General features: G+C 66.5%; 45 protein-coding genes and 2 tRNA genes (1 of these 47 running past the window's edge). 21 read left to right on the top strand and 26 right to left on the bottom strand.

What is annotated here, in order from left to right:
• The 3 genes from SX243_03090 to SX243_03080 form a co-directional block, all read left to right on the top strand.
• Nucleotides 1–1159: the 3' portion of a CRTAC1 family protein gene (locus SX243_03090; protein ID MDY7091933.1), read on the top strand. 611 nt of this gene lie to the left of the window's left edge; only the last 1159 of its 1770 coding nucleotides appear in the window; its start codon lies beyond the left edge, outside the window; it ends in the stop codon at nt 1157–1159.
• 14 nt (nt 1160–1173) lie between these two features.
• Nucleotides 1174–2325, top strand: a complete 1152-nt coding sequence (locus SX243_03085; GenBank protein MDY7091932.1) for a tetratricopeptide repeat protein — start codon at nt 1174–1176, stop codon at nt 2323–2325.
• A 127-nt stretch (nt 2326–2452) separates the two neighbouring features.
• Complete coding sequence (locus SX243_03080; protein MDY7091931.1) at nt 2453–4174, top strand: IPTL-CTERM sorting domain-containing protein; 1722 nt, start codon at nt 2453–2455, stop codon at nt 4172–4174.
• A 227-nt stretch (nt 4175–4401) separates the two neighbouring features.
• Here SX243_03080 and SX243_03075 read toward each other — a convergent pair whose 3' ends face one another.
• Nucleotides 4402–5445, bottom strand: a complete 1044-nt coding sequence (locus tag SX243_03075; GenBank protein ID MDY7091930.1) for an AI-2E family transporter — start codon at nt 5443–5445, stop codon at nt 4402–4404.
• Nucleotides 5446–5640: 195 nt separating this feature from the next.
• Between SX243_03075 and SX243_03070 the strand changes: the two genes are divergently transcribed.
• Both SX243_03070 and SX243_03065 read left to right on the top strand, forming a co-directional pair.
• Nucleotides 5641–6174, top strand: coding sequence for a DinB family protein (locus SX243_03070; GenBank protein MDY7091929.1), 534 nt, complete (start codon nt 5641–5643; stop codon nt 6172–6174).
• 64 nt (nt 6175–6238) lie between these two features.
• Nucleotides 6239–8332, top strand: coding sequence for an EAL domain-containing protein (locus SX243_03065; protein MDY7091928.1), 2094 nt, complete (start codon nt 6239–6241; stop codon nt 8330–8332).
• 7 nt (nt 8333–8339) lie between these two features.
• Here the strand turns inward: SX243_03065 and SX243_03060 are convergent, their stop codons facing one another.
• Nucleotides 8340–9104, bottom strand: a complete 765-nt coding sequence (locus SX243_03060; protein MDY7091927.1) for an enoyl-CoA hydratase/isomerase family protein — start codon at nt 9102–9104, stop codon at nt 8340–8342.
• A gap of 442 nt (nt 9105–9546) precedes the next feature.
• Here SX243_03060 and SX243_03055 point away from each other — a divergent pair, with 442 nt between their 5' ends.
• The gene (locus SX243_03055) at nt 9547–10029 is read left to right on the top strand and encodes a VanZ family protein (protein MDY7091926.1); all 483 of its coding nucleotides are present in this window, start codon (nt 9547–9549) and stop codon (nt 10027–10029) included.
• Nucleotides 10030–10049: 20 nt separating this feature from the next.
• Nucleotides 10050–11174 carry a hypothetical protein gene (locus SX243_03050; protein ID MDY7091925.1) on the top strand — a complete coding sequence of 375 codons (1125 nt, stop codon included), beginning with the start codon at nt 10050–10052 and terminating at the stop codon, nt 11172–11174.
• A 25-nt stretch (nt 11175–11199) separates the two neighbouring features.
• Here SX243_03050 and SX243_03045 read toward each other — a convergent pair.
• From SX243_03045 to SX243_03020, 6 genes are all read right to left on the bottom strand, one after another.
• A tRNA-Asn gene (locus SX243_03045) sits at nt 11200–11274 on the bottom strand.
• A 141-nt stretch (nt 11275–11415) separates the two neighbouring features.
• Nucleotides 11416–13122: an RNA polymerase sigma factor RpoD gene (gene rpoD / locus SX243_03040; GenBank protein ID MDY7091924.1), complete on the bottom strand. Its 1707-nt coding sequence runs from the start codon at nt 13120–13122 to the stop codon at nt 11416–11418.
• 426 nt (nt 13123–13548) lie between these two features.
• Complete coding sequence (gene dnaG / locus SX243_03035) at nt 13549–15354, bottom strand: DNA primase (GenBank protein ID MDY7091923.1); 1806 nt, start codon at nt 15352–15354, stop codon at nt 13549–13551.
• Between the two features lie 9 nt (nt 15355–15363).
• Nucleotides 15364–17796, bottom strand: coding sequence for a Smr/MutS family protein (locus SX243_03030; GenBank protein MDY7091922.1), 2433 nt, complete (start codon nt 17794–17796; stop codon nt 15364–15366).
• Between the two features lie 147 nt (nt 17797–17943).
• Complete coding sequence (gene rpsU / locus SX243_03025) at nt 17944–18153, bottom strand: 30S ribosomal protein S21 (protein ID MDY7091921.1); 210 nt, start codon at nt 18151–18153, stop codon at nt 17944–17946.
• A 117-nt stretch (nt 18154–18270) separates the two neighbouring features.
• The gene (locus SX243_03020; protein ID MDY7091920.1) at nt 18271–19110 is read right to left on the bottom strand and encodes a hypothetical protein; all 840 of its coding nucleotides are present in this window, start codon (nt 19108–19110) and stop codon (nt 18271–18273) included.
• A 279-nt stretch (nt 19111–19389) separates the two neighbouring features.
• On the opposite strand from SX243_03020, the gene SX243_03015 reads away from it, so the two are divergent.
• From SX243_03015 to hutI, 8 genes are all read left to right on the top strand, one after another.
• Nucleotides 19390–21333, top strand: a complete 1944-nt coding sequence (locus tag SX243_03015) for a hypothetical protein (protein ID MDY7091919.1) — start codon at nt 19390–19392, stop codon at nt 21331–21333.
• A gap of 134 nt (nt 21334–21467) precedes the next feature.
• The gene (locus tag SX243_03010; protein ID MDY7091918.1) at nt 21468–22952 is read left to right on the top strand and encodes a sulfatase-like hydrolase/transferase; all 1485 of its coding nucleotides are present in this window, start codon (nt 21468–21470) and stop codon (nt 22950–22952) included.
• Between the two features lie 108 nt (nt 22953–23060).
• Nucleotides 23061–23133 (top strand) — tRNA-Ile (locus SX243_03005).
• Nucleotides 23134–23296: 163 nt separating this feature from the next.
• Nucleotides 23297–24055, top strand: coding sequence for a C4-type zinc ribbon domain-containing protein (locus tag SX243_03000; protein ID MDY7091917.1), 759 nt, complete (start codon nt 23297–23299; stop codon nt 24053–24055).
• A 123-nt stretch (nt 24056–24178) separates the two neighbouring features.
• The gene (locus SX243_02995) at nt 24179–24958 is read left to right on the top strand and encodes a YggS family pyridoxal phosphate-dependent enzyme (protein MDY7091916.1); all 780 of its coding nucleotides are present in this window, start codon (nt 24179–24181) and stop codon (nt 24956–24958) included.
• Nucleotides 24955–25260, top strand: a complete 306-nt coding sequence (locus tag SX243_02990) for a hypothetical protein (protein MDY7091915.1) — start codon at nt 24955–24957, stop codon at nt 25258–25260. Before SX243_02995 ends, SX243_02990 begins: the two co-directional genes overlap by 4 nt.
• 31 nt (nt 25261–25291) lie before the next feature.
• Entirely contained in the window at nt 25292–25966 is a 675-nt protein-coding gene (locus tag SX243_02985; protein MDY7091914.1) for a hypothetical protein, read from the top strand.
• Between the two features lie 19 nt (nt 25967–25985).
• A complete protein-coding gene (gene hutI / locus SX243_02980; GenBank protein ID MDY7091913.1) occupies nt 25986–27245 on the top strand; it encodes an imidazolonepropionase in 1260 nt (419 codons plus the stop codon).
• A 6-nt stretch (nt 27246–27251) separates the two neighbouring features.
• On the opposite strand, the gene SX243_02975 is transcribed toward hutI, so the two are convergent.
• From SX243_02975 to SX243_02950, 6 genes are all read right to left on the bottom strand, one after another.
• Complete coding sequence (locus SX243_02975) at nt 27252–28928, bottom strand: hypothetical protein (protein MDY7091912.1); 1677 nt, start codon at nt 28926–28928, stop codon at nt 27252–27254.
• A gap of 50 nt (nt 28929–28978) precedes the next feature.
• Nucleotides 28979–29740 carry a GWxTD domain-containing protein gene (locus SX243_02970; protein MDY7091911.1) on the bottom strand — a complete coding sequence of 254 codons (762 nt, stop codon included), beginning with the start codon at nt 29738–29740 and terminating at the stop codon, nt 28979–28981.
• 89 nt (nt 29741–29829) lie between these two features.
• Nucleotides 29830–30111 carry a DUF3467 domain-containing protein gene (locus tag SX243_02965; protein ID MDY7091910.1) on the bottom strand — a complete coding sequence of 94 codons (282 nt, stop codon included), beginning with the start codon at nt 30109–30111 and terminating at the stop codon, nt 29830–29832.
• An 87-nt stretch (nt 30112–30198) separates the two neighbouring features.
• Nucleotides 30199–31536 (bottom strand): ABC transporter ATP-binding protein, encoded by a 1338-nt coding sequence (locus tag SX243_02960; GenBank protein MDY7091909.1) that lies wholly within the window; start codon nt 31534–31536, stop codon nt 30199–30201.
• Nucleotides 31537–31547: 11 nt separating this feature from the next.
• The gene (locus tag SX243_02955) at nt 31548–32351 is read right to left on the bottom strand and encodes an ABC transporter permease (GenBank protein MDY7091908.1); all 804 of its coding nucleotides are present in this window, start codon (nt 32349–32351) and stop codon (nt 31548–31550) included.
• A 76-nt stretch (nt 32352–32427) separates the two neighbouring features.
• On the bottom strand, nt 32428–33639 hold the full coding sequence (locus tag SX243_02950; GenBank protein MDY7091907.1) for a penicillin-binding protein activator: 1212 nt from the start codon (nt 33637–33639) through the stop codon (nt 32428–32430).
• A gap of 140 nt (nt 33640–33779) precedes the next feature.
• On the opposite strand from SX243_02950, the gene SX243_02945 reads away from it, so the two are divergent.
• Entirely contained in the window at nt 33780–36437 is a 2658-nt protein-coding gene (locus SX243_02945; protein ID MDY7091906.1) for a hypothetical protein, read from the top strand.
• Nucleotides 36438–36446: 9 nt separating this feature from the next.
• Nucleotides 36447–36770, top strand: a complete 324-nt coding sequence (locus SX243_02940; protein ID MDY7091905.1) for a hypothetical protein — start codon at nt 36447–36449, stop codon at nt 36768–36770.
• A gap of 31 nt (nt 36771–36801) precedes the next feature.
• On the opposite strand, the gene SX243_02935 is transcribed toward SX243_02940, so the two are convergent.
• The 8 genes from SX243_02935 to SX243_02900 all read right to left on the bottom strand — a co-directional run bounded on the left by SX243_02935 (nt 36802) and on the right by SX243_02900 (nt 47408).
• Complete coding sequence (locus tag SX243_02935; protein MDY7091904.1) at nt 36802–39096, bottom strand: lipopolysaccharide kinase InaA family protein; 2295 nt, start codon at nt 39094–39096, stop codon at nt 36802–36804.
• Nucleotides 39077–40585: an Rne/Rng family ribonuclease gene (locus tag SX243_02930; GenBank protein MDY7091903.1), complete on the bottom strand. Its 1509-nt coding sequence runs from the start codon at nt 40583–40585 to the stop codon at nt 39077–39079. Before SX243_02930 ends, SX243_02935 begins: the two co-directional genes overlap by 20 nt.
• A gap of 127 nt (nt 40586–40712) precedes the next feature.
• Nucleotides 40713–41855, bottom strand: coding sequence for a rod shape-determining protein RodA (rodA, locus tag SX243_02925; GenBank protein MDY7091902.1), 1143 nt, complete (start codon nt 41853–41855; stop codon nt 40713–40715).
• Nucleotides 41809–43608: a penicillin-binding protein 2 gene (gene mrdA / locus SX243_02920; protein MDY7091901.1), complete on the bottom strand. Its 1800-nt coding sequence runs from the start codon at nt 43606–43608 to the stop codon at nt 41809–41811. The genes rodA and mrdA overlap by 47 nt, the downstream gene beginning before the upstream one ends.
• Nucleotides 43609–43647: 39 nt before the next feature.
• The gene (gene mreD, locus SX243_02915; GenBank protein MDY7091900.1) at nt 43648–44163 is read right to left on the bottom strand and encodes a rod shape-determining protein MreD; all 516 of its coding nucleotides are present in this window, start codon (nt 44161–44163) and stop codon (nt 43648–43650) included.
• Nucleotides 44160–45026 (bottom strand): rod shape-determining protein MreC, encoded by an 867-nt coding sequence (mreC, locus tag SX243_02910; protein MDY7091899.1) that lies wholly within the window; start codon nt 45024–45026, stop codon nt 44160–44162. The genes mreD and mreC overlap by 4 nt, the downstream gene beginning before the upstream one ends.
• 1 nt (nt 45027) lies before the next feature.
• Nucleotides 45028–46059 carry a rod shape-determining protein gene (locus SX243_02905; protein ID MDY7091898.1) on the bottom strand — a complete coding sequence of 344 codons (1032 nt, stop codon included), beginning with the start codon at nt 46057–46059 and terminating at the stop codon, nt 45028–45030.
• Between the two features lie 59 nt (nt 46060–46118).
• Nucleotides 46119–47408, bottom strand: a complete 1290-nt coding sequence (locus SX243_02900; protein ID MDY7091897.1) for a hypothetical protein — start codon at nt 47406–47408, stop codon at nt 46119–46121.
• Between the two features lie 532 nt (nt 47409–47940).
• Between SX243_02900 and SX243_02895 the strand changes: the two genes are divergently transcribed.
• The 4 genes from SX243_02895 (at nt 47941) to SX243_02880 (ending at nt 52645) form a co-directional block, all read left to right on the top strand.
• A complete protein-coding gene (locus tag SX243_02895; GenBank protein ID MDY7091896.1) occupies nt 47941–49884 on the top strand; it encodes a peptidyl-prolyl cis-trans isomerase in 1944 nt (647 codons plus the stop codon).
• 89 nt (nt 49885–49973) lie between these two features.
• On the top strand, nt 49974–50573 hold the full coding sequence (gene ruvA, locus SX243_02890) for a Holliday junction branch migration protein RuvA (GenBank protein MDY7091895.1): 600 nt from the start codon (nt 49974–49976) through the stop codon (nt 50571–50573).
• 104 nt (nt 50574–50677) lie between these two features.
• Nucleotides 50678–51706, top strand: a complete 1029-nt coding sequence (gene ruvB / locus SX243_02885; GenBank protein MDY7091894.1) for a Holliday junction branch migration DNA helicase RuvB — start codon at nt 50678–50680, stop codon at nt 51704–51706.
• 57 nt (nt 51707–51763) lie between these two features.
• Nucleotides 51764–52645, top strand: a complete 882-nt coding sequence (locus SX243_02880) for a diacylglycerol kinase family lipid kinase (protein MDY7091893.1) — start codon at nt 51764–51766, stop codon at nt 52643–52645.
• Between the two features lie 46 nt (nt 52646–52691).
• On the opposite strand, the gene SX243_02875 is transcribed toward SX243_02880, so the two are convergent.
• The 4 genes from SX243_02875 to SX243_02860 all read right to left on the bottom strand — a co-directional run.
• Complete coding sequence (locus tag SX243_02875) at nt 52692–53399, bottom strand: 16S rRNA (uracil(1498)-N(3))-methyltransferase (GenBank protein MDY7091892.1); 708 nt, start codon at nt 53397–53399, stop codon at nt 52692–52694.
• 44 nt (nt 53400–53443) lie between these two features.
• Nucleotides 53444–55018, bottom strand: coding sequence for a radical SAM protein (locus SX243_02870; GenBank protein ID MDY7091891.1), 1575 nt, complete (start codon nt 55016–55018; stop codon nt 53444–53446).
• Nucleotides 55019–56425: 1407 nt separating this feature from the next.
• Nucleotides 56426–56704 (bottom strand): hypothetical protein, encoded by a 279-nt coding sequence (locus SX243_02865; protein ID MDY7091890.1) that lies wholly within the window; start codon nt 56702–56704, stop codon nt 56426–56428.
• Between the two features lie 263 nt (nt 56705–56967).
• Nucleotides 56968–57671 (bottom strand): RHS repeat-associated core domain-containing protein (locus tag SX243_02860; protein ID MDY7091889.1); only part of this gene is annotated, 704 nt, incomplete at its 5' end.

The raw sequence follows: 57671 nt of genomic DNA, 5'->3' as shown, positions 1-57671 counted from the left end.
TAGCAGCGCCGCCTTCGTGGATCTGGACGGTGACGGTTGGCTGGACCTCTACGTCGTCAACTATGTGCGCTTCACCTTCGACAACCACAAGCCGTGCTTTGCTCCTTCCTCGGCGGTGGACTATTGCGGTCCCCTCGCCTTCGAGCCCCAGGCGGATGTGGTGCTGCGCAATCGCCGGGACGGCACCTTCGAGTCGCTCACCCTGGCGCCGCCGGCGGCGGGGCTGGGGGTGGCGACGGCGGATTTCGATGGCGATGGCGCCCTCGATGTCTATGTGGCCAACGACCAATACGAGAATCAGCTATGGCGCAGCCGGTCCGACGGGAGCCTCGAGGACTCGGCGCTGCTCTCCGGTGCGGCGGTCAATCTGGTGGGGGATATGGAAGCGAGTATGGGCGTGGACGCCGCCGACTTTGACGGCGACGGTGACGAGGACATCTTCCTCACCCATCTGAGCAACGAGACCAACACTCTTTACCGCAACGACGGCCACGGGGGATTCACCGACGCTACCGCCGCTATCTCTTTGGGAGCGCCCAGCTGGCCCTACACCTCCTTCGGGACCGCCTGGCTCGACTACGACGGCGACGGCTGGCTCGACCTCTTCGTGGCCAACGGTGAAGTGCGGCGTATCCGCGAGCAAGTAGAGGCTGGTGATCCTCATCCCATGCGCCAGCCCAACCAGCTCTTCCGCAACCTCCAGGGCCGGGGCTTCGAGGAGGTCACGGCCAGGGCAGGGAAAGTCTTCGAGCTTTCCGAGGTGAGCCGGGGGGCCGCCGTGGGGGATGTCGACAATGACGGCGATCCGGACATCGTGGTGACCAACAACAACGGCCCCGTGCGGCTGATGATCAATCAATCGCCGCCGCGGAGCTGGCTCGGGGTGCGGGTGTTGGTAGGAGATCCGGGCCGCGACGCCTTGGGGGCTCGGTTGGCGCTGGAGCTTTCCGACGGCCGGACGCTTTGGCGCCGAGTGCGCTCCGACGCTTCCTTCGCTTCCGCCAACGATCCCCGGGTGCTCTTCGCGTTACCCGGCGCTTCCGCTGATGCTCTGACCGTTCACTGGCCGGATGGCGCCGTCGAGCGCTGGGACTCGCCGGCCCCGGGGCGCTACCACACCCTGCGCCAAGGTGAGGGCTCCCTGGTGGGGACGCCGTGAGGATTCACCGAGCCTTGCTCGCCGCTTGGATGTGCGTCGCCGTCGGCGGCGTGGCCGGTTGTGGCAACGAGCCTCCGGCGCAGCCTGCCGCGGCCAGTGCGTCGTCGTCGGTGCCGGCACCGGAGCTGATGGATCTACCGCCCGTCGATCTCTCCGAGGTGGAGCCGGCGGTGTCGGAACAGCTGATCGAAGAGCGCCGCCGCTTCGAAGAGCAGCGGGAATCTCTCTCCGGCGAAGCTCTGGGCCAGGCCTATGGAGAGCTGGGGCTCAGCTACCAGGCCTATGGCTTCGTCGACGCGGCCTGGGCTTGCCTGCACAATGCGGAAGTGCTGGCGCCGGATACTCCCCAATGGTTGTACTACCGGGCGCATCTGGCTCTCGAAGAACAGCAGCTGGACTCGGCGGTGGAGCTGCTGCGACGCTACCTCGAGCGCCACCCTTCTTATGCCGCCGGTTGGGTGTGGTTGGGGTACGGCCTGCTGCAGCTGGAGCGGCAGGACGAGGCGAAGGCCGCGTTGGAGCAGGCCCTGAGCCTGGACCCCGCCAGCGCTTCGGCGCACTATCGATTAGGTCAGATCGCGCTCCAGCAGGGTGACGTCGCCTCGGCCGTCGAGCACTTCGAGGCGGTCTTGCAGATCCAGCCTGCTGCCTCGGTGGTTCGATATCCCCTGGCCACCGCCTATCGCCGACAGGGACGAAGCGCAGAAGCGGAAGAGCAGCTGGCTCAACGGGGCCAGCGCAAGGTGGCCCTTGCAGACCCGCTGCTCGATGAGCTGCGGGTGATCGCCACCGGAGCTCGGGTGCACCTATACCGCGGCACCCTCGCCATGCGTAGCAAGAATCTCTCCGTCGCCCTCAAGGAGTTCGGGCAGGCGGTGGAGATGGCGCCAGACAATCCGCGGGCGCGGCTCAATTTCGGAGCGGCGTTGGCCCAGAGCGGCCAGGTCGACCGGGCGGTAGAGCAGCTCGAGGAGGCTCTGCAGCTCGGGCTCGACGCCGACAACCGATCCAAGACTCATTTCAATCTGGGGGTTTTGGAGCGCATGGCGGGGCGGCCGGCGGTGGCGCAGGAGCACCTGCGGCAGGCGCTGCGCTGGAATCCACGCAATCAACCAGCCCAGCAGATGCTCGACGCTCTGTCTGCGGATCATCCTGCTCCGCCGTGAGGCGATCCTCCGGCATGCCTTTGCCGTAAGGCCCTTCCTTGATATAGACTTACCAGAATCCGCTCAGAGAAAACGCTCCATTGGTGGGGCTTTTTTGTTGAAACAGCTATCGCGAGGGGGAAAACTGATGAGACGCCACTTCGTCGCCATTCTGGTGATGGTCGCACTTGCGGGCGCGGCCTTCGCCCAGACCGATCCACACGCCCGCCGCACCGGGCCCGCTCTTGAAACCAAAGGGAGCGACAACGTCAGCCCCGGTTACACCGACGCTACCGGTGGCCCGGACGCCTTCGGCTACAGCTTCGCCGACACCGCGGAGCCCAATTGTGCCTTCCAGTTCGTCGATATCTCCGCTACCGGCACCCTGTCGGTTGCCGGTGACGACGTGGCGAGCACCATCGCTCTCTCCGAGCCCTTCACCTTCTATGGCGTGAGCTACAACGCGCTGGACATGGGCTCCAATGGCTTCATCTCCACCGCCACCGACAGCGCCGGCGATCTGTCCAACGACTGCCCGCTGCCCGCGACTCCCAGCACCGGCACCGGCGGCCGCATCTATGCGGTGCACGATGACCTGGTGACCGATACCGGCTTTACCGAGTATTTCGCCAACTGCCCGCGGCCCAACGATGTCAACGGCTCCGCCGAGGGCTGCACCGTGTTCCAGTGGGACGAGGCGATTCACTTCAGCGGCATGGAGCCCTTCGACTTCCAGACCATCCTCTACCACACCACCGGCGAGATCGTGGTGCAGTGGGACGACCGCAATCCCGAGACCGGCAGTGGCTCCACCACCGGTATTCAGGACCCGGCGGCGGCCATCGGCCTGACCTACGCCTGTGACACCGGCGGTTCGCTGCCCGCCAACGCCGGCGTATGCTTCTTCGGCCCCGGCGCCGGTCCGGACCTGGCCATCACCAAGACCGCCAGCAACAACTCTCCGGGAACCAGCGAGCCGGTGACCTTCACCATCGACGTGACCAACAACGGTCCTGGCGATCAGACCGGCGTTACCGTCACCGACATCATCCCCGCGGGGCTGACCTATGTCTCCGACACCTGTGGCGGCTTGCTGGTGGGTGACACCTGGACCTGGGATATCGGCAGCCTCACCGAGACTTCGACGGTGAGCTGTGACCTGGTGGCCATCTACGATGCTTGCTGCGTGGTCAACAACACCGCCGAGGTTTCCGGTGACGAGCTGGACGATCCGTCCAACAACACCTCCACCGCCTCCCTCAACGCCGCCAGCAACGTCATCGCCGACGGCAGCTTCGAGGCCGGCACTCCCAACCCCTCTTGGGACGAGACCTCCACCAACTTCGGCACGCCCCTGTGTGACACGGGCGCCTGCGGCACCGGTGGTGGCACCGCCGGTCCCAACACCGGTGACTGGTGGTCCTGGTTCGGCGGCATCGCCGCTGCCGAGGTGGGTACCGTCAGCCAGGATGTGGTCATCGCCTCCGGCGCTTCCGCCAACCTGAAGTTCTCGCTGTGGAACGGTGCCGCCAGCGGCAACGGCGTCGACAACTTCGAGGTGCTCGTCGATGGCGTGCAGATCTTCGAGGTCATCGAGGGTGATCCCACCTACGCCGCCGGCTACGTCGAGGTGGTGTTGGATGTCTCCGCCTACGCGGACGACACCACTCACACCATCACGTTCATGTCCACCAGCACGGGCACCGACGTGACCAACTTCTCCCTCGACGATGTGTCGCTGCTCTCCTGCGTCGGCTTCATCGGTGGCCCCGACGGCCCGTTGGAGATTCCCACCCTCGGTCAGTGGGGGCTGATGAGCCTGCTGCTGATGCTGGCGGTGGCTGGTATCTACATGGTGCGCCGGCAATAAGCCGACCCACTGAGTGACGGCCCGGGCTCGCGAGCCCGCGGCCGATCACTCGAAGCAATCACAAAGGGGCACATCCTTTCGGGGGTGTGTCCCTTGGTGTATCTGGACCCAGGGGCTGGGAGCTGACGGGATGCTGGAAGCCGGAACGCCTGGCAGAGGAGGGGCCCCGAGCTCTGTGCGCAGGAAGGGGAGCCAGGGCAGGGCTCCTGGAGAAAGGAATCAGGAGGTCAGCTGGAGCTTTGAGGGCGGGGGTTCTTGCCCATCAGCGTCGCCAGCCAGCGCATGCCGGCGGAGTTCTCCAGCAGGATCTTGATCGTCATGGTCAGGGGGACGGAGAGCAGCATTCCCACCGGTCCCCACACCCAGCCCCAGAAAATCAGCGACAGGAATACCACCAGCGTCGAGAGGCCGAAGCGGCGGCCCATGAGGCTGGGCTCTAGGATGTTCCCCAGGGCCATGTTCACCAGCAGGAAACCGAGGGCGACGAAGGCGGCGGTTCCGGCTCCCTGCTGCAGAGCTGCCAGCAGCACCGGAGGTATCGACGCGATGATCGAGCCCAGGTTCGGGATGTAGTTGAGCACGAACGCCAGAAGCCCCCAGAGCACCGCGAAGTCGACGCCGGCGACGGAGACCCAGGCCCAGATGATGATCCCGGTGGCCAGGCTGATCACGGTCTTGAAACCGAGATAGCGCTGGATATCGCCCAATGCGGCGGCCAGCCGCTCGGTGTCGATGTCCACGCCGAAGGCCATGGAGAGCTTGTCCCGGAAACCGCTGGCCTCGACCAGGATGAAGATCATGATCAGGAGCACCAGCACCACCTTGGAGACGACGCCGGCAAGGCCGCGGAGGGTCGACCCCAATAGATCCATCACCTGAGAAACGTTGATCATCTCGCGCAGTGGGACCGGTTCGAGATCCAGGCCGTGGTTCACCAGCCATTGCTGAACCGAGTCTGCGGAGTCGCTCAGCTGTTGCTGATAGCCGGGGAGCTCTTGAGTGAAAGCGTTGACCTGGGAGCCCACCAGCAGCAGGATGCCTGCCAATATGGCGACGTCCGCCAATACGGTAGCTGCCACCGCCAGCAGCCGAGGGACCCGGCGGCGTTCCAGCGCCGCCACCAGGGGGAAGGAGGTGATGGCGAGGAAGACCGCCAGCACGAAAGGCCTCAGCAGCTCAGAGGCGGCCTTCAGTCCGGCGACGACGATGACCACGCCGGCGGCGGCGAGCAGGAGGGTCAGGCGGCGATCGGAGCGGGGGGATGGGGTCATGGTTTCCTTGCGGTGTGCGGTCGGTTCGGCAAAAGCGCTCCGACCTGAGCTACTTCATCATATTCAGTCCAAGCGAGCTTGCGAAGCGAAACGGGTCGTGTCTCGGGGTGAAATGCTCCGCAATTTCTCTGGCGGAATTCCAGAGGAGGACGTTTCGAACGGGAAATCGATCAACGGTGATAGCATTTCTGCGCCATGAGCCCAGCCAGCCCAGGTATCCCAACCGCCCTCACTCGGGGGCCCGGGGCGGACTTTCGCGAGCTTTCCGCGCGCTATCTCGAAGAATATTTGGCCAAAATCGACGCGTGTCTCGAGCAGCTCGGAAAGGAGCAGCTTTGGTGGCGGCCCAACGAGGCCAGCAACAGCGTAGGCAATTTGGTCTTGCACCTGGTGGGCAATCTTTCGATGTGGATTCTGGTGTCCTTGGGAGACAGTGACTACCAACGACGGCGCAGTGAGGAATTCCAGGCACGAGAGACTCACGATGTCGACCAACTTCGAGCGGCCTTGGCCGAAGTGGTGGCACAGTGCCGGCGGGTCTTGGAACGACTTCCCGAGTCGGAGCTGGCCCGTCCTCGACAGGTTCAAGGCTACGACATTGATGGCTTGGGCATCGTCTATCATGCCGTCGAGCACATGAGCTACCACACCGGGCAGATCGTCTGGGTAACCAAGACTTTGGCCGCGCCGTCCGCCGTCGATTTCTATCCTCAACACGCCGGAGAGTAGGGGAGATCGGGGTGTCGAAGCGAGGGCTTCCTCGCCGACGGGCAGCGCAGTGCCGCCGGAGACCATGACCGCAGACAATTCCATCGACCCGCCCCAGCATCCCTTCGGCGACTGGTTTCGGTTGATGGCGGCTAACACCCACACCGCCATCTTGGTGGTGCGGGACACTTGCTTCTTCGCCAACCCCGCCGCTGAACGCCTGATGGGGTTGAGCGCTTCCGAGCTGAGCCGGGTTCGAATCCTGGACACCGTTCATCCGGACGATCGGGACGCTCTGGCCCGGCGTCTCGAGAAGCGCCTGACGGAGGGCAAGACTCCCTCGGATCATCAGCTGCGGATCGTTCGCCCCAGTGGCGAGGAGCGCTGGGTCGAGTACACCGCCACCGACATCGAAGTGGAAGGGCAGCGGGCGGTGATGGTCACGGCCTTCGACTTCACCGAGCGCCAGCGGGCTCTGGAGGCCCTACACCAGGAGGAGGAGCGAGCGCTGGTCACCCTCACGTCCATCGATGACGGCGTGATCCGTACCGACGCCGACGGCCGCGTCGACTTCCTCAATCCAGTGGCGGAGGAGCTCACCGGCTGGACCGGTGCCGAGGCGGAAGGGCGGTTGTTGTCGGAGGTCTATCGCCCGGTGGACGAGACCACCGGAGAGCTCCTCGCCGAGGAGGTGGAGATGTGCCTACGGGGCGAGGAGCCGCCGCACAACCTCCTCAAGCGTCTAGTGCGTAGCGATGGTGCCGTCTTCACCATTCAGGATTGCGCTTCCCCGATCCGCAGCCGGTCCGGAGAGATTCAGGGCGCCGTCCTGGTGTTCAAGGATTTGAGCCGAGAGCGCGGGCTGGAGCGGGAGATCCGGGTCATGGCGACCCGAGACCGCCTGACCGGGCTTCTCAATCGGGAAGAGTTCGAGCGCCGTCTCGGTCTCGCCTTGGAGGACGCTCGGGAGCGCGGTGGGGAGCACGTGCTGTGCTACCTCGATCTCGATGAGTTCAAGCTGGTCAACGATGTCTGTGGCCATCCCGTGGGCGACGAGATGCTGCGCCAGGTGGCGGATATCCTGCGCCGTTCCGTGCGTGCCCGGGACGCCCTCGCCCGGCTCGGCGGTGACGAATTTGGAATCCTGCTGCAGGACTGCGAGCGGCGCCGGGCGCGCACTCAGATTCACGAGGTTCGGCAGGCCCTCCGGCAGTTCCGCTTTCCCTGGGGGGATCACCGTTTCGAGACCGGGGCGAGTATCGGCATGGTGCCGGTGACCGCCGAATTCGAGACCCTCGGTGAGCTGCTGGCGGCAGCGGACGGAGCCTGCTACATCGCCAAGGAGCGAGGCCGGGCCCAGGTGCACGAATATCGCCCCGGTGACGCTGCCTTCGCCGAACGCTATGGCGAGATGCAGTGGGTCCAGCTGATCCATCGGGCCTTGGAAGAGGATTGCCTGACGCTCTACAGCCAGCCCATCGAGCTGTTGACTGGCACGGGAGAGCTGTTGAGTGAGGTCTTCCTGCGCATGGTCGGGTCCAACGGCGAGATCATCGCCCCCGGCGAGTTCATCCAGGCGGCGGAGCGCTACCGGCTGGTTTCCTCCATCGACCGTTGGGTGGTACGTACCGCCCTCGAAACTCTGGCACGGGCGCAGAGCTCCGGCACTACCGGGCCGCTGGTGGAGCGCACCTACACGATCAATATCTCGGGGCAGTCGCTGGGGGAGGAGGGGTTCCTGGAGGACGTGGTCGCGGCGCTTCGGACCAGCGGTGTGCCGCCCCAGCGAGTTTGCTTCGAGCTCACCGAGACTTCGGCCATCGGCAACCTGGGCCACGCCCGCCTCTTCTTCTCCGTGTTGCGGGACCTGGGTTGCCGCTTCATCCTCGACGACTTCGGCAGCGGCCTGAGCTCCTTCGCATATCTGAAGAATCTGCCGGTGGACTTCCTCAAGATCGACGGCGAGTTCGTGTCGAATATCGTGGTGGATCCGGTGCAGCGGGCCATCGTCGAATCCATCCACCGGGTTGGCAGCGCGCTCAACATTCGCACCATCGGTGAAGGGGTCGAGGATACGCCCACCCTCACTCTGCTGCAGGAGATCGGCGTGGACTATGCCCAGGGGTATCTGTTGGGCAAACCGGCGCCCATGGAGCCAGAAGAGCCCGGGGAGCGCTAGGAGAAGGCTAGCCGCCCTTCTTCTTCGCCAGGCCGGCGAGCATGGCCTCCATGGACCGCCGGCATTCGTCGCTGAACCAGGATTCCACCAGGGCGTCGATCCGTTCCCGGCGCTGTTCTCGGGCGGCGAAGATCCCGGCGAGGTCGGCGCGGGCTTGCCGGCGGGTGGCGAGCATGGACTGAGGCGGCAGCTCCAACAGGTTCCGGCACCACTCCAGCGCCCGTGTTTCCACCTGCTCCAGAGGGGTGATCTCGTCTACCAGGCCGAAGTCCAAGGCTTCCTCGGGCCCGATCAACCGTCCCTCCACCGCCAGCCGCTCCGCCACTCGCGCCCCCACCAAGCGGCGCAGGGCGAGAAAAATGGGCGCCGGTAGCGGCAGGCCCACCCGCACCTCGTTGAGGCCCAAGCGGAACGATCCTTCGGCCATCACCCGGTAGTCGCAGAACAGGGCGAGGACGGTACCGCCGGCGGGAGCATGCCCGGTGACCGCCGCCGCCACCGGAACCGAGCACGTGGCCAGGGCCTCCATGAGGTCGAAGAAATCCTCCCAGGCATGGCGAATCGCCTCTCGGTCCAGCTGCATCAGGTGGGGAATGTCGAGGCCACCGCTGAAGCGCTTCGGAGAGCCGCTGAGGACGATTCCCTGGGCCTCGGCGGAGGCTTTGCGCACGGCGCTGAGGAGAGCGGAGACGAGCTCCGGGCTGAGGGCGTTGACCGGCGGGCGGTCGAGGCGAATCTGGCGGACGGTGCCATGGTCGGTGATCTGCAGCATCTCTTTGGCTCCCAGTGGAATGCGGCTCCCGGTAGGGTAGGCTGAGGTTTCGGGGATCATACCGTGGCCGATGGCGCTCTTTTGGGCTTGGGACGGCCGGCGGGCGACTTCAGCGCAAAAAAAACCAAGAATAGTTGTCCGCCAAATTCCGCCAGCGGCAACTAACTACTAGACAGGGCATACCGAGGGTTCACACACCCTGCCGGTACCGACCCGGTCTTCCGCGCTCCTAAGCGTGGCTCGTCCCTCCCCGGGCCCGAGCCGCGCGTTTTTTTTGCCCTTCTTCTGCTCCCCCCGCCCGCGCCGGGCCTCCCGATGCCTGTGCTAGCATCCCTGCCATTCATCCCAGCCGGTCGCCGGCGACCCATGCCATGACCTCAGCCGATTCCCAGTCCAGCCCCCGCCCTCCCTACCGGACCTCGAGCCGCTGCCGGAGTCGCCGGTGACCCGTCGGCGCAAGAAAAAGCAGACTGGGAAGGATCGTCGCGCCTCGTGGGGCTGGATGGTGGCCTTCTGCACTGCCGTGCTGCTCGGGTTGACCTTGTCTCCCCACAGCGAGGTTCGGGGCGTCAATCTGGTGCCGCTGGACCAAACCTGGCGAGCGGCTCGGGGGGTGATGGCTGCGCCGGATCCCCTCCAGCACCCCGCCTTCAACTACCTGGCTCTCCATGTCATGGGCAATATCGCTGCCTTCGTCCCCTTCGGCTTCGCTACCGCCGGGCTGCTCCGCGGCCGCTCACGGCTCTGGACCCTGGCGCGGGTGGTGGCCTGGGGCTTTCTGCTCAGCCTCGCCATCGAGCTGATGCAATTGATCATGGTGACCCGGGCTACGGACATCGACGATCTGATCTTCAACACGTTGGGAACCTTCCTCGGCGCTAGCGTGTTGCTCGTCTTCGCCCGTCCGGACCGGCCCAAGCCTTAATCCGCTACGGGCTCTCGACCATGAAGCGGTTCTTCCCGGCGCTCGCTGTCTTCCTCTTCAACCTGCTCACCGCGCCCTTTCTTGGGCAGGTCCGGGACACCTTGCTCGATGCCTTCGGGGAAGGCTTCGTTCGCTGGCTCAGCGCCTTGCTGGCCCTCGTACTGGTGCTGGTGGTGGGGGTCGGGCTGTGGCGTATCCGCGACCGCCGCAAGCTGCGATACGGCCTCCTGGCGCTGGTGGTGGGGCTCATCGCGCTGGAGACGCTGGTGGCCGGCAGCGGCATTCCGCGGGTGGACGTGGTGGAGAAGGTGCACTTCGTGCAGTACGGGCTCTTGGCGGCGGCCCTCCATTGGGCGCTGCTGCCGCGGCGCGACCTGTCCGGGCCGCTCTTGGCGATGCTCGGCATCACCGCCGCCGGCACCCTAGAGGAGTGGGTCCACTGGTGGTCGCCCCAGCGAGTCGGGGAGATGGGGGACGTTGGGCTCAACGTCTACGCCGGCTTCTGCGGCCTCCTCGCCGCCACCGCCTTCCTGCCTCCCGAAACCTTCCGCTGGCGTTTGCCTCCGCGGCGCCGAGCTCAGGTGGCGCGCTGGGCGGTGCCGGTGGTGGTGCTGCTGGCGGGCTTTTACCACGCGGCCCACGTGGGCTACGAGATCGTGGATCCGGAGGTTGGACGCTTCCTCTCGTGGCACAGCGAGGCGGAGCTGGCGGAGGCGGTGGAGGAGCGCCGGCTGCGCTGGGCGGTGGAAGAGCCGGGGGGCGATCCATGGGAGCGGGAGGATCGCTACCGCACCGAGGGCGGCTGGCACGTCAGTCACCGCAACGCCTCCATGGCGGCGGGCAAGGCGCGGGTGGCTTGGGTGGAGAATCGAATCCTGGAGAAGTACTTCGACCCGTTCCTCGATCAGCGTCCGAGCCGCGGCGAGGGAACCCACCGCTGGTCCGAGGAGCAACGCGCCGAGGTGGCCGAGGCCGCCGGCAACACCGGCCCGGCTCCGGGCTACGTCAGCCCCGTGCTGCGCGGCCGGGTTCGCCCCCGACCCACCGCCGGCACCCTCTGGGCTCTGGCGGGCACGCTGGCGCTAGCGCTGGCCTTCTTCGGCTGGCGTGAATTTCTCCGGGAAGAAAAGCTGACTACAGGTTGAGAGAGCGGCTGAGAGGGGAGGGGAGTGGCTCCTCGGGAGGGACTTGAACCCCCAACCAATCGGTTAACAGCCGACCGCTCTACCATTGAGCTACCGAGGATCGAGACTTGTGGGTCCGGGCGGAGGCCCGGGTGGCTCCGGGCAGAACCCGGAGCCGTGAATTCTAGGGCGCGCTCTGCCGCCTTGTCAACACGGGCTCCTCAACAGAGGCACCCTAGCCGAGAGGGCTGCAGAGGATGCTCTAGGCCGAGTCCAGGAACGGCCGCAGCTTGAGGGAGCGGCTGGGGTGGCGCAGCTTGCGCAGCGCCTTGGACTCGATCTGGCGGATCCGCTCGCGGGTGACGTTGAACGAGCGTCCCACCTCTTCCAGGGTGTGCTCCGAGCCCTCGCCGACGCCGAAGCGCATCTTCAGCACCAGCTCCTCCCGCGGTGTCAGGGATTTGAGCACGCCGCGGGTCTGGTCCTTGAGGTTGGAGAAGATCACCGACTCGATGGGGGAGACGGCGTTCTTGTCCTCGATGAAGTCTCCCAGGTGGGAGTCCTCTTCCTCGCCGATGGGCGTTTCCAGGGAGATGGGCTCCTGAGCGATCTTCATGATCTTGCGCACCTTGGAGGCGGGCAGGTCCATGCGCTCGCCGATCTCCTCGGCGGTGGGCTCGCGGCCCAGCTCCTGCACCAGCGAACGGCTGGTGCGAGTGAGCTTGTTGATGGTCTCTATCATGTGCACCGGGATGCGGATGGTGCGGGCCTGGTCCGCGATGGCGCGGGTGATGGCCTGCCGGATCCACCAGGTGGCATAGGTCGAGAATTTGTAGCCGCGGCGGTACTCGAACTTCTCCACCGCCTTCATCAGGCCGATATTGCCTTCCTGGATCAGGTCCAGGAACTGCAGGCCGCGGTTGGTGTACTTCTTGGCGATGGACACCACCAGCCGCAGATTGGCGACGATGAGCTCTTCCTTGGCTCGCTCGCACAGCGCCTCGCCCTGACGGATCTTGTCGATGGTCTTGTTGACCTGGGCGTGGGTGGTGCCGTAGCGCTCCTCGAGCTCCCGTAGCTTGCCGCGGTACTTCTCGATGCGCCGGCGGTGCAGAGCCTGAAGCTCCTCGTTCTTCTCGTGGCGCAGCGAGCCCTGGGCTCGGCGAATGTCCTTCTCGTAACGCGAGAACTGGCGGTCGATGTCCTTGAGGAAATCCACCAGCCGGTTGCGGGTCTGGACGCTGAAGTCGATGGTCCGGATGTCTTTGGCGATCTTGGCCAGCAGGCGGTCGATCTCGCGATCGATCTCCTGGAATTTCGGACCTTCCTTCTTCTGGCGCTTCTGGCGCTTGCGCAGATCTTGGATCGACTGGTCGTTCTCGGCGATCTGCTCGAAGATGCGCAGGTTCTTCTTGATTCGCTCCGCCGCCTTGGGATCCAACGGCTCGTCGGAGTCGGCGGCCATGAGCTCTTGGAGCACGCCCTTGTCCTTCTGCGCCAGCTCGTTGAGACGCAGCAGCTCGCGCAGGACCAGGGTGTTCTCGCACAGGGCTTCGTAGATCAGCCACTCGCCCTTTTCAATGCGCTGGGCGATCTCCACCTCACCCTCACGGTCGAGGAGGGGGACCGTACCCATCTCGCGCAAGTACATGCGCACGGGATCGTTGGTCTTCTCGTGGGCGCTGAGGGCGTAGTCCGGGGTATCGTCGTCCTTCTTCTCGAACTCGCCCCCGACGGTCTCGTTCTCTTCCCGGTTCTGATAGCGCTCGGGACGATCGATCACGTCGATGCCGAGTTCGGAGAAACGGATGTAGACACCGTCGAGCTCGTCGGGCAGCGCCACCACCTCCTCCGGCAGCATCTCGTAGATCTCGTCGTAGAGAAGGTAGCCCTTCTCCTTGCCGAGGTCGATGAGCTGCTTGACCGCGGAGTATTTCTCTTCGATGGGGGTTACCTTCGTGGAGGCCAAAGTCTTACCTCGCCTTCACCGGGGGCCGGAATCGGTCGTTCCATTGCCCGGATTACCATTTCTTCTTCTAGATACGTTGCGGACGGCGACTGTTTTCGGGACGGAAAGAAGAAAATCTTTTGCCGGCCGCTCGTCCTCGGCGGCTCCTGGTGCTGAGCTGGTGATGGCAGCTCGTGCCTCTGCTCAAAAATTCGGACAGACCAAAGGCTGGCCGCGCCAGAAGCGGACCAGCGGACAGTTGTAGCACAAGCATAACTTGAGGGTCAACGAGAGCCAAAGGTCCTTCCTTCTCCAGAGACCTTCGCGACACGAAGCCGCCAACCTATATTAAGAGTGCATTCGAGGCCGAAAAAATTCCCCTTTGGGCAAAGATTCTCGCTTCCGGCACCTTGGGAGCTTCGGCGGCGGGGGCTTGGGACCAGGGCATCAGGCGCTTCGAGGGCCGCCTCGAGAACCCTTATGCAGACGCCGGCTGATCTCCTGTTTGAGCTCCACCAGCCGTAGGACCTCCTCCACCTCGCCGCGCTCGTCGGCCTGGCGAATGCCCACCGCCAGCTGTTGCAGCTGTTGGCGGTCGTGGCGCTCACGGAGCTGGGCGAGCATCTCCGGCAGCCGGAAGCGGGAAGTGTCGGTGCCGTCGCCGAGGATCCAGGCCAGATGCTCCAGCTCGGCGCCGGCAACGGGGAGCGCCCGGCGCAGCCGGTCCGCGTCCGGCGCGGCACCGGTGTCTCGATAGGCTTCCCGGTAGGCCTTGAACAGCCGCCGGCAGCGTCCGTCCAGGAAAGCCGCCTCCGGCGGCAGCAGTTCCTCCTCGGGAACCCCGCCGGGGTCGCTGAGCAGCACCGCCAGCACCCACTCTTCGTGGCTGCGGGTAAGCCGCTCCTGGCGTCGTGACTCGCCCGGGTCCTCGTTGTCGGGGCCCGCCGGTCCCTCGGGCCCTCCTCGCCGGCGATTTCGCTGGCCGCGCCATAGGAGCTCCTCGGGGATCTCCAGGCGCTGTGCGGCGATGCGGCCGTAGCCCAGCCGTACGATGGGGTCGGGGATGGGGGAGAGCAGCTGGCGCACTTCCTCGGCGGCTTCGGCCCGCTCTTGGGGGGAGAAGCGTTGGCCCTGGGGCACCAGCCGGTCCAGCTCGAGATGGACGGCGTCGGGAGCTGATTCCAGCGCCTCCCGGACCGCTTCCGGTCCTTCTTCGAGGCGTAGCGAGTCGGGATCGTGGCCGGCGGCCAGCCGCGCCCGGCGGACCGTCAAGCCCACCCCCAAGAGCAGCGGCAGCGCCCGCCGTGCCGCCGCCTCGCCGGCGTCGTCGCCGTCGTAGGCGATGATCACCTGATCGCAGAAGCGGGCCAGGAGCTTGGACTGCTCTGCGGTCAGGGAGGTGCCCATGCTCGCCACTGCCCCAGGGAAGCCGCTGGCGACGGTGCCCAGGACGTCGAAATAGCCCTCGGTGAGCACGGCGACGCCGCGGTCCCGCATTTCCCGCTTGCCCTCCGACAGGCCGTAGAGCAGGCGGCTTTTGTGGAATTGGGCGGTCTCGGAGGTGTTGATGTACTTGGCCCGGTCCTCTCCGAGGGTGCGGCCACCGAAGCCCACCAGCCGGCCGCTGGGGTTGCGGATGGGGAAGATCAGGCGGTTGCGGAAGCGGTCGTAGGGCCGGTCGGAGCGGTCGGAGGTGGTGATCAGGCCGGCGGCTTCGAGATCTTTGGTGGGAATCCGCCGGGACAACGCCTCCAGCAGCTGACGCCAATCGTCGGGGGCGTAGCCGAGGCCGAATTCCTCCGCCAGCTCCGCCGGCATCTGGCGCTCTTCGAGGTAGCGGCGGGCGAAGGGAGAGCGCTTCAGCTGGTCGCGAAAGAACTCCTCCGCCGCCTCCAGCGCCGGCCGCAGATCCGGTTCCCGGGGGCCTTCGGAGCTGCGGGCGCGGCGGGAGGGCAGAGGAATGCCGTATTTCTGCGCCAGGCTTTCGATGGCGGCGGGAAAGTCGTCGCCGCTGGTGAGCATGTGCAGCCGGATGGCGTCGCCGCCGGCGCCGCAGCCAAAGCAGTAGAAGAGTCCTTTGGAGGGGTCGACGCTGAACGACGGCGTCTTTTCCTTGTGCAGCGGGCAGAGCCCCTTGTAGCGATGCCCGGCCTTGCTCAGCCGCGTGTGCTCGGAGGCGATGGAGACGATGTCGATGGTGTCCCGCACCGCCTGCACCAGCTGGGGGTTGAGGTCGATGTTGCCCAGGCTCATGGTGCTGCTCTAACTTCCCAACGCCACCACGGTGGCGCCATCGCCGCCTTCGTTGGGGGCGCCGGCGCGGAGGTTGCGCACCGCTGGGTGTTGGCGCAGGTGCTCCCGCACCGCCCGGCGCAGGCGGCCGGAGCCGTGGCCGTGGACGACCCGAACTTCGCCGCGGCCGGCGAGGAGCGCCTGGTCCAGGTAGACGTCGAGGCGATCCAGGGCCGGCTCCACTCGCTCGCCGATGAGCATCAGCTCGGGCTCCACTGAGGCGTCGGGCGTGCTCAAGCCGGAGCTTCTGGCGGCCTGGCGACTCTTTCGGGGGCGCTTGGGGCCTTCCTGGGCCGCGACGGTGACCAACTCGTCTTCCTTGCAACGCACCCGCTTGCCCTGCACCGAGACCTCCGCCCGGCCGCGGTCGAGCTTCTCCAGCCGCCCTTCCCAGCCCAGCAAGCGGTGGCGAACGGTGGCGCCGGGTTCCATGGGGCCGCCCTCCCCGGCGTCTTCCAGCTCCGGAGCTTGAAAGTCGGGAGCTTCCCGAAAGAGCTTCCCCAAGGCGTCGGCTTCAGCCTTTTTGCTGCGTCCCGCTTCGAGCTTCGAGCGCATCGCCGCCACTTCGTCGCGGAGCTTTTGGGCGGTGCGCTGGCGGAAGTCCTCGAGCTCGCGCTGCATGCGCTTGGAGAGAGTGCGGCGCTCCTGGCGCAGCTCTTGCTCTTCCTCGCTCAGGCGCTGGCGCAATTTGGCGGCGTCGGTCACCTCCTCCTCGAGCCGCTGGCGCGACTCGGTGAGCTCCTGGCGCAGGGCTTCGACCTCGGAGAGCAGCCGCCGCAGGTCGCGGTGCTCGGAGCCCAGCCGGGCCTCGGCGCGGTCCAGCCAGGCCGCCGGCAGGCCCAGGCGGCGGGCCAGACGCAGGGCTTCGCTGCCCCCCGGCGGGCCCGGTTGGAGGTGGAAGGTGGGCTCGCCGGTCTCCGCGTTCATCTCCATGGCGGCGCAGGCCGCGCCGTCCATCTCCATGGCGGCGGCGGCGACCTGGACCAGATGGCTGGTGATGAGGCACGGGCTGCCCCGTTCCAGCAGCGCCTCCACCAGAGAGATGGCCAGGGCCGAGCCCTCCTCCGGGTCGGTGCCCGAGCCCAGCTCGTCGAGGAGCACCAGGGTGTCGTCGTTCGCCTGCTCCCACACTTCCTTCAGGCGCAACAGCCGGCCGCTGAAGGTCGAGCGGTCGGTGAGCAGATCCTGGTCGTCGCCCACGGTGGCGATGACGCCGGCGAGAAACGGCAGGCGGGTGCCCCTGGCCGCTGGAACCGGCAGGCCGCAGAGGGCGGAGAGGGTAAGGAGGCCGAGGGTCTTGAGGGCCACGGTTTTGCCGCCGGCGTTGGGGCCGGTGACCACCAGCAGTCGCTTGTCGGGGTCCAGTTCCAGATCCAGGGGCACCACCGCCTTGCCGTGGCCGGGCTGGCCCAAGGCCTCTCGGCGTAGATCCTGGAGCGACGGGTCGAGGAGCGGGTGGCGGGCCTCGACCAGGCGCAGCTGACGGCTCGGTGCCGGCTCCGCCAGCCGGCCGTCGGTGAGGTCGGCATAGCGTGCCGCAGCCTGCTGCAGATCGAGCTCAGCGAGGAGCTCGGCGTATTTCCACAGATCCGGCAGCGCTTCCCGGGCGGAGGCCACCAGCTCGGCGAGGATGCGTAGGCGCTCCGCCTCTTCATCCTCCGTCGCCTGCTGCAGCCGGTTGTTGGACTCCACCACCGCCAGGGGCTCGAAGTAAAAGCTCTTGCCGGTGCCCGACCGGCCGTGGGTGAGGCCTTGAAGGCGTCCTTTGGAACCCGACCCCAAGGTCAGCACAAGACGCCCGCCGCGCATGGGGATGGTGTCGTCGCCGAGGTCGTCTTTATGCTCCTGGAGGTAGCCGCGAAGCTCGTTGTACAGGCCGTCCCGCACCGAGCGAATCTGGCCCCGCAGCCGCACCAGCTCCGGCGAGGCGTCGGGCCGCACCTCGCCCCGGCGGTCCAGGGCACGGCGGATGCGCCGCTCCAGGGGTTCCAGGTCGACCATCTCGGACACCGCCTCCGCCAGTGTCGGGCACGGGGGGTCGGCGCTGCGGATCTTTGATCGAGCTTCGCGTACGGCGGAGAGAAGGGTCGCCAGGCGGTTGAGCTCCCGGCCGGTGACCGGCGGCCGGCCGGTGTCCAGCCGTTCCAGCACCGGCTCCAGATCTTCCTCGAAGGACGGGATGAGGCGCCCCTGGGCCAGGAGCTGGACGCATTCCTGGTAGATCTTGCGCCGTTCTGCCAGCTCCTCCGGGGAGGTGGCGGGAGTCAGACCGAGGATGCGCTGCCGGCCGAGGTCGGAGGCCGCCAGGGTGCTGAGGACGGCGAGGAGAGAAGGCAGCTCCAGAGCCGTCAGGGTTGGTCCGGAGAAGGCGCCGGTGGCGTGGGTGGGAGCAGCTAGGGGCATGGGAGCAAGTCTACTCGCGAATCGATGAGCTGACGAGAAGCCTCCCAAATGCAGCGCGGGAGCCGGCGAACCGGCTCCCGCGAATAGAAACTGCGGAACCGAAACCCGGAATGCTCCGAGCCTCGGATTCAGGTCAAGGCTGGTGTCTCAGGCGAGTCCCGCGCGACGGTCCTCCGCGAGTTTGCGAAGAGCCTTCTTGCGAGCCTGCATGGCCTTACGCTTACGCTTGACCGACGGCTTCTCGAAGTGCTGACGCTTGCGCAGCTCCGTCAGGATACCGGCCTTTTCGACCTTCCGCTTGAAGCGACGGAGAGCGTTCTCGAAGCTTTCGTCGTCGCGTACTTGAACCACAGGCACTGGAATTCACCTCACTTTACGGACAAGATTGCGCGGTGCGAAAGCAGTCGCTTTGCACAGCGCTCCCACCAGTTTGCTTCAGCGCCCGCCGGAAGTCAAGTGACACCCGGGCTTGGATCAGCCTTCGCCCTCGCCACCCTCTTCTTCGTTGGGGTTGGGCACGGCGTTGTAATCGGTCTTGTAGACCACCAGCTGACCCTTCTTCTCGTTGAAGAAAACGCCAGCGGCTCCGCCGCCGTCCTTCGGGTAGAACCAGGCGATGACGCCGCGGTCGTCGTATTCCTTGACGTTGCGCAGGTTGACCGGGCCCAGAGCCTCGCGGATCTCGTCCTCGGTCATGCCCTTCTTGGCAGCGGCGAAGCGCTCCTCGGTCATGTAGCGGAAGTTGCGTGCCTGCTCCAGCTCGGCCTGCAGCCCTTCGTGGTTCGGGGCCAGGGGCACCAGAGATTCGAGAATGCTGATGGCGCGACGGTAGTCACCGCCGCTCTGGACCCACTGCTGGGCGAGGAGGATGTCCTCTTCCACCTTCAGGTTGATGGCCCGCTGCTGGTGCTCGCTGTAGGGCTCGTCGGCCACCGGCGGATCCTCGTTGATGAACTCGACGATCTTGCCCGCCAGCTCTTCTGCCTCGGTTTCGATCTCTTCCTTCAGCTCGTCCGCCTGGGCCTGGAGCTCTTCCTCGCTCAGAGGCTCTTCACCCTCGGCGGTTTCGCCCTCGGCGGGTTCCGGGGTCTCACCCTCGGCCGCTTCCGGCTCCTGAATTTCGGCCAGCAAGTCATGATACTCAGCCCGCTTGGCGTCGAGGGCCTCTTTGGCTTCCTCGATGCTCACCAGGGCGGCCTCGCGCTCCGCCTCCATTTGGGCCTGGATGGCGGCTTGATCTTCGCCGCACGCGAAGGCGGTGCCGAGCACCAACAGGGCGCAGGGGATCAACGATTTGCGGAATGGGCGACTCATCTTCGGCCTCCTGAGCTGTCTTCTTGAACTAGATGACATGAGGACGTCTGCGACGTCGACGGGGATCCCATGAAAGCTACCACAGCGCTGGCAGAGCAGCAAAAGCCCCCGGGGCGGGACCTGCGCCGGAGTCCGGACGTCGGCCCTGGGAGGGTGCAAAGGGCCGATTTCCGGGACCTTGGAGGGCCGTGTCAGCTTGACACCCCCAGGAGGTAGAAAAATATAATCGTTACTCTTCAGGGATTTTCCTGCACATTCAGCGCTCGCTGAGGGGAACCGATGGCCATCGACGAAAAGATCCAGCAGTTGGACGAACATGTTGCGCGCCTAGTCAAAGAGGCATTACGAGGCCTCCAGGACGAGGTGGGCCGGAAGGTTGGCGAGCAAGTCTCTCAGCAAGTAGCGGAGGCGAGTGACCGCCTCCCCGGCTCGTTGTCGGTCTCCGGGCAGATCGCTCCCTTGGTGGAAGAGGCTCGAAGCGAGGCTCGGGGTGGAGCCCTCGGTGAGCTGGTGCGCTCCCTGGCGCCCATCGACCGCGCCAAGAGCCAGGCGGAGGTGCTCTCCCAGCTGCTCGAGCAGGGTGCGGACTTTGCTTCCCGCATCATCATCTTCCTGATCCGTGAGGATCGTGCCGTGGCCTGGCAGAGCCAGGGCTTCGGAGAGGCCGCCGAGGCGGTGGGGGAGCTGACGCTGGAGTACCGGGAGGACGGCCCCTGGCAGCGCATGTCCCAGGGCAAGGCCGCCGTCGGCCTCACCGCCGGCGACTGCGGCCGGGTGTGCAGCAAGGTGGACAGCCCGCTGCCTAGCCGTGGCGTGCTGGTGCCGCTGGTGCTGCGCGACCAGGTGGCGGCGGCGATTTATGCTGACACCCTGCCCGGCGGTTCCGGCCTGGTGCCCGAAGCGCTGCAGATTTTGACCTACGTCTCCGCTCTGGCCATCGAGACCCTGCCCTATCGCAGCCGGGAGTTCACCCCGACCCTGCACATGCAAGACGACGCCGGCGCCGGCGTCGCAACGGCCTCGGCTCCACCAGCTGCGGAACCCTCGGTTCCAGAGCCGCCAGCCCCGCCCCCGCCTGCACCGCCAGCGGAGGCCGAAACCGAGCCCCAGCCGGCCGAAGAGGCCGCGACGGAAGAGGCCGTCGTTGAAGAAGCTGCTGCCGACGAGGAGGACGAGACCCTCGTAGGGGGACCCTCGCCGGATCGTCTAGCCGCCGTGACCGCCGACGAGGAGGCCCCAGTCGAGGAGGCCCCCATCGAGGAGGCCCCAGTCGAGGAGGTTCAGCCCGAAGAGCCGGAGGAAGAGTCTCCCTCGTGGCCCGCCACTGCCGAGGAGCCGGCGGTCGCCTCCGTGGAGGCCATCGAGCAGCCGGCTCTGGAAGAGGTCGAGGTCGAGGACACTCCGGAGATCGCCGAAGAAGCACCGGACGGCTCCTTGACCTGGGAAACGGCTGAGGCGGAAGACGAAGCGCCGCCCCTGGAGGCCGTGGCCGAGCCCGAAGGCGGCCCCTCTCTGGCCTGGGAGGAAGAGGACGCCGAGTCGGAAGATGAAGGCCTCTCCGACGTAGCTCCCATGCCGCCGGTGAGCGAAGTCGCCGGTCTGCAGACGGTGGAGTTCACGCCGGAAGCCACCGAGGAGGCGACGGAGGAGGCTAGCGAAGCCGCGCCGCCAGAGGGCGATTTCGATGCTGATGGCACCGTTTTGCTCGGGCGGGGCGAGCCTGCGGAAGCCCCATCCGTCGATACTTCCACTTCCGAGATCCAGCAGGTCGAGGAGGAAGAGTCCGCGGCGGAGGCTGAGCGCGATGGGGACGATACCCACCCCGGTGGTCCCGCGGCCCAGGCCCAGGACGGTGATTCGATGTTCCGTTCGCCGCCGGCGGAGGTGAAGGCGAATCAAGTGGCGCCGCCGGAGGACATCGACGGTCCCGGCTGGGCGTTCTCTCAGGCCCCCAAGCCCTCGGCGGCGGACGATGAGCTGCACGAGAAGGCCCGCCGTTTGGCGCGATTGCTGGTGAGCGAGATCAAGCTCTACAACGAGGAGCAGGTGGAAGAAGGGCGGCGCAACAAGAACATCTACGAACGCCTGAAGGAAGACATCGACCGCTCTCGGCAGATGTATGAGGATCGGGTCGACGAGCGGGTGCGCAACACCAACGACTACTTCTACCAAGAATTGGTGAGGACGCTGGCGGCGGGAGATTCTCAAGCGCTGGGAATTTGAGCGGCCACCGCCCAAGGGCGCGCCGTTCAGCCCAGCGCCGCCCCATCCAGCGGCGCCCAAGACGTTATCCACTGGCGCCCTGCCCGCTGGCATCCCGCCCACCGGTGCAACGCTCTGCGGCTTCCCTACGATAGATGTCCGGTCACTCCTTCGGCGGAGCTTTCTTCGCGTGTTTGTTGATCGCTGCGGCAGGCTTTCTCGCCTGCCAGGGGGCGGACCATCTGGCGCCGCCGGATCCCGCGGCGACCCAAGGCCCCATCCTGCTGATCACCGTCGACGCTCTGCGCGCCGACGCCGTCGGTGCGCTGGCCGAGACCGGCACTTCCGGTCCCGTGGCGGCGGGTCTCGACCTCACTCCGCATCTCGACGCCCTGGTGGCGGAGGCGGACTGGGCGGGAACCGCCATCGCCAGCTCCAGCGCTTCGATTCCCGCCACCGCTGGCCTGCTCACCGGCCTGACCCCGTGGCTGCACCAGGCCTTGCATCCGGAGCAACCCCGGTTGTCCTCCGCTGTGACCACGCTGGCGGAGGCCCTGCGGGAACGCGGCTACACCACCACCGCCTATGTCTCCGGCCATTGGTATCCCCAGGGTCTCGGTTACGAGCAGGGCTTCGATTACTACCGTGGCCTCAACCGCGGCGGTAAGGCCGCCGGGCACCTGGCCAGCCTCGAGCCCGGCCCTTCCTTCTTCTGGATCCACGTCGACGCTCCGAGCCCGCCTCTGCGCATCCGCGACCGCCTGCGGCCGCAGCTCGGTCCGCTGCCCGACGACCTGCCGAAGGAGCTCTCGGCGCTTCAGCTGGAGCTCTACCGCAGTCCCCGGGTGCAGCTGTCGGAGGATTGGCGCCAGCGGATCTTGGCTCTCTATCGAGGTGAGGTGGCGCTGCTGGATCTGCGGGTCCAGCGGTTGCTGCGGGGGCTGCGGGAAAGCGGTCAGTGGGATCGGTCCTTGGTGGCCGTGGTCTCGGCTCACGGGGAGGAAATCGGTGAGCACGGCCAGATGGGGCACGCCAACAATCTGATGCCGGAGAGCCTGCGGGTACCCATGATCCTCAAGCTGCCCAAGGGGTCTCCTCACACCCTTCGGCTGCAGCCCGGCGAGCCGGTGGCGGCGACGCGGTTGTGGGCGACTCTGGTGGAGCACGCCGGCGGCATGCCCGGTCCGTCGGTCGCTCCCAGCCTCTTTCACCAGGCTCCTCCCGGCGTACTGTCGGAGCTCTATCTGAGCGACGGTGCCAATCGGTTCTCCTGGCTCCAAGGAGACCTCCAGCTGCTGCGCACCGTGCGATTCGCCCGTGAGCCGGACTTTTACCGGGCTCGCCGGGCTCTCGCCGGCGGCCGCCTCCAGCGCCCCCTCGCCGAGCCCGCCGCCGAGCTCCTGGATCGCGTTTACCGCACTTTCCTGGTCACGCCACCGTTCTCCGGCGGCTCCGAGTCGACGGTGCGTCAGCGGCTGCTGCGGTGGGGTCCGGAGGGAGTCGAGGCGGTGCCCGACGAGGCTGCCCGCAACGCGCTGGCGGCGGAGCTGGAGCGCCGGTGGCGATCGTTCCAGGAAAGCGAGCAGCCGCCGGAACAAGTCCTGCGCCAGCGATCGCTCGCCTCTCCTCCCGCGCCCTGAAGGTTCTCTTCCGATGCCCCGCCGCGGGCCTTGCTGCAAGCCTGGCCGCGGCCTGCCCCTGGGGCGCTGCCGGTGCTATACTCTCAGGCTCCCGCAAGGGAGCTTTCAGGGTCCATAGCTCAGCGGTTAGAGCAACCGGCTCATAACCGGCAGGTCCCAGGTTCAAATCCTGGTGGACCCACTCTGGCAGAGGGTCTAAAGAAGGTGGTGCTCGACGAACAATCTACGCTCCGGGGCAGGTCGCAGGAGACGTGCACCGGTGCCGAGAACCCACCTGCAGCCCGCCTCCGCCCGCCCGTCTCTCATCCCGTTACCCCACCTCTTACTCGACTGGAGCCCACGAAATGAGTCAGCTCCTGGATCGGATTGTCGCGCTCCAGGGCGCCGTCGACGAGCTTGCCCAAGCCCAAGAACGTCTGTCGGGGATCCCGGATTGGATGCGCGAGCTGCACGACGAGCACTCCAGCCGCAAGGCCGAGATCGATGCTTTGGAAGAAGTCGCCGAGGAAGCCGCCCGCGAGCGCCGGGCGGCGGAAGGTGAGATCGAAGAGAATCAAACCAAGCTGCAGCGCTATCAAACCCAAATCAACCAGGTCACCACCCAACGCGAGTACGGAGCTCTGCTCCAGGAAATCGATGCCGCCAAGCGGCGCATCACCGAGCTCGAGGAGCAGGGATTGGCCAGCCTCGAGCAGCGGGAGAAGGCTCTCGAGGACCTCGAAGAGCAACGCGAGCAATTCCAAGAACTGGACGACCGCTACTCGCAAGAGCTGTCGAAATGGGAGGCGGAGAAGCCCGCGGTGCAGGCTCAGGCCGAAGCCCTGGAGAAGCAGATCGCGGAGCTGCGGCAAGAGATTCCGCGCCCCTATCTGGTGCAATACGACCGGGTTGCCGCGCGCCTCGGCGGCGATGCTCTGGCGCCCATCCAGCGTTTGGAGACCAACCGCAAGGGCCCTCAGGCTTGGCATTGTGGGCGCTGCAACTTCAACGTCCGCCCCCAGGTGGTGGTGGAAGTCCGGCGCAACAACACCCTGATGCTCTGTGACAGCTGCAAGCGCATCCTCTACGTGCCACCGGAGGTCGAGGAAGAAGAACAGGGCTGAGCTCCCCAGATCCTGCTCCCCAGATCCCGATCCCTAGGTCGCCGAAGCCCCATCGAAGGGAGCCGAGCCTAGGTTTCGGGCTCTAGGGTTTGGGGCTAGTCATCTCCTGCCCTTGGACCCATTATGCAAACCCCCGAAACCATCCCTCAGCGCCTGGCCGCCATCGAAGAGCGCATCCTCCAGGCCTGCCAGCGCGCCGGTCGCCGTCGAGAAGAGGTGACCCTGGTCGGGGTGAGCAAGCTGCAGCCCCTGACCAAGCTTCAGGAAGCCTGGGAAGCGGGGTTGCGGGTCTTCGGAGAGAACCGCGTCCAGGAGGCCGAGGACAAGGTGCCGCACATGCCCGATGGGGTGGAGTGGCACCTCATCGGTCCGCTGCAGAGCAACAAGACCAAGCGGGCGGCGCAGCTCTTCCAGGTCGTGCATTCGGTGGACCGCCTGAAAATCGCCCGCCGGCTGGATCGGGACTTCGCAGCCCAGGAAGAGGAGGCCCGGCCAGAGGCCAAAGCGCGCCGCCTGCGCTGCTTCTTGGAGGTCAACCTGGGAGAGGAGGAGAGCAAGCACGGCTTTTCTCCCAGCGGGATCTTGGAGGCGGCTCCGCAGCTCCGGGAGTTCGAGCACCTGGAGATCGTCGGCCTGATGGCCATTCCGCCGCAGCCGGAGGAGGGTTCCTCGGACCCTGACGCCCCAGACCCTGAGGCCCAGGCCCGGGGCTGGTTCCGGCGCCTCGCGGAGCTGCGCGACCAGCTGCTGGCAGAGCCGGGCTGGGAGAAGTGCCCGGGCTGGTTGTCCATGGGCATGAGCGCCGATTTCGAGATCGCCATCGAGGAAGGGGCGACCCACGTGCGGGTGGGTACTGCGCTGTTCGGTCCCCGTCCCGCCGCCAGCCCCGAAAGCGGCTTGTGACTTCGCCGCCCGGTCTGCCGTCCAGCGCGCCCCCCGGCTTGGGGCGACTCTTTCCCGGCCCCGCCGCCGGTCTGCTCTCCGAGCCGGCCAACCCTCTGGTGGTGGCGAGGATTCTCGAGGAAGGGGAAGAGGCGGATCTCCGCTGGCTGACGCAAACCCTGGACGAGACCGAGCTTCGTCGCTGGCTCGAAACCCGCGGCGGTCGCCAGCTCTCCCCCCGCAGCCGGCGGTTCTGGCAGCTGGTGCTGGGCGCGGCCCCGAGCCCGGCTGCGGAGCTGGAGGAAGCGCTGTGGAATCTCTGACCCCGAAGCATCGATGAACCCGGACTTCCCAATGCCAGAAATCGCCTATCCCGACGAGACCTTAGAGCGGCGTTTGGAGATCCTCGCCGGCCGAGCCTGGGCCCAGGATGTCTATCTCGCCGGTACCGCCGCCCTTTCCCTCTATCTGGGCCATCGCGAGCCGCGCAGTCTCGACCTGATGGCGGCGGGCAATCGGCTGACGCCCCAGAAGCGCCGCGATCTGCTGGGAGACCTCTTGGAGCTGGACGCCGGCACTCGGGTGGAAACCGCCCGCAACGGCTACCTCTACGCTCGTCTCGGCGACGGGACCGGGTTGAAAGTCTTTTACTACCCCTACCCCCTCATCGACCCGGAGCGCTTCTACGGCGGCCTCGCCGTGGCCTCGTCGGTGGATTTGGGCTTGATGAAGATCGCGGCGATCATCAGCCGCGGCACTCGCCGGGATTTCACCGACCTCTATCTGTTGTGCCAGCGGGTCCCTCTGGGGCATCTGCTGGAGCGCTCGCCGGATAAATTCGGCCACGTGCGGGACTTTCCGCTGCAGGCTTTGAAGGGACTGGCGGATCTTGAGCTGGCCCGCGGAGAAGCGGCGTCGCCCACCGTCGGCGAGGCGCCGGAGTGGTCGGCGGTGGAGTCCTGGATTCAGCAGCAGGTGCGGGATTTGGGGCGCGCCAAGGTAGGGCTCGAGCCCCCCAACAAGCCGTGACGGGCAAGGAGTGACCAGCATGAAGACCAAAGACCTTCTGATCCACAACCTCTCCGAGGTCGCCACCCCCCACGGCAACGAGCCCCTCGTCGCCGGCGAGCAGGGTGCGGTGGAGCGTTTGGCCGGTGCCGAGGTGCTGTGCCGGGACGGCCGTATCGCCTTCGTCGGCTCACCGGAGGAGCGGAAGGAGCGCTTTGGCGACCTGCCGGAGGCGCAGCGCCTCGACGGTGGCGGCGGTACTCTGGTGCCCGGCTGGGTGGATTGTCACACTCACCTTCCCTGGGCCGGGAGCCGCGAGCACGAGCTGCGAGCGCGTCTCGGCGGTGCGACGTATCAGGAAATCGCCGCCGCCGGGGGCGGTATTCTGTCCACCGTCGCTGCCACCCGCGAGGCCGACGAAGAAGAGCTGGTGGCCAACACCCGACGCCGGCTGGACCGCATGATGCGCTATGGCACCACCACCGCTGAGGCCAAGAGCGGCTACGGGCTGGACCTGGAGACCGAGCTCAAGCAGCTGCGGGCGATTCAGCGCGCGGCGGCGGAGCACCCCATGGACGTGGTGCCCACCTTGCTGGCGGCCCACGAATTTCCTCCGGAGCACCGCGAGGACCGCGAGACCTACGTGCGCAAAGTGTGCGAGGAGATCACGCCGGCAGCGGCGGAGGCGGGGCTGGCCCGATTCTGCGATGTCTTCTGCGAACGCGGGGTCTACGAGGTGGACGATGCCCGGCGGGTGCTCGAGGCGGGCAAGCGCTACGGCCTCACGCCGCGGCTCCACGCCGATGAATTCGTCGATTCCGGCGGCGCGGAGTTGGCGGCGGAGCTGGGCGCCGCTTCCGCCGATCACGTGGTGGCGGTGTCCCAGCGCGGCATCGAGGCCATGGCCGCCGCCGGAGTGGCGGCGGTGCTGCTCCCCGGCGTCAGCTTCTTCCTGCGCAAGACCGACTTCGCTCCGGCCCGCCGCCTGGTGGCGGAAGGAGTGCCGGTGGTCCTGGCCACGGACTGCAATCCGGGCTCGAGCCACACCGAGTCCATGCCCATGATCCTCTGGCTGGGGATCTTCCGCCTCGATCTATCGGTGGACGAATGCCTCACCGCCGCCACCCTCAACGCCGCCTGTGTGCTCGGCCTGGGGGATCAGGTGGGCAGCCTCGACGAGGGCAAGAGCGCCGACGCAGTGCTCCTCGAAGGCCCCAACCTCGACCACCTGGCCTACCATTTCGGGGTGGATCCGGTGGTGGCGGTGGTCAAGGCCGGGGAAGTGGTTCACCAGCGCTGAGGGGTTTTAACCTTCCAGCGGCGGGTAGACCGGCTTGATGTCCACCGGCACGTTGTCCAGTCGTCCCACCAGATTGCGCAGGGCGTCGCTGGCGATGCCGTAGCGGTCGAGGAAGGCCTTGGTGCCCTCGTAGTCGCCCGTCGCCTGCAGCATCAGCATCTCCGCCAGGAGCTTTTCGATGGCCGCCGGGAAGGCCTCCGACACCGCCGCTAGCCGTCCCTCCTCGTCGAGTCGGAGGGCGCCCTCTTCGAGCAGATAGTTGAGCTGGGCCACGGTGCCCTGGCCGTGGGCCTCGTCGAGGCCGAAGCGGGCGGAGCGGATCAGGCCGGCTACATAGGTGGGCTCCAGGGTGTCGCGGAGCTCCGCCGGCATCACGCCGTCGTCGATGAGGGCGAGGATGTTGTAGATCCCCATGACGTCGGCCTTGGCCTCCTCGAGGGTGGAGTAGAGCTCCTTGAGCTCCAGGCGCACCTCGGTCTCCCGGCCGTCGAGGACGATCTTGCCCGGCCCCAGGCCGTGGGAGAGCTCGTGGTGCAGCACCTCGTCCCGGAAGGCGTCGAAGGATAGCCGGCTGGCGTCCTCCGGAGCCAGCACCTGCTCGGCGATGGGCACCAGGATCTGGTCATATTTGGCCTGCATGATGTTGCGCAGCAGGACCTTCTTGGAGCCCTTGGCTTCGCGCACCCGCTCGTCGTTGGGCAGGTTGTAGGCGATGGTCTGAACGCCGGCCTTGGTATCGCCGCCGCTGAACACCAGGTCCACCACTCGGATCGGGCTCTCGGAGCCGCGGTTGAGATTCTTGTGCTCGTCGGCGATGGGCAGGTTGCGCTCCAGCCACGGCAGCTTGGCCTTGTATTGATCGAGGGCCGCCGACTCCTCCGGCAAGGCCACGGTGACGAAGGCCTCGAAGGCGGCCTTGTAGCCGAAGAGCTCGTCCTCATACGTCTCGTACGGGCCGATGGTCACTTCCACCGGGGCGTCCAAGTCCATCCAGGCGAGATCGCTCTCGTAGTAATCGTCGGTGCCGAAGGCGACCGCCCGCAGCTCGAGGAAGCGCGCCAGGCTCTCGTTGGTGGTGGTCTGGGCGGCGCGGCGCAGCAGCTCGGCAGCGGGTTGGAGGAACTCCTTATAGGCCTCGGCGTAGGGTACCGCCACCAAGCCTCCGTCCGGTCCCCGGCGAATCAGGGTGAAGAGGGACTCGAAGCTCTCCCGGTCCTCGGGGTTCTGTGCCAGCCACTGCTCCATGTCCGCGGCGCTCATATCCTCCGGGTAGTAGCCGGCGCCGGAGGGATGGGACCGATCGCCGATGAATGGTTCGCGTTCCGCTAGCCGGTCCCAGGGTCCGAAGTTGATGGCGAAATATTTTTCCGCGGCCTCGGCTTCGGGGCCGCTCCAGGAGGCCATGGCGTCCCGCATCTGTGGATTCCCGGCCCATGCCTGGCGCAGGAAGATGCGGTCCATGTGGTGGGCGGCGTCGATGAGCAGTCCCAGCACCTGTCGATCTTCGTCCGAAAGGGCGGAGAGGTCGGCCTTGAGCTCCGCCGGGGCGAATTGGGCGAGACGGCTTTCGATGTCGTTGGCGATGGGTGGCATCTGGCCGTTCTCTTCGGCGAGCTCGGTGGTCGGTGGAGGACTGGCACAGGAGGCCAGTAGAACGACGAAGGCAATCAAGAGACGAAGCATCAAATCCTCCTTCAGGCGCTGATGGGGGGGCGCCGGCGGGGGGCCGAGGGTCAGGGACTATTGCTGGGCGCGCTCTCTTCAGCTCTCAACACCTGGGCGCGCGTTGCCAGGCGCAAGAGAGTTTCTCCTTCCAACAGCTTATACCCCTGAGAGGAAACGACGAAGCGCGTCTCCAAGGGAATTCGCCAATTCTTCCGCGCCAGCTCCGCGCGGAGCGACGGCGCCAAATCCTCCGGCCGCCAGCGCCAAATCTCGATCAACAGCTGGTCGGTGGTAGCCGCTCCTCCGCCGCCCGCCAGCCGGGTATTCCAGCCGGGTGCGGGCTGATACTCCTGAGAGATATGGCTGGGGGCGCCGAGCAGGAGATAGGAGCGTCCCTGGGGTGTCAGGCTGCCACGCTGCTCGCCGGTGAAGAGGGTATCCGCCTCGTGCACCCGCCGCCGAAAGTCGTCGCGGGCAGGGTTGCCGGCTTCGGTGGGAGCGGGGTCCCGGCGTCTCCAGAAAGCGTCGATGAACTTCGCCCACTCGCTGGCGGACCGCAGGCGCCGAACCTGGCGCTGCTCCGACGGCAGCAGCAGCCAGCGGGTCGGGCCACGGGCCCAGCTCTCGTCGTAGACCTCTTCGCTGAGCAGCTCGCCAGCGTTGCTTTGGAGCGCTTGGGCTGCGAAGCCGGGAAGCAGCCCCACCAGGAGCAACAAGACGCTCCAATTCCAGCACCGAGTGCGGCCGCCGGCCCAGAAACGGCGGTGGGAGGGAGCTCCGAGCAAGGGCTGGGTGATGAGCACCGGTTCTTGAGCGGGGGTGGAGGGCACGGGATGGAGTTGGAAAATGGGTCCGTCGGCGGAGCCCTCGTTGCCAGAGCCCGCCGTGTTCGCAGGGAGGCCGGTGCTTCGCGACTCGGTCAGTGAACGTTGCCGGCCCCCGGCGGTTCGTCGGCTTCCTGCACCGGTCCGTGGGCCTCTTCATATCGCTGCAGCGTGCTTCCCAGCACCTTGAGAATGCGCTTGAGGTGGCCGGGGCTGGTCACCACCCGCGCGGTCACCACTCCTTGGGGCGGCACCAGGTTGATGAAATCGAGGATGAACTCTTCTCGGGTATGGGTAACGCGGAGGAGGTTGGAGTAACGGCCACCGAGCTCTTCGTCGGTGATCTTGATGTTGATTCTCTGCTGCTGATCGGCCATGGAACTCCTCATCGGTCTGCGCCGGCGAAATGAAAAAGCCGACGGTGCCGAGGGTGGTTGGACGGGGTTTGCCAACCCCATGCTATCTCATTCGCTCGTGCCCTCCCGGGAGGCCGGCGGGTCTTCCTGCGAGACTTTGGATTCCTGCTGCACCAGCGCGCCGCCGGTGATCTCCCACCGGTGGCGGGGAAAGTACAGCCCGACACCGCGGCGCTCGCTGGTGACGGTGAAGGTGAGGGCACCGCGGCGATAGTCGTAGGGGGCGCCGTCCCGCGAGTGCACGGCCACATCCAGCAGGTATTCGCCGGGGCCCAGGCGTAGCGCTGGCAAGTGCACCCGCACCGTGGCGGATCCCTCGAAGCGTTCCGCGGCGAAACCCTCGAGGTCGGTGTTGGTGCCCCAGCACTCGATTCCCCGGGGGGTGTTGACGGCGATGCCGAAGACGAAATCGCTGAGTGGGCGCTGGGCGGTAGCCTCGATCTCCACTACCGCCGACGAGCCGGTTTCCAGGTGGTAGCGCTCTTCCCCCTGAGCGTCGAGCAGCCGAACGGCGGTGATCTCCGCCTCGCCGGACCCCCAGCGATCGCGTTCGTCTCGGCGCCGCTCCTGCTCTTCCTTCTCCTCCCGGTGGCCGCGCCCCTCTTCCTCCGCTACCGCCTGGCGGTAGGCGTCGATGATGCGGCGTGGGGAGCCCACTCCCTGGACTTTCCCTTTGTCGAGCCAGAGAACCCGGTCGCAGAGCCGCTCCACCAGATCGAGGCTGTGGCTGACGAAAAGCAGTGAACGCCCCTCCGCCAGGAATTCCTCGATGCGCCGGATGCAGCGGTGGGCGAACGCCTCGTCCCCCACGGCGAGCACCTCGTCCACCAGCAGCACCTCCGGATCGGTGTGCACGGCGATGGCGAAGCCCAGGCGCACGTACATGCCCGAGGAGTAATTCTTCACCGGCTCTTCCATGAACTCCGCCAGCCCGGAGAACTCGACGATGTCGTCGTAGCGCCGGGCGATCTCGTCGCGACTGAGGCCCAGCAGGGCGCCGTTGATGTAGACGTTCTCGCGTCCGGAGATCTCGGGATGGAAGCCGGCGCCGAGCTCGATGAGGGCGGCCACCCGGCCCTCCACCACCAGCTCTCCGGAGGACGGCCGCAGGATGCCCGCCACCATCTTGAGCAGCGTCGACTTGCCCGATCCGTTGCCCCCGATGACCCCGAAGGCCTCGCCCCGGGCGACGCTGAAGGAGACGTCCTGAAGCGCCGGGATCACCTCGTCGCTGCGCAGGCCGCGGGTAAGGCTGCGCTGGACGAGGGCGCTCTTGAGAGTGCGCAAATGAGCCCCGGGGGCCATCCGGCGGTAGTCCTTGGACAGCCCCTCGGCGCGAATCACCTCGCCGTTCACGTCGCCTCCCCTTGCGCCAACGTCACTCATGCCAGCTCCACTCATGCCAGTTCGACGAGGACGTCCCGCAGCCGCTCGAAGAGCCAAGTGCCGGCGGCCCAGAACGCCAGGCTCACCAGGACCATCTGCAGCCACAGCGACAGCTCGGGAACGGCGCCCTCGAAGAGCGTCGTCTGATAGGCCAGCACGTAGGGAGCGAAGGGGTTGAGCCGGACCACCCAGCGCAGCAGCTCGTTGGGTACGAACGATAGGGGATAGATGATGGGGGCCAGAAAGAAGAGGAGGGTGAGAGCGTTGGAGACCAGGTCCCTCACGTCCTTGAAGAGCACGTTGAGGGCGGCCAGGGCGAGGGAGATACCGGCCACCATGGGCAGGTGGATGGCGATCACCACCGGCAGCAGCAGGATGCCCCAACCGCCCACCGGATAGCCCATCAGGTGCCCCGCCAGGAGGGCGGCGAGGAGGATGGGCACTGCCAGCAGGAAATGCACCAGATTGGCCATCACCGCCACCAGCGGCGGCAGCTCCACCGGAAATACCGCCTTGCGGATCAGACCGGAGTTGGCCACCAACGAGACCGTGCCCTCGAGCAAGGAGCTGGCGACCCACAGCCAGGGGAAGAGGCCGGAGATGAGAAAGAGAGCATAGGGGTCCGGCCCGGTGCCCCGGCTGGGGGCGAGAATCAGACCGAAGACCAGGGTGTAAACCCCGGTGAGCATGAGCGGATTGACCAGCGACCAGAAGAAGCCCAGGGCGGAGCCTCGGTAGCGCGCCTTGAGCTCCCGCTGGGTGAGGGTGATGAGCAGGCCGCGGAAGCGGAGCACCCGTTGGGTGGCGGTGAGCATAGCGATAGCTGGTTGCTTCGGCGGCCTGGCTACAGAAGGCCCGTCGCCGAGGCGGGCCCTCCGGGATGACGGATTCTTACTGGTTTCGCAGCTGCTGCCGCCGGCGGCGCAGCTCTTCCATGCGCTCGCGCAGCTCTTCCTTCTGCTGCTCCACCCAATCGCTGTGGTCCACCAGCGTGCCATCCACCAGGAAGTAGACCCGGGGCCACTTCTGCACGTCACCCTTGTCGTCGAATTGCAGCGGACCGGTGACTCCCACCAGGCCGCGGATGCCGCGCATGCCCTTCCAGAAGCTACTGCCGCGGTCGCCGCCCTCCTGCATGGCGGAGAACATCACCAGCATCGCGTCGTAGCCGTGGGCCGCGTAGAGCCCGGGGGTCTCTCCGTGGGCCTCGCGATAGGACGCGACGAAGGGCGCCACCTCGGCATTGGTCTGGTCTTCCGGCGAATATTGCGGGTGGGTGACGAAGACGCCCTCGGCATCGCGGCCGGCGGCGGCGATGGCTTGGGAGGTGGCGAAGGCGGCGACGGTGAGAATCTTGCCGTCGTAGCCTTGCTCCTTGAGCTTCTGGATTGCCAGCACGATGCCGTCGGCGTAGTCGGCGACGTAGATGGCATCGGGGTTGAGGTTGATGGCGTGCTCGATGAGGGCGTCCAGGTCGGCAGTGTTGCGCGGGTAGACTAGGGCCTCCCCCAGGATTTCGCCGCCATTCTGGGCGAAGGAGTCGGTGAACACCGACTGGATGCCTTCGGCGTAGGGCGAGTCGGCGGCCAGGATCGCCGCCGTCTCGAGGTTGAGATTCTGGGCGGCGTATTGCCCCATCTTCGAGCCCTCGCGGGCGTCGGAAGGCCAGACGCGATAGAAGTTGCGAGAAATGCCGGTAAGGCCGGTGGCGGAAGCGGAGGGCGAGACCAACACGCGATTGTTGCGGTCGGCGACTTCCACCATGGACATGGCCTCGGGGGTGGTGATGCCGCCGATGACCGCCCGAACCCCTTCGCTGTACAGCTCTTCCGCTAGGTCATGGGCCCGTGCAGGGTCGCTTTCGCTATCGCGGATGTCCAACTGAATCTCCGCGGCTTCCTTGGGATTCTCGGCCTTGATGCGCTCCAGCGCGAGCTCGATGCCATTCTTGATCGGCTCGCCGTAGATCGCCGACTCGCCGGAGAGAGGCAATACGATGCCGAAGACGACGGCCTCCTGCTCACTGCAGGCCACCACCGAAAGCAGCACGGCCAACAGCAGCGCCACTATCGGTGCTACGACTCGTCCCCTGGTCCTCTTCATTTTCCGTCTCCCATAAAGCCTAAGCGCGAGATTTTACTACGTTTAGCTCCCCTTGGTTTGTAACCCACCCCCGGGGCTCTGTCAAGCGCGACCAGGCTTCGCGGAGGCTCGTGGAGGGCGCCTGCTGTAGACTCCGCCGGATGCTTTCCTGGAGCCCGACGGATCTACTACCCGGAGCTCTGCTCGTCCTCTTCGGGCTGCTCCTGGACCGTTTGCTGCGGCGCTGGTTCGACCCGCTGCCGGCATGGGTGTGGGCTTTCTTCGCCGTCTTGCTGGGGGTGCTCTACGGGCCGGTGCTGGTGGGCGGCGAGGTCTTGTTGCCGCTGGATTCGCTGCGGGGGGAGGCACCGTTTCGGCAGCTGGCTGCCACCGATCCCCACGGGAATTTGTTGCAGGGAGACCTGGTGCAGCTGGTGGCCCCGTCCCGGGAACTGGTGCGCCAGGCGTGGGCCGCCGGCCGCTGGCCGCTGTGGAATCCGTGGGTAGGGGCCGGCATGCCGCTGCTGGCGGATCCCCAGGCGCAAGTGCTGCAGCCCCTGGCGGTGCTCGCGCTGCCGTTGCCGGTGACCGCCGCCGCGGGCCTCCTCGCTGCCGCCCGGGTGCTGCTGGCGCTGGTTTTCACCTGGTTGTTGCTGGCGCGGCAGGGATTGGGCCGAGGGCCCGCCACTGCCGGGGCGGTCGCCTACGGCCTCGGCTCCTTTCTGCAACTTTGGCTCGGCTGGCCTCTGGCCAATACGGCGGCATGGCTGCCGGTGGTGCTCTATGGGGTGTTGCGGCTGGAAGCGGGCGGCCGCCGGGACCGGGCCCTGCTCACCGTCGCCTGGTTCGGGTTGTTGCTTTCCGGACACCCGGAGACGGTGCTCTACGCTTGTGGTCTGGCGCTGGTTTTTTTCCTCGCGCGGTGGCGGGTGGCCGGCTGGCGGAGAGAGCTAGCTTTCGACTGCGTTGTTTCCTTGGTTCTGGCGGCAGCTCTGGCGGCGCCGGTGTTGCTGCCCACCGCTCGCTATCTGCCCGAGAGTCTGCGGAGCGAGGTGCTGCGGGCTGCTGCGAGCGACACGGCCCCGCCCTCCGCCGCCGTGGTCTCAGAACCCGCCGTGGTCTCAGAACCCCCCTCCGAGCCGCCGGACGAGGCCATGGCACCCCAGGGCTACTCCTGGCGCCGCACCTTCCTGCCGCTGGTAGCTCCCAACGTCTTCGGCAACAGCCGCTATGCCGTCTATTGGGGCCGCTCCAATTCCAACGAAGACGCCAGCGGCTTCCCCGGCACGGTGACGTTGCTGGCGGCCCTGTGGGCGGTGCTGCTGGCCGTGCCGGGGATGAGACGGCTGCTGGGGAATCCCCGGCGCTATCCCCAAGAGCGGCTGATGCTCGCCGTCCTGGCGGTGTCGCTGGGGATTCTCGCTCTGCCGCCGCCGTGGTTGCGACCCCTGGCGGCGGTCCCGATCTTCGGGGCTCCGGCCCTCGACGGCTACCATCGCTTGCTGCTGCTGGTGAATTTCGCCCTGGCGTACCTGGCCGCGTGTTCCTTGGCTCGTTGGTCCGGGGGCCGGGAGGAGGATACCGGGGGCGGGCGGTCCCGGGTGGCGAGGCCTAGGTTGGCGACATCGAGCCTGACGGCCCTGATGCTGACGGCCCTGATGTTGACGGCACTGATGTTGATGGCCCTGGGGCTGGCCGCGGTGATCGCCTGGGCTTATCTGGGCCACGCCAACCCTCGGGATCCGGGGGCACTGGAGGTGTTGCGCATCGGCTGGCTACACTGGCAGGGGCGCTTCCTGGTTGCCGGGGTCCTGGTCCTCGGGATGATGGTGCTCGGGACGCTGGGGCTTGGTCCGCTGGGGCTTGGACCGCTGGGGCCTGGACCGCGGGTGCCCGGTCTGGCCCGGATGCGCCGCTGGCTGCCGGTGGCGGCGGCTGTGCTCATCGCGGCGGAGCTGGTGCTGCTGCACCGGGACGTCAACCCGCCCATGCCGCCTCGGCTAGCCTTCCCGCCGTCACCGCCGCTGGCGTACCTGGAGAGCGTCGTCGAGCCCGACGGTCCGCGCATGGCGGCCCTGGGCGGTGCGCTGCCGCCCAATCTGGGGGTGCTCTACGGTCTCGCCGATGCTCGCGTCTACAATCCGGTGGAGCCCGCCGACTACGCCGGCTTCACCGATCCCCTGGTCGAGCAGCCGCGCCGCAACGTGCCCCGTTACGGAGATCCCCGGAGCCCTCTGTGGGATCGCCTAGGAGTGGAATACCTGTTGGTGGATGCGGGGGTCGAGCTGCCTCCGCCGCTGGAGCGGGTGCTGGAGGATCCGGCGGGCTGGATCTACCGGCGGCCGGGAGCGCTGCCCTTGGCCTATTGGACCCAGCCCAACCAGGAGGGAGAGACACCGTGGCCTCTCGTCCCGCCGAAGCTCGAGTTGATCGAGCCGGAGCGCTGGAGCCTGCGGGCGGCCACGGCGGATGCCGGGCTGGTGGGGGAGCACGCTCCCGGGCGGGCGGGCGATGCAGAGCTGGAGCTGCGCACGGCGCTGTACCGCCACCGCGGCGGCCCTTTCGGCGGCGGCTGGCGGGTCTTGGCGAAGGGAGGGCGGCTGCCTACGGAGCGCGCCCAGGGGCCCTTCCTGGCCGTTCCGTGGCCCGAGGGGCCGCCCACTGCAGATCTGCGGGCAGAGCTTCTCTACCGGCCTCCGGGATTCCTGCTGGGCTGCCTGCTGGCGGGGCTGGGGGTGACGGCGGCAGCGCTCTTCCTGTGTCCTCTGCCCAAGGCCCTCTCGCCATTTCCAGCTTCCCCTCGCCGGCGAGAGGAGTAGAATCCCCCCATGGGCGACCAAGACCATCAGGACCAGAACCGTCTCACCGTGACCTGCCCCGGCTGCGCCGGCGAGCTGGTGGTGGACCGCGCCACCGGCGAGGTGCTCTTCCACAAGCCGGCGCCCCAGCCGCTGGCCGGCGGCAAAGACTTCGACAGCCTGCTGGCGGGGCTGGACGATCAGAAGGCTCGGGCGGAGCAGCTCTTCGAACGAGAGAAGGCGGCGATGAAGGATCGCGACCGGCTGCTGGAGGAGAAGTTCAAGGAGGCCATGCGCCGCGCCGCCGAATCGCCGGACGACGAGCGGCCGGAGCGCCCCTTCGACCTCGACTGAAGGTGCGACGGGAAACCGGTGCGACGCGGGATCAGTCCGCGAGATGAAAGTAGCGCGGTGAGGCGGTGAGGCGAAGCTCCCCGCTATCGGGCAGGGAGCTCTCCCCGCCGTCGCGCTCCACGACCCGCTGGAAGCTTCGTCCTGCCAGAGCTTCCGGGCGGACCGCCACGGCTTCACCGGTGCTCCAGCCCACCACCGTCAGTCCCTTCGCCGGATCCTCGAAGCCCTGCCGCTGGAAGAGATAGAGCCGCGCCGGCTCCGCTGCCGTCAGGGGGCCGAGGATTCCCGCTCCCCGCAGCTCCCGCAGCAGTGTCGCCATGGCCTGAAAGCTCGGACGCCGCCGTAGGCCATCCTCTGCCGGGGTGGCGAGGCCATAGCCCCGCGCCACCAGCTGCCACCAGAAGACCCGCTCGACCATTCCGGTGCCGAGGGCGAGGAGGGCGTAGCGCACCAGATAATCCGCCTGGGACTCCTCGTCCACCGACACGTCTTTGCCCGCCGGTGAGTGGGGTCCCTCCCACAGCGGCCAGTTGACCTCGGTGATCCAGCAGCGGCCGGAGCTCTTCTTGGCGGTCTCGGCGATGGCTTTGAGCAGTACCACCTTGCCCACCGTATCCAGCCCCGCCTGGAGGTTCTCCGGAGCTCCTCGCCGGTCAACGTAGAGCAGCGCCGCCACGGCGTCGAAGCTCATCTTCAGCCGGCGCAGATTGAGCATCGCGGCCGTGGCGTGGTATTCGAAATCGATCACCGCCGGTCCCAGCAGCTGCACGTCGCCGCGGGCGCGCAAGACCTCGGCGGCGCGGTCCGCCAGCTCGACATACTCCCGCGGATTCCACACGCCCCATTTGCTGCGGTTGATGGCCTGGCCGATCTGGAAGGTGCGGCCGAAGGGCAGGAAGCGCTCCGCCAGCTCTTCGATGGACGCCTGCCAGCGCTCCGGATCTTTGACCAGCTGGCGGTTCTGGGGCAGGCTGAAGCTGAGCTCGATGCCGCGGCCGGCGAGCTCTCGGGCCAGCTCCTCCTCGGCGTCGTGCTCGTCCTGCCACGGGTGCAGGCGCAGCAGCGCGCTGCGGGCTCCCAGGTCGTCGATGGCCGCCAGCAGGGCTTCCGGGTTCTCCGGGTACGGGCGTAGGCCGATGCCGAGCTCTCCCAGAACCGGGGCCGGCGAAGGCACCCCCAGAGACGGATGGTCTTCCAGCGCCCCGGACCAGGGTTCCGGCAGTTGTCGCTTCAGCCGCCGATACCGGATGCCGATGCGCGGCACCGCCAAGGCCACCGTGGCCGCCGACTCCAAATGCCCGCCGAGATCCGTCGCCCGCACCAGCAGCTTCTCCAGCCGGCTGGCGTGTTGGTGGGGTTGGTCCGAGAGGTGATCCCAGACGATTTTGTCCCGCGCCGACGCTCCCTCTGGCGCCTGGGGGATGTGGGCGTGGGGGCGGCGTACTTTGAACAGCTCCCGGAAGCTCCGCAGACCGCCGCGGATCTGCTTCTTGGTCTCGATCTTGCGCAGGAAGCCGCGGTGGTAGAAGCGGTAGAGCCGGCGCTCATAGCCGTGGGGCTCGCGGCCCCAATAGGCCCGCAGCAAGGCCTCCTGATGCTCCGGCCGGAAGAGGGCCAGGCGGCAGAGGTCCCGGGCCCGCTCGCTCGAAGTCAGTTTGCGGCCACCCCGGGCGCGGTTGAGGTCGACGATGTAAAGCTCCGGGACGACGGGATCCGGGACATTCCCCACCGGCGCCAGCAGGACGTTGCCGATGGATAGATCCCGATGCCAGATCTGCGCCTCGTGCATGCGGCGCAGGAGCTGCCCCAGGCGCTCCAGGAAGCCCGGGAAGTCGATCTGGGGGAAGTCTTCCTCCAGGCGGCCCTCGTTGGCGGCGCGCAGCAGATAGCGGGCCTCGGTGACGCCTTTCAGGTAGGCGGTGATGAAGAACGACGGGCCCTGGGGCCGCTTCGATTCGAGCCACAGCAGCGGCGGTGCGGTGGGCAGCCCGGCGTCGAGGAAGCGCCAGGCCATCTGCCAGCTGAGGGCCGCCTTGCTGCCCCGCAGGCGCCGCCGCAGGGCGTCCAAACGTCCCTGGGTGCGAAATTGCTTGACGACGACGTCTACCGGGGCGTCCCGGGGGCCGGCAGCGGTTTCCAGCACCGCCCGGTAGAGGTAGTTACGTCCCCAGTGGAGGGTCTCGACGGCAGCGGAGGGGTCGGTGAGGCGGGCGACCTCGGTTTCCAGATCCGGAATCTCGAGCTCCGCCGCCACCTCGCCGGTGAAGGCCGAGAGCTCCACCGCCCGCCGACCCGGCCCGGGGGGATTAGAGCTCCGAGAGGTCATATTGCTCGTGGTGGAGGGTGGCGTCGCTCTGCACCAGTACCGATGTTTCGAGGAGCTCCTGGAGCTCGTCCAGGATCGGCCGCTCGTCCCGTTGCAGGGCCTCGGCGACGTCCGGATGGACTCGCAGCAGCAGCTCGGCGCCGGCCAGCTGGTCCCGCCGGCCGAGGGCGTCGCGGCGCAGGCTCAGACAGATGGTGGCGAGGGAGCGGATGCGCCCGCGTCCCTGACAATACGGACAGGGCTGGGTGAGCATGCGCTCCAGGCTCGGGCGGGTGCGTTTGCGGGTGAGCTCTACCAAGCCGAATTCGGAGATGCTCAGCACCCGGTTCTTGGTGCGGTCCTTGGCCAGCTCCTTCTCCAGCGCGCTGAACACCAGCTGGCGGTTCTCCTCGTCGCCCATGTCGATGAGGTCGAGGACGATGATGCCCCCCAGGTCCCGCAGGCGGATTTGCCGTACCACCTCCTGAATCGCCTCGAGGTTGGTCTTGACCACCGTGTCTTCCAGGTCCTGGGTGCCGGTGAAGCGGCCGGTGTTGACGTCGATGGCCACCAGCGCCTCGGTGGGGTGGATGACCAGATAGCCGCCGCTCTTGAGCCACACCTTGCTGCGCAGGGCGGCCTCCATCTCCTGGTCGATGCGGTAGGCCTGGAATAAAGGCTCGTCGCGGCCGTAGAGCTTGACCCGGCCCACCAGTGCCGGCTGCACCTGGTCGAGGAAGTCGACGATGCGGGCGTAGATTTCTTCGCCGTCGACCCACAGCAGCTCGAAATCTTCGGAGAAGAGGTCTCGGACGGTGCGCAGGGCGAGATCCAGCTCGCGGTGCAGCAGGGTCGGGGCGCCGACCTTGGCCGCCCGCTGCTGGATGCGCTGCCACAGGCCCTCGAGATAGGTGAGGTCGGTGGCGAAGGCCTCCCGATCCACTCCCTCTCCGACGGTCCGTACGATGAGCCCGCCGACGGAGCATTCGAGGCTTTCCAGCACACCGAGGAGCCGCTGCCGCTCCTCTTCCTCCTCGATGCGGCGGGAGACCCCCAGGTGGTGGACCCCCGGCAGCAGGACCAGGTAGCGCCCCGGCAGGGTGACGTGGGCGGTGATGCGGGCGCCCTTGTTGGGCAGGGGATCCTTGGTCACTTGCACCACCAGCTCCTCGCCCTGGCGTAGCAGCTCCTGGATCGATGGCGGCGGCGGCGGGTCCCGCTCCGCCAGGCCGCTCTCCAGCTCCTCCTCGAGGTCCAGGTCGTCGTCCACTTCCGGCGTCTCCACCGGGCCCACATCGCTGACGTAAAGGAAGGCGTCGCGCTCCAGGCCGATGTTGACGAAGGCGGCCTGCATCCCCGGCAATACCCGGGTCACCCGCCCTTTGTAGACATTGCCCACCAAGCCTCGCTCACGCATCCGCTCGACGAAGAGCTCGGTCAGCCGCTCGTCTTCGAGCACCGCGATGCGGGTTTCGTGCAGATTGCTCTCGACGAGCATCTTTTGGGTCAAGTGGGCTCCTTCACGCTACCTATACCGGGACCGCCCTATACCGGGGCCGCCCTATACCGGGGCCGCCCGACGAGCTCTTATTGAAACACAACTGATGCTCTAGCTGGAGGTCACCACCGGCGGGAGATCACCGGTTGACGTAGCGCCGGAGGTCGACGTTGAGGATCAATCCGGTGGCGATGCAGCACATCAGGGTGAAGGAGCCGCCGTAGGAGAGAAACGGCAGAGGAATGCCGGTGATGGGTACCAGGCCTACCACCATGGCGGTGTTGTAGAGGATGTGGAAGGCGAGCAGGGACACCAGGCCGGTGACCAGGAAGATGCCCGCCCGGTTGCGAGCGCGCAACGCGATGCCGGCGGCGCTGAGCAGGTAGAGGGCATACAGGCCTTCCACCACCACCACCCCGGTAAAGCCCCACTCCTCCGCCAGGACGGCAAAGATGAAATCCGTGTGGCGGGCCGGGAGGAAGCGCAGCTGGCTTTGGGTGCCTTGCATGTAGCCTTGGCCCGTCAGGCCGCCGGAGCCGACGGCGATCTTGCTCTGGCGCACCTGGTAGCCGGCGCCCAGGGGGTCGCTTTCCGGCTGCAGGAAGGTCACCACCCGCTGGCGCTGGTAGTCGTGCATGCCGAAGGTCCACACCCCGGCGCCGAGCACCAGCCCCAGGAGCACGGCGACGACGATGGTGCGGCCGCGGACGCCGGCGACGAAGAGCATGCCGCCGAGGATGGGGCAGAACATGGCGGCGCTGCCCAAGTCCGGCTCCAGGGCCACCATGGTCACCGGCACTCCGGTGATGAGCAGCGCCATGAAGATGTCCTTGAGGTGCAGGCGAGGTTTCTTCAAGCCGGCGAAGAATCGGCTCAGGAGCAGCGCTGTAGCTAGCTTGGCGAACTCCGAGGGCTGGATGCTCAACGCGCCGACGCCGAGGCGGCTCTGGGCGCCGCCGGCCTCGCGGCCTACCAGGAAGACCAACAACAAGAGCACCAGCCCCAGGCCGTAGAAATAGGGCGCTGCGTGGAGCAGCTTGTGGTAGTCCACCGCCAGCGCCAACACCAGGGCGAAGACGCCGAGGCTCAACCACACCGCCTGGCGGGAAAGGTAGTCGGCGGAGAGCTCGGCGCTGGCGCTGTTGACCGTCGCCAGCCCGATGAGCCCGAGGAGCAAGCCGGAAACCAGCAAGCCCCAATCGATGGCCGTGAGGTGGCGGAAGGTGCTCTGGGCGTCAGCCAGCGGCAGCAGGCCGGAGCTGGTCCTGGAAGTACTTCTCATACAGTGCTCGGGCGATGGGGGCGGCGGCTTGAGAGCCCTTGCCGCCGTGCTCGACGAAAACGACCACCACCAGTCGGGGGTCGTCGAAGGGGGCGTAGGAAGCGAACCAGGCGTGGTCCCGCTGGTCCTCCGGTAATTCGCTGTTGTCGGTCCAGGTCCGCTGCGCTACGACCTGGACGGTGCCGGTTTTGCCCGCTACGTCCAGACCTTCCACTGCCGCGGACCGGCCGGTGCCGTTGATGTCGTTGACCACCATCCACAGGGCTCGCTGGACCCGTTCCAGGGCCCGGCGGTCGAGATCCACCGGGTCGACCCGGGGCAGGGCTTGGTCCAGACGAAGGTGGGGCGTCACCGGTCGGCCGTCGTTGGCCACCATGGCCATCATGCGGGCGACCTGCAAGGGAGTGGTGAGGAGTGGTCCCTGGCCGATGGCCACGGAGATGGTCTCGCCGGGGAACCAGGGCGAGCGCCGCACCCGCAGGCTCCAATCCTTGTCCGGCACCACGCCTTCCTTCTCCCCCGATAGATCGATGTGGGTCAGCTGCCCGAGGCCGAAGCGTTCGGCGAAACGGGCGATGCGCTGGATGCCCAGGCGCTGGCCCAGATCATAGAAATAGATGTCGCAGGATTTCTGGATCGCTTCCTCGAGGTTCACCCAGCCGTGGCCGGCCCGGCGCCAGCAGCGGAAGCGGTGATTGTAGAAGCGCACGGCGCCGCCGCAGAAGACTCGATCCTGGGGCGACACCGCCCCCTCGTTGAGACCGGCGAGACCGAGAACGATCTTGAACACCGAGCCCGGGGAGTAGGTATTCTGGATCGGCCGTGTCTGGAGCGGGTCGTGGGGGGCCTCCAGCAGGGTTCGCCACTGGTCCGCCTGGAGCCGCCGGGAGAACAGATTGGGATCGTAAGACGGCGACGAGGCGAGGGCCAGGATGCCCCCGTCCCGTGGGTCCAGAGCCACCACCGCGCCGACTTGGTCCCGCAGCAGCTCCATGGCCTCCTGCTGGAGCTCCAGATCGAGGGTCAAGTGCAGGTTGCTGCCCACCGTCGAAGGCTCGCGGCCGAATTCCTCCACCAGCTTGCCGCGGCTGTCCACCACCACCACCCGTTCGCCGTCCTCTCCCCGCAGCTCCGCATCGTAGGTGCGCTCGATGCCCCGGCGACCGATTAGATCGCCGGGCTCGTAGGTGCTGTCGGCGCGGGCCAGTTCTTCCTCCGTGACCTCGCCCAAATAACCCAGCACGTGGGCGGTGGTGGGGCCGTAGCGGTAGAGTCGCAGCTGGCGCACCTGAATCTGGAATTCCGGATGCTCCAGGCCGGCGGCTTCGATGCGCGCCAGCTGGGTCATGGAGAGGTTCTCCGCCACCGTCACCGGAGCGAAGCGGTGTCCCGGATGGGGCCGCTCCAGCGCGGCCGCCAGCTCCTCCGGCGAGGTCTCCAGAATGCCGGCGGCGAAGCGCAGGCTGGCTTCGAGATCGCGGGTGTGGTTGCGGTCCAGCTGCAGGTCGTAGCTGGGCACGTTCTCCACCAGCAGATGCCCGTTGCGGTCGTAGATCAGTCCCCGCAGAGCCTCCACCGGCTGGCGGCGCAGCCGGTTGTTCTCCGACAGCGAGCGATATTGCTCACCGTGGACGATCTGCACCACCCAGAAGCCCGCCAGCACGAAGCCGTGGAAGAGCACGAGAGCGCCGATGAGCAGGCGCAGCCGTCCCACCAGATGCTCGCGGTTCTCTCCTACCCGTTCGGCGTTCATCGTTTTGTCCTCAAGATCTTAGCGCTCCTTGCCAGCCAACTACCCCAGCTTGATGGGAGATCGACGGGTGAGGCGGCGCTGCTCCCGGAGGCGCTGGAATCTCCGACCCGTCAGATAGAAGAGCAGGCCCAACAGCGAGCTGGTGGCGACCCGCAACGCCAGCCAGGGTAGCTGGGGCAGGTCCGGATTGGGAATGGCCATCCAGGCGAGCAGCACCAGGGAGGCCTGCTGCACCGTCGAGGCCACCGCCATCACCGCCAGCAACCCCAGCGGGTGCCGGGTGATGAGGCGGTGCACCACCACGGCGGTGAGATAGCCGGCGAGGGTATTGGCGAAGCCGTAGAGGCCGAAGGGCTGGCCACTGAAGGCATCGAAGCAGAGGCCGCAGATGAATCCTCCCAGCATCCCCGGCCCAGTGCGCCCGTCGAGGGCGTTGAGCATGGTGAGGACGATGAAGAGATCGATGGCCCGGCCGAAATAGGGGCTCAACTGGACCCCGGCGAGATGTACGACCAACACCGTCACAAGGCCGATGAGAAACGCCCGGGTGCTCACGGTGTGGCCTCCTGGGGCGTGGCCTCGCCGGCGCCGCCGGGCTGGGCCTCCAGAATGCGTTTCGGCACCGCCTGGCGTTCCAGCACGTAGGCGTGGTCGAGGGTTCCGAAGTCCACCGCCGGTGCCAGCCGGATGCGGTGGAAAAGATCGGTGCCGGTCTCCACCGAGGCGACGGTGCCGATGGGCAGGCCGCGAGGGAAGATGCCGTCGGTGCCCGAGGTGACCACCCGGTCCCCCAGGCGGACGTCGCTTTGCTGCGGCAGATAGGCTAGCTCCAGCTCGCCGTCGCCGGTACCCCGCACCATGCCCTGGCGCCGGGTCCGCTGCACCAGCGCTCCGACGCTGGCGGCGCGGTCGGTGATCAGCTGGACCTTGGCGTAGGGGCCGGTGACCAGCACCACTCGCCCCACCAGCCCGCGGGACGTGAGCACCGCCTGGTCGACGGTGAGGCCCTGCTGCGGTGCGTAGAGCACCAGGGTGCGCAGCCACGAGGTATGGTCGACGTAGACCACGTCCGCCACCCGATACTCGCCCTGTTGGGGAGGGTCATAGCTCACCGCTTCCGCCAGCTGGCGCACCTGACTCTCCAGCTCCTGGAGGCGTTGCAGCTGGCGATGCAATTGCAGATTCTCCTCCCGCAGGCGATCGTTCTCCACCTGCAGGGTGCTGCGCTGGCGCAGGTTCTCGCCGAATTGACGGGTGAGCTCGACGCTGTGGGTGACGCCCCGGGAGACCGGGGCGAGCACCGCCAGAGCAGCGGCCTCTAGGCGGCTGGTGCCGGAGCCGGCGGCCTGAAGGGTCACCATCAGGGCCTGACCCAGCAGCAAGAAGAGAAGCAGCCACCCGGTCCAGCGGTCGTTCACGCTACTGAATGGAGACCTTGCGCAGCAGTTCCATGTCCTCGAGCATCTTGCCGGTGCCCAGGACCACGGAGGCCAGAGGATCCTCCGCCTGCACCACCGGTAGGCCCGTGGCATCCCGCAAGCGCTCGTCCAAGCCCTTGAGCAACGCGCCGCCGCCGGAGAGTACGATGCCCTTGTCCATGATGTCCGCGGACAGCTCCGGCGGTGTCCGCTCCAGGGCCTGGCGCACAGCCTCGACGATGGTAGAGACCGGCTCCGCCAGCGCCTCGCGGATCTCGTGATCGGTGATGGTCAGAGTCTTGGGCACCCCTTCCACCAGATCCCGACCCTTGATCTCCATGCGCAGCTCTTCCTTCAGCGGATAGGCGGAGCCTAGCTCCCACTTGATCTGCTCCGCCGTGCGCTCGCCGATGAGCAGGTTGTACTTGCGCTTCAAGTGCTGGATCACCGCCTGATCCATCTCGTTGCCGGCCACCCGCACCGAGCGGCTGTAGACCGTTCCCGCCAGGGAAATCACCGCCACGTCGGTGGTGCCGCCGCCGATGTCCACGATCATGTTGCCGGAGGGCTCGGTGATGGGCAGGCCGGCGCCGATGGCGGCCATCATGGCCTGCTCCACCAGGAAGACTTCGGAGGCGCCAGCGCGCTGGGCCGAGTCCTTCACCGCCCGTTTTTCCACCTGGGTGATCTCCGACGGCACGCCGATGACGATGCGGGTGCGAGTGATCATGCCCATGCGCTTGCCGTGGGCCTTCTTGATGAAGTACTCCAGCATGCGTTCGGTGACCGCGAAGTCGGCGATGACACCGTCCTTCATGGGGCGGATGGATTCGATGTTGCCGGGAGTGCGGCCGAGCATTTCCTTGGCCTCGCTGCCGACGGCTTCGATCTTGTTGGTGAGTTTGTTGATCACCACCACCGACGGTTCGCGCACCACGATGCCGTGGTTCTGCGTGAACACCAGGGTATTGGCGGTCCCCAGGTCGATAGCGAGATCCTTCGAAAAATAGCGGAGTATTCCAGCCAGCGGCATTGCCGTTCAGTCTTTCTTGGTTGATGCGCGGCGAGGTCTCCCCGGCGCCACGACTAGATTCAGAAGTTGTCCACGTAGAGTCGGATGGGGCGAACGGTTTCGTTGCCGTAAGCGTCTTTGGAGCGAACTTCGACGAAGCTCCAACCATTCTCGTGGACCTGCACGGTTTTGGTGAAGGTGCCGTTGGCGGCGACCTTCACCGGCTCTCCTCGCACCGACACGGACGCCCCCGGCTCGGTGGCGCCGGAGACGATGAAAATACTGCCATAGGCTTGGACATCGTTGAGCGCCAACGGAGGCGGCTCCGTGTCCTGCTCCAGGCCTTCGCCGGTGGCCGCCGACGAGATGCGGAACTTGCGCAGCTGGCTCCACGGCCCCCGCCGGCCCTCGCCGTCGATGGCCGCCACCCGCCAAACAAAGCTGCCGGCCCCGCGCACCCCCAGGGTGGCCCGCTCGTTGCGCCGATCCGCCGTGTCGATGATGTTGTCGACAAAGAGCGGGCTGCGGGAGATCTGCAGCGCATAGCGGTCGGCGCCGTACACCGTCCGCCAGGTCAGCACCAGGGGCTCGTCGTCGCTCAAAGATTGCTCGTAGCTGTCCCGGGGGGCCTGGGGGATGGGGGCTTGGGGAATGGCTCGGGGCTCGGACAGCCGGCCGCGCTGCTGCACCACCTCCTGAAGGGCCGCCACCTGCTGGGAGCCGCCGTCGTCGGTGTCCACCTTGAGGCCTCCACGGTAGGCGGCGAAGCGGCCGGATCGGGAGGTCTGATCGTAGGCGACGGTGGCGGACGACTCCTCCTGCACCTCTGCCTGGGCTCCCGGGGTGGCGACCCGGCTTGCCTGGCGCGCCGTCGACAGGTCTACCCAGCCATACTCCATGCGGATGGTCTGCCCGGGCGATCCTCCCTCTCGATTGCTCGACACGTAGAAGAGAGTGTCCGGCCGCACCGTGTACAGGGTGCCGTCGATGAACATGATCTCCGCCGAGCCGTTGGACGAGGTGCGCAGATAGTAGCCGTCCCGCAAGCTCACCCGAATGCGGGCGTCTTCCCACTCGCCGACCTCTCCGCGGCGGAACTCCACCCGGCCGGCGACGGAGATGATGTGGGCTTCACCGCCGGACCCTTGGTCGCTCAAGGCATTGAGGATCGACGACAGGATGGCGACACTGCGTTCACCGTTCTCCAGGGCGCTCTCGAACTCATCGCGGGTGTATTGCTCGCGGGCCTGCTGCAGGGTTTGGTTGGCGTCGTCGTATTCGTCCCGAAAGGCGCTCAGGTCTTCCTGGGCCTGGGCCTGCTCGCTCAGGCTGCGCGCCTCCTCCAGCGTCTCGCGGGCGGCGCGCTCCATGGCGTAGGCCTCCCAACGGTGCCAGCCGAGGACGCCGATGACCGCCGACGCGGCAAGGAAACAGAAGATGATCCAACCGCGCAGGGTGTCGACGGAGATGCTGTACCATCCCGTGCTTCGGCGATGCTCGCCGGCGAGGCCGTTGCTCGGCTGCTGCTGGTCGATCAGGGCTGCAGGTCCTTGTTCATGGCTTGTTGTCAGGCTGGCTCGGGTCCGACTTCTCGAGTTGTGGCCTTCCGGGTCGAATTACGGCGTTTCGGATCTGGTTCGGCCTGATCCGGATTTGTTTCGGGAAATTCGCCGAATCGATGCCTCAGCAGGTCATCGAAGGGGTTGAATATAGCACACCCTAGAAGGCGGAACCTGCCGGAAATACTGGCGTTTTCGCCGTCCCGCTGCTGACAGCGGGGGCGCGGCGGTGGAGACCTCAACGGCTCGGGGAAGCAGCGCCTGCGTCAATGCTTGCTCGCCTTCGCCTGGCTTGGTACAGTCGCGGGTCTGTCTATTCTGCGAGGCAGTTAAGGAGAATTCCATGCTCAAATTATTTCGCGACAACCTGAAGTCGCTCAGCATCGTTCTTTGGTTCGTCATCGCCGTCTTCGTGCTGCTGGTCTTCGCCGAGGTCGGCGTCTTCACCCCCAGCGCCGTCGGTGGCCCCAACGCCCCCGCTGCCACCGCGGATGAAGGCATCTCGGTGACCTTCGCGGAGTATGAGCGGGCCTACCGGCCTTTGGAGAGCTCCTACCGCCAGCGTTTCGGAGACCAGTTCACTCCGCAGCTGGCGGATCAGATCAAACTGCAGGCGGTCAATCAGGCCCTCGATTTCAAGATTCTGCTGCTCGAGGCGCGCAAGCTCGGTCTCCAGGTTTCCGACGAGGAGCTGCGGGAGACGGTGCTCGGCTACTTCCAGGACGAGAACGGGAACTTCGTCGGCGAAGAGCTCTATCGCCGGGCCCTGCGCAGCAACGGCTTCGCGACCCCGGCAGACTTCGAAGAGTTCGTTCGCGAGGATCTGCTGCGCCAAAAGCTCGTGGACGTGATGCGCAGCTCGGTCTTCGTCAGCTCCGAAGAGATCGAGGATCTCTTCCGCACCCGCACCGAGCAGGCCAAGGTGCGCTACCTGCGGGTGCGGGACAGCCAGTTCGCGGACCAGGTGGAGATCAGCCAGAGCGATCTGGAGAACTACTACCAGGAGCACACGGCGGAGCTCCAGCTGCCGGAGCAGCGCTCGGTCAACTACCTGCTGGTGGACAAGGTCCAGCTGCGGGATCAGATCGAGATTCCCCAGGAAGAGATCCAGGCCTACTACGACGACAACCGCGACTCGTTCTCCACGGAGGAGCAAGTGCGGGCACGGCACATCCTGGTGCGCACCGAGGATCGCTCCGCCGAGGAGGCCCGGGCGCTGCTCGAGGACGCCCGCCGCCGCATCGAGGGGGGCGAGGACTTCGGGGCCGTGGCGCGGGAGGTCTCTGAAGATCCCGGCTCCCGGGACAACGGCGGTGATTTGCGCTTCTTCGCTCGTGGCCGCATGGTGCCGGAGTTCGAGGAGGCGGCCTTCAGTGCCGAGCCCAACCAGCTGGTGGGCCCCATCCAATCCCCCTTCGGTTTTCACCTGCTGGAGGTGACCGACCGTCGCGAGGGGGGGCTGCGGCCTTTGGAAGAAGTCCTGCCCCAAATTCGCACCCGCCTGCTGGCGGACCGCCTCGACACCGTGGCCGAGGAGCGCGCCGGTGAGCTGGTGGCGCGCCTCAAGGACATCGAGGCCCCCACCGTCGACGCCCTGCGGGAAGTGGCCGACGAGCTCGACTACGTCACCCTCAACAACGCTGCCGCTTTCGGTCGTCAGGGCTTGATCCCCGGCGTCGGCCGCTCTGCCGAATTCTCGGACGCCGCCTTCAGCCTCGAGCCCGGAGTCCTCTCGGATCCGGTGCAGGTACCCCGCGGTTGGGCCGTGATGATGGTCGAGGAAATCCAGGAGCCCCGCATGCCGGAGCTGGCGGAGGTCGAGAATCAGATTCGCCAGGAGCTGCGTCTGGAGCGCCAGCACGAGTTGGCCACCGAGCGCATCGAGGCGGCCAAGAGCTCTCTGGCGGCCGGGGAGAGCTTCGAAACCGTGGCCAGCGAGCTGGGAGTGGAAACTCGCGAGAGCGAGCTGTTCAACGCTTCCGGCACTCTGCCGGATCTGGGGCCCGCCGGCTCGAAGGTAATCGGCGAGGCCTTGCAGATGGACGAAGGGGCGGTCGGCGGTCCGGTGGACGTGCCGCAGGGCGTCGCCCTCTATGTGGTGACGGAGCGGGTCCGGATGGATCCGTCGGAGCTCGAGGGGCAGCGCGAACAGCTGCGCGAGCAGCTGGAGAACGAGAAGTTCCGGCGTTTGCTCACCGCGACCCTGGCCCAGCGCCACCGGGATCTGAACGTCGAGTACACCAAGTCCTTCCTCGACCGGGTCGAGGTGGAACCCCAGGGAATCTGATTCCCGCAGCCATCGACCTCGCTCTCTACCGACGCCCCGCCGAGTCATCGACGGGGCGTCGCTCGTTGGTCGGGTAGAATCCATCAGCGATGATCGGCTATCTCAAGGGCATGGCCCTCCGCCTTACCACCGAAGAGGTTCTGCTCGACGTCTCCGGCGTCGGCTACCTGGTGCACATCCCCCTTTCCACGTACTACGAGCTGGAAGGCCGGGGAGAAGGGCAGCCGGTGGAGCTCTACATCCACACCCATCTGCGGGAGGACGCTCTCACCCTCTTCGGTTTTCTCACCGAGGAAGAAAAGAGCCTCTTCGAGCGTCTCATCGCCATCAGCGGCATCGGACCGCGGCTGGCGCGCAACATCCTTTCCGGCTCCACTCCGCAACAGCTCGTCTCGGCCCTCGCCGCCGGTGACGTGGCCCGGCTGACCAAGACTCCCGGAGTGGGCAAGAAGACCGCTGAGCGCATCGTGTTGGAGCTCAAGGACAAGGTGCAGGAGCTGGCCGCCGGCTTGCCTGAACCATTGGAGTCGGCTCCCTCGGTGGGGGACGATCTGGTCTCCGCCCTGGTCAATCTCGGTTACCGGCCCAACCAGGCCGAGCGGGCGGTGAAGGAAGCCCGGGAGGACATGCCGGAGGCGGAGTTCCACGAGTTGCTGCGTGCCAGCCTCAAACGGCTCGCTCGTCTGTGAGGCCCACTCTTCCTCGACCGACGCTCTGCTTTCCTCGACCCAGGCAAGGCTTTCCTGGGTCCAGGCAGGGGCGTTCCGCCTGATTGCCGATACAATACACAGCCATGGAACCCACCTCCAGTCGCATCCTGTCGGCCTCCGCCGAGCCTGAAGAGCTCGGCGTCGAGCAGACTCTCCGGCCCCATATGCTGGAAGAGTACGTCGGGCAGGAGCGGGTAGTGGACAACGTGCGGCTGGCGGTGAAAGCCGCCCGCCAGCGCCGTGAGGCATTGGACCACGTGCTGCTCTTCGGCCCCCCCGGACTGGGCAAGACCACTCTCGCCAACATCATCGCCCACGAAATGGGCGTGCCTCTGCGCTCCACTTCCGGCCCGGTTCTCGAGCGCGCCGGCGACCTGGCGGCGATCCTCACCAACATGGAGCAGGGGGAGGTCTTGTTCATCGACGAGATCCACCGCATGGGTCCTGCGGTGGAGGAGATCCTGTACCCCGCTCTGGAGGATTACCGCCTCGACCTCATCGTCGGCCAGGGGCCGGCGGCAGATACCGTCGAAGTGCCCTTGAAGCGCTTTACCCTGGTCGGCGCCACCACCCGCGCGGGGCTCATTTCGGCGCCTCTACGGGCGCGTTTCGGCATCGTCCACCGGCTCAACTTCTATCGTCCCGATGAGCTGCAGATCATCGTCCAGCGCTCCGCCCGCCTGCTGGACATCCCCATGGAGCAGGCCGGTGCTTCAGAGATCGCTCGGCGCAGTCGCGGCACCCCGCGGATCGCCAATCGCTTGCTGCGGCGGGTGCGGGACTTCGCCCAGGTGGAGGGCCGGGGGGTCGTCGACCTCGACACCGCCCGGGGCTCCCTGGCCATGTTGGAAGTGGACGAGCACGGATTCGACGAGTTGGATCGCAAGATCCTCAGCGCTCTCATCGAGCATTACGGCGGTGGGCCCGCGGGACTGCGGGCGTTGGCGGCAGCGGTGGGGGAAGACCGCGGAACCCTCGAAGATTTTCACGAGCCCTACCTGATCCAGGAGGGTTTTCTCCAGCGAACGCCTCGAGGCCGGGTCGCAACCCGGCGCGCCTACGAGCATCTCGGCTTCCCCCCGCCGGCAGGCTCCTCGACCCCTCTCTTCTGACGGTCGACGCTTTCTCGGGTTTCCCATTTTCGGGTTGTCATTTTCTCGGAGGACTTGGTGCGGCGGGCTGCTCTGATCTACAACCCCATATCCGGCCGGCAGCGGGCGGCGCGGCGTCTGATGCCTTTGCTCAAGGCGTTGCGCGGCGCCGGCTACAAGGCCGAGCCCATGCCCACGGAAGGTCCCGGCGACGCCACCCAGCTGGCCTCCGGCGCCGTCGCCGGTGGGGACTTGGAAGCTGTCTTTGCCCTCGGTGGGGACGGCACCGTGCGCGAGACGGCTGCCGGGCTGGTGGGGAGCCGCGTGCCCCTGTGTCCTCTCCCCGGTGGCACCACCAACGTGCTGGTGCGCAGCCTTGGGCTCCCCGGCCGGGCGCTGGCGGCGGCGCGGCGGGTCGGCCGCCTGGTGCCTCGGGACTTCGACGTCGGCATGTGCTCCGGTCAGCCGTTCCTGATGATGGCTTCTTGGGGCCTCGACGCCCACGTCCTGACCCGCCAGAATCCCGCCCTCAAGGCGCGCTTCGGTCGGGGCTCCATCGCGCTACAGGGGCTGCGGGAGTGGTGGCGCTATCCTTATCCCATTCTCGAAGTCGAGGCCGATGGCAGAAAGATCGAGGCCAGCTTCGCCGCGGTGTGCAATATCCCCCTCTACGGCGGTAGCTTTCCCCTGGCGCCGGCGGCGCGCTTCGACGACGGCTTGCTCAATCTGGTGGTGCTGCGCGGCGGCGGCCGCTGGACCACGCTCGGCTTCGCTGCCTCGGTGGCCCGCCGCTCGCACCTTCGCTCCAAGGGGGTGGAGCATCTGGAGGTGGAGTCGGTGGTGGTGCGGGGGCCCGAGAACCTGGCCACCCAGGTGGACGGCGACGTGCTGCCGACCCAGCTGCCGGTGAGCGTCGAGGTCGCCCCCGGCCGGCTGCGGGTCCTGGCGCCGCCGGTGTGAGTCTTGCCGGCCAGTGTCCTGGTTGAAATCCGCTCAAACCTCGGCGCTAGAAGATCCTTCCCACCAGCGCCGGCAGCGCCGTTTCCACCCGTAAGATCCGCTCGCCCAAGTGCACGGGGCGGCAGCCGGCTCGCTCCAGGAGCTCCAGCTCGAAGGGGATGAAACCTCCCTCGGGCCCCACCGCCAGCGTCACCTCACCGGCCAGTCCCCGAGGGCAGGGCTCCTCCCCGCGGGGGTCCGCCACCAGGGCTGAGCTTCTCTCCGCCAGCGCTGGAAGCTCGTCCTCCACGAACGGGCGAAAGCGTCGCCGCACCTCGAGTTTCGGAAGCATCGTGTCGCCAGCCTGCTCCAGGCCTAGGCGCAGCTGCTCTTCGAGGGCCGTGGGCTCGAGGAAGGGGCTCTGCCAATAGCTCTTTTCGACCCGGTAGGCGTGGATCAAGTAAATGTGGGCGGCGCCTAGGCTGGTCACCGCTTGTAGCACCCGCCGCAGAACCTTCGGCCGGGGCAGGGCCAGGATCAGGGTCAGGGGAAGCTTGGGTGGCGGCTCCCTGTCGAGGCAGACCGCCAGCTCCAGCGCCTCCTCGTCGATGCGCAGCACCTCGCCGCTGCCCCGGCGGCCGCCTACCAGTCCCACCCGCAGCTGCTCACCAGGGGCCGTCCGGAGCACTCGCCGAGCGTGACGCAGCCTGCGATCCCGCAGCTCGACCCGGCCGGGAGCCCTGAAGTCTCCCTCGTCGAGCAGCAATAAGTTCATGGATGGGGTTGGCCCCGGATCCCGGGGCGCGGTCAGCCATCTCGTCAGCGAGTGGCCATGAAGTGCCAGCGCAACGGGCCCTCGAAGCTGGCGAAGACTTCGGGGCGGATTTGATCGTCCAGCTCCCGCAGCAGCGACGACAGATGCTGGCCGCGGGCGGCGCGTTCCAAGGCCTCGGCGGCGTCGGCACCGGCGCGGCTGATGTAGGTCTGCCAGATGGCCTGTCGTACCGAGCCGGTGGAAAGGGAGACGTTGGGCATCTGCCCCGCCCCTTTCTTGAGGATCGACAGCTTCTTCTTCACCGTCCGCGGGTCGTCCATGGGTAGGCGCTGCCACGGGGTGTAGGGCTTGGGCACCAGCACGCTGGCCCCCAGGTGGATGTGGCCGATGATGCCCTTCTTGCGCGCCAGCTCTTCGAGCATGATGGCCCGGGCCTCGGCGGCGAGCTCGAGGATGCCGTAGACGTCGTCCTCGGTTTCGTCCGGCAGGCCGACGATGAAGTACAGCTTGAGGTTGGGCAGGCCGCTGCGGAAGATCAGGCGGATCTTCTCCAGCAACGTCTGGTTGCTGATGGGTTTGCCCATCTTCACCCGCAGCTCGTCGGTGCCGGTTTCCGGTGCCAAGGTGATGGACTTGCCGCCGGAGGCCTTGATGGCTTCGAGCACGCCGGGGCTCACCGCCGGAATGCGAATCGAGGAAACGGAGGTGCGGAAGCCCATCTCCACGCCGCGCTCGAGGATTCGCTCGATCTCCGGATGATCGCCAACGGCAGTGGCCACGAAGCCCACCTGGTCGGTGACCTTGCGGGCCTCCTCCATGGCGCCGAGGATGTACTCCGTCGGATGCCAACGGAATTTGCCCATGCCGAAGGTGGCCCAGCAATAGCGGCATTTCTCCGGGCAGCCCCGGCTCATCTCGATGAGGAATTTGTTCGCGAACTCGGTGTGGGGGGTGACGATGGAGGTGGTGGGGAGGAACCCCGGCTGGCGCATCTGCTCAGCGCCCAGCTCCAGCTTCTTGAGCTTGTCGAGGCCGCCGAGCTCGTCGGTGGCATGGTACGCCGGAACGAAGAACCCGGGCTCCGCTGCCAGCTCCTCGATCACCGCCTCTCGCTCCGTGTGCCGTTCCAGCGCCCGCTGCAACGGCTCCAGCACGTTCTCTGCTGCCCCCAGGGCGAAAACGTCGACGAACTCCGCCATGGGCAGCGGGTTGATGGTGGCGCAGGAGCCGCCCATCACCAGCACCGGATCCCACGGCCGCCGTTCTTCCCGTCGTAGCGGAATCCCCGCCCGATCGAGCATTTGCAGCAGCCGCACGTAGTCTTCTTCGAAGGAGACCGAGAATGCCACACACCCGAATTCGTCCAGCGGCCGGTCATGCTCCACCGACAGCGGCCGATCCTCGCCGTCGCTGAAGAAGCGCTCGCACACCCAGTCCGGCCGCCGGTGCACCAGCTCGTAGGTGCGCTGGAAGCCCAGGCTCGACATGCCGATGTGGTACGTATTGGCGTACGCCAGCGCCAGCCGATACGCCCCATGCACCGGCATCTCCCGCACCGCCCGCTCCGCGGCCCGAATCTCCCGCCAGTCGTGCGGCTTCTTCTGCTTCTTGCGTCCCATAGTCTTCACTCCCGCCCCTCGTCGGAGGCGCGGTCAGCGCTTGAGCTTATACCAGCTGGGGGAAGTGTGGTTTTGGAGCCAACATCCTTGGCCAAGCCTGGGCTCGTCTAGCTGCGGGAATCTGGCGCTCCTTTTGGGTCGGCCTAGACCTCCCTTCAAGCAAGGAAATCCGGCTTTCCAATGGGGATCAAGAGTTCACTTGCTTTTAGGTCGCTGGGCAGTATTCCCTCGATGGATGGCTCTTGCCGAGAGAGTAGCCAAGCATCACGCTCATGCGTCACCGAGACTAGGGCGGGTAGGGGGTCCCCTTCACGATACAAACAAAGATCCTCGGGTCGCGAGTTGGGTGGGGCCTCAAGCCAGTCTTCTAGCGTTGGCCCTGCATGAGCCATAGGCTTGATGAGAGTGGGGCTGAATTTAACTACCAGGACCAGAGCTTGGCCTTCGGGTGATACCGTCCCGGGCCATTGGTTGCACCAGGACTTTCGAAGGACTCGACCTCTAAAAAGCTCTTGAGAGCGCTTAAGGACTTGGGGGCGGCTCAATTCCCTTCTTTTCGCGCCGTGAAAGCTCCTATGGACCACCAACAACCGGTTGACGGATCGCTCGTTCGTACACCATGTTAATAAGTCAAGTAGACGAGCTGTATGAGGGATATCCCAGCATTTCAGCGTGTGGTCTATGTTCATGTTCTTCTCCTGGGGGCCGGCTGCTACATCTAGCAAAGCAGAGACCCCAAGCAGATCTATGCCTGTAGTGAGATCCCATGCCGCCGCACTGACCAAAGCGTTGAGTGAAGCATCGCCGTATTGCACGAGTTGAGAGAGGTTTAAGCGACAATTTCTTGAAACTCCAGGAGTTCCAGAGCCCCAGCCCCGGTTTTCGCAAGACGCGATCCAGGTTTTCGCTGCTTCTGCCCTTGTACGCCAGAATAGGGCCCCTCATCTCGGTTCGTGTGCTTTTGGGTAGCGTGGCGAGATCTCAGATTTTGTTACCTTGCCGTTTGGACTCCTCCAGTATACGCATACAAATTCCACCCATCCCTTCCGGGATCCACGCTCATAAACCGCTGCAGCGGGAACGCACAGGTCCGCCCGCGCATGTAGTCCGACAGCCCGTGGGTGTCGCGCTGGTGGCCGGTGTACTTGTACTCCTGCTTGTCGCTCTGGTCGGGGGCGCACTCCGTGCCGTTGGGGTGCTGCCTCGCTTCTTGGTCGGCGTCGCTGGTGAAAACGCATGGGCGGTCCAGGTGGTCTGCGAAGAAGAAATGGCGGTCGCCATCGTGGCTGCGCCTAGTGATCAGGCCCAGGGGGCTATGGAGGAAGTCATTCTCTTGAGTCCAGACCTCGCAGAGGCTGCTCGGCTGTCCACCACTCGTCTGACATGTGAGTAGACATTTCCCTCTCATCAAGCAATAAAGCCCGGTTTTTCAGTTGCAATCAGAAGCTCACTGGTGTCCAGGTGGCTAGGCCTTACGCCTTCGATGGTAGGGCGCTGATCTGCAAGCAGCCAGGCGTCGCGCTCGTGGGTGACCGAGACGAGAGCGGGTAGCTTGGCGTCCTCACGGTACAGGCAAAGATCTTCTGGTAGAGAACTCGGTGGCCGTTCGAGCCAGTCTCCTAGGGTCGGTCCGGCCTGGGCCATGAGGTCGATTAACGAGGTGTCGAAATCGATAACTAAGACCAACGCAGTACTCCTGGAAACGGTACCAGGCCATTGGCTACACCAACCTTCCCGGAGAATTCGCCCTCCAAACAGTTGCCTAGATCGCTCCAGCGCCTCTGGGTAAGAAAGCTCTTCTTCTCTAGCACCCAAGAATTTCCTGTGAACCACCAGCAACCGGTCTACCTCTTGAGTCTTCAGGCACCAGCTGAGCAAGACTTCTAGTCGAACAGTGTGAGGGACCTCCCAGCAATCCACTGAACACTCCTTATCCCGGCATTTTTAAGTTAGAGGCCTGCAGCAAGGCCAATTAGATCCGACACCCCAAAGGGATCGAGCGTAGACGTGATGTCCCAACCCGCAGCGCTAACTAGAGCACCAGGTGAAGCATCACCGTACTCCACGAGTTGAGAGAGGTTTGGGGCAACAATGTCTTGGATCTCCTGGAGCACCAGGGCCCCAGCCCCGACCTTCGCAAGGCCCGATCCAGATTTTCGCTGGCCCTGCACCTGTACATGTACATCGGAGTAGGGCCCCTCTTGTGGATTCACATGCTCTGGATAGCCCGAGGATACTTCAGGATCCCTTGCCCTGCCATTGCTTGACAACGATGCAGCCAGCCCGTCGCGTTGTTTCTCCGACTGGACCTCCACAACTCTTTTCACTCCCGAAGCCCTCTCTGCTTCGCTAACCTGGTCGAGCGCTTCCTTGGTTTGTTCGACAGCTTGACGCCGCGACCTTGGTCGGAAAGCGGCTACAAGGGCAGTTCTCTTCTCCCGATCGGCAAGAACTTTGAGTACCTGGATTCCTTTGCGCCAAGCAGCTCTGCCCGTCGGATCTACAAGGACCAGGGGATTCCCCCGAGTGTAAGCATACAAATTCCACCCATCCCTCCCCGGATCCACGCTCATAAACCGCTGCAGCGGAAACGCACACGTCCGCCCCCGCATGTAGTCCGACAGCCCGTGGGTGTCCCGCTGGTGGCCGGTGT

It is taken from the genome of Acidobacteriota bacterium, from assembly GCA_034211275.1.
In the GTDB taxonomy this organism is placed as follows: domain Bacteria; phylum Acidobacteriota; class Thermoanaerobaculia; order Multivoradales; family JAHZIX01; genus JAGQSE01.
The sequence above is the reverse complement of the archived record's forward strand: the minus strand, read 5'-3'. Positions and strand labels throughout refer to the sequence as shown.

Coding starts and splice junctions, on each gene's coding strand:
- SX243_03080 (MDY7091931.1), top strand. CDS start 2,453: ATGAGACGCCACTTCGTCGCCATTCTGGTGATGGTCGCACTTGCGGGC.
- SX243_03075 (MDY7091930.1), bottom strand. CDS start 5,445: ATGACCCCATCCCCCCGCTCCGATCGCCGCCTGACCCTCCTGCTCGCC.
- SX243_03070 (MDY7091929.1), top strand. CDS start 5,641: ATGAGCCCAGCCAGCCCAGGTATCCCAACCGCCCTCACTCGGGGGCCC.
- SX243_03065 (MDY7091928.1), top strand. CDS start 6,239: ATGACCGCAGACAATTCCATCGACCCGCCCCAGCATCCCTTCGGCGAC.
- SX243_03060 (MDY7091927.1), bottom strand. CDS start 9,104: ATGCTGCAGATCACCGACCATGGCACCGTCCGCCAGATTCGCCTCGAC.
- SX243_03050 (MDY7091925.1), top strand. CDS start 10,050: ATGAAGCGGTTCTTCCCGGCGCTCGCTGTCTTCCTCTTCAACCTGCTC.
- dnaG (MDY7091923.1), bottom strand. CDS start 15,354: ATGAGCCTGGGCAACATCGACCTCAACCCCCAGCTGGTGCAGGCGGTG.
- SX243_03030 (MDY7091922.1), bottom strand. CDS start 17,796: ATGCCCCTAGCTGCTCCCACCCACGCCACCGGCGCCTTCTCCGGACCA.
- SX243_03020 (MDY7091920.1), bottom strand. CDS start 19,110: ATGAGTCGCCCATTCCGCAAATCGTTGATCCCCTGCGCCCTGTTGGTG.
- SX243_03015 (MDY7091919.1), top strand. CDS start 19,390: ATGGCCATCGACGAAAAGATCCAGCAGTTGGACGAACATGTTGCGCGC.
- SX243_03010 (MDY7091918.1), top strand. CDS start 21,468: ATGTCCGGTCACTCCTTCGGCGGAGCTTTCTTCGCGTGTTTGTTGATC.
- SX243_03000 (MDY7091917.1), top strand. CDS start 23,297: ATGAGTCAGCTCCTGGATCGGATTGTCGCGCTCCAGGGCGCCGTCGAC.
- SX243_02995 (MDY7091916.1), top strand. CDS start 24,179: ATGCAAACCCCCGAAACCATCCCTCAGCGCCTGGCCGCCATCGAAGAG.
- SX243_02985 (MDY7091914.1), top strand. CDS start 25,292: ATGCCAGAAATCGCCTATCCCGACGAGACCTTAGAGCGGCGTTTGGAG.
- hutI (MDY7091913.1), top strand. CDS start 25,986: ATGAAGACCAAAGACCTTCTGATCCACAACCTCTCCGAGGTCGCCACC.
- SX243_02975 (MDY7091912.1), bottom strand. CDS start 28,928: ATGCTTCGTCTCTTGATTGCCTTCGTCGTTCTACTGGCCTCCTGTGCC.
- SX243_02965 (MDY7091910.1), bottom strand. CDS start 30,111: ATGGCCGATCAGCAGCAGAGAATCAACATCAAGATCACCGACGAAGAG.
- SX243_02960 (MDY7091909.1), bottom strand. CDS start 31,536: ATGAGTGACGTTGGCGCAAGGGGAGGCGACGTGAACGGCGAGGTGATT.
- SX243_02955 (MDY7091908.1), bottom strand. CDS start 32,351: ATGCTCACCGCCACCCAACGGGTGCTCCGCTTCCGCGGCCTGCTCATC.
- SX243_02950 (MDY7091907.1), bottom strand. CDS start 33,639: ATGAAGAGGACCAGGGGACGAGTCGTAGCACCGATAGTGGCGCTGCTG.
- SX243_02945 (MDY7091906.1), top strand. CDS start 33,780: ATGCTTTCCTGGAGCCCGACGGATCTACTACCCGGAGCTCTGCTCGTC.
- SX243_02940 (MDY7091905.1), top strand. CDS start 36,447: ATGGGCGACCAAGACCATCAGGACCAGAACCGTCTCACCGTGACCTGC.
- SX243_02935 (MDY7091904.1), bottom strand. CDS start 39,096: ATGACCTCTCGGAGCTCTAATCCCCCCGGGCCGGGTCGGCGGGCGGTG.
- rodA (MDY7091902.1), bottom strand. CDS start 41,855: ATGAGAAGTACTTCCAGGACCAGCTCCGGCCTGCTGCCGCTGGCTGAC.
- mrdA (MDY7091901.1), bottom strand. CDS start 43,608: ATGAACGCCGAACGGGTAGGAGAGAACCGCGAGCATCTGGTGGGACGG.
- SX243_02905 (MDY7091898.1), bottom strand. CDS start 46,059: ATGCCGCTGGCTGGAATACTCCGCTATTTTTCGAAGGATCTCGCTATC.
- SX243_02900 (MDY7091897.1), bottom strand. CDS start 47,408: ATGGAGCGCGCCGCCCGCGAGACGCTGGAGGAGGCGCGCAGCCTGAGC.
- SX243_02895 (MDY7091896.1), top strand. CDS start 47,941: ATGCTCAAATTATTTCGCGACAACCTGAAGTCGCTCAGCATCGTTCTT.
- ruvA (MDY7091895.1), top strand. CDS start 49,974: ATGATCGGCTATCTCAAGGGCATGGCCCTCCGCCTTACCACCGAAGAG.
- ruvB (MDY7091894.1), top strand. CDS start 50,678: ATGGAACCCACCTCCAGTCGCATCCTGTCGGCCTCCGCCGAGCCTGAA.
- SX243_02875 (MDY7091892.1), bottom strand. CDS start 53,399: ATGAACTTATTGCTGCTCGACGAGGGAGACTTCAGGGCTCCCGGCCGG.
- SX243_02870 (MDY7091891.1), bottom strand. CDS start 55,018: ATGGGACGCAAGAAGCAGAAGAAGCCGCACGACTGGCGGGAGATTCGG.